Annotated in this window: 53 protein-coding genes and 3 pseudogenes (2 of these 56 cut by a window edge); 32 read left to right on the top strand and 24 right to left on the bottom strand. The window is 70.5% G+C overall.

Translation table 11 applies throughout. The annotated features are described in order from the left end of the window. The 3 genes and pseudogenes from pgi to AC067Z_RS00700 form a co-directional block, all read left to right on the top strand. Positions 1-1,308, top strand: partial view of a glucose-6-phosphate isomerase gene (gene pgi / locus AC067Z_RS00710; RefSeq protein ID WP_478787578.1) — the 3' portion only. 342 nt of this gene lie to the left of the window's left edge; only the last 1,308 of its 1,650 coding nucleotides appear in the window; its start codon lies off the left edge, out of view; its stop codon occupies positions 1,306-1,308. Between the two features lie 3 nt (positions 1,309-1,311). Further along, positions 1,312-1,809 (top strand): annotated as a pseudogene (locus AC067Z_RS00705) (PH domain-containing protein). Next, complete coding sequence (locus AC067Z_RS00700; RefSeq protein WP_478787215.1) at positions 1,806-3,347, top strand: PH domain-containing protein; 1,542 nt, start codon at positions 1,806-1,808, stop codon at positions 3,345-3,347. Before AC067Z_RS00705 ends, AC067Z_RS00700 begins: the two are co-directional and overlap by 4 nt. A gap of 75 nt (positions 3,348-3,422) precedes the next feature. On the opposite strand, the gene pgl is transcribed toward AC067Z_RS00700, so the two are convergent. From pgl to tkt, 5 genes are read right to left on the bottom strand one after another with little or no spacing between them, the layout of a single operon-like run. Then, positions 3,423-4,205, bottom strand: a complete 783-nt coding sequence (gene pgl, locus AC067Z_RS00695; protein WP_478787214.1) for a 6-phosphogluconolactonase — start codon at positions 4,203-4,205, stop codon at positions 3,423-3,425. Further along, positions 4,202-5,221 (bottom strand): glucose-6-phosphate dehydrogenase assembly protein OpcA, encoded by a 1,020-nt coding sequence (gene opcA / locus AC067Z_RS00690; RefSeq protein WP_478787213.1) that lies wholly within the window; start codon positions 5,219-5,221, stop codon positions 4,202-4,204. The genes pgl and opcA overlap by 4 nt, the downstream gene beginning before the upstream one ends. Beyond that, complete coding sequence (gene zwf, locus AC067Z_RS00685; protein ID WP_478787577.1) at positions 5,218-6,741, bottom strand: glucose-6-phosphate dehydrogenase; 1,524 nt, start codon at positions 6,739-6,741, stop codon at positions 5,218-5,220. The genes opcA and zwf overlap by 4 nt, the downstream gene beginning before the upstream one ends. A gap of 15 nt (positions 6,742-6,756) precedes the next feature. Next, entirely contained in the window at positions 6,757-7,875 is a 1,119-nt protein-coding gene (gene tal, locus AC067Z_RS00680) for a transaldolase (protein ID WP_478787212.1), read from the bottom strand. 34 nt (positions 7,876-7,909) lie between these two features. Next, a complete protein-coding gene (gene tkt / locus AC067Z_RS00675) occupies positions 7,910-9,997 on the bottom strand; it encodes a transketolase (protein ID WP_478787211.1) in 2,088 nt (695 codons plus the stop codon). 345 nt (positions 9,998-10,342) lie between these two features. On the opposite strand from tkt, the gene AC067Z_RS00670 reads away from it, so the two are divergent. The 3 genes from AC067Z_RS00670 (at position 10,343) to AC067Z_RS00660 (ending at position 13,187) form a co-directional block, all read left to right on the top strand. Continuing rightward, on the top strand, positions 10,343-11,296 hold the full coding sequence (locus tag AC067Z_RS00670) for a heme o synthase (protein ID WP_478787210.1): 954 nt from the start codon (positions 10,343-10,345) through the stop codon (positions 11,294-11,296). Between the two features lie 364 nt (positions 11,297-11,660). Then, positions 11,661-12,017, top strand: coding sequence for a hypothetical protein (locus tag AC067Z_RS00665; protein ID WP_478787209.1), 357 nt, complete (start codon positions 11,661-11,663; stop codon positions 12,015-12,017). Positions 12,018-12,083: 66 nt separating this feature from the next. Beyond that, the gene (locus tag AC067Z_RS00660) at positions 12,084-13,187 is read left to right on the top strand and encodes an amidohydrolase family protein (protein WP_478787208.1); all 1,104 of its coding nucleotides are present in this window, start codon (positions 12,084-12,086) and stop codon (positions 13,185-13,187) included. Positions 13,188-13,234: 47 nt separating this feature from the next. On the opposite strand, the gene AC067Z_RS00655 is transcribed toward AC067Z_RS00660, so the two are convergent. From AC067Z_RS00655 to AC067Z_RS00640, 4 genes are all read right to left on the bottom strand, one after another. After that, positions 13,235-14,218: a COX15/CtaA family protein gene (locus tag AC067Z_RS00655; protein WP_478787207.1), complete on the bottom strand. Its 984-nt coding sequence runs from the start codon at positions 14,216-14,218 to the stop codon at positions 13,235-13,237. A gap of 4 nt (positions 14,219-14,222) precedes the next feature. After that, the gene (locus tag AC067Z_RS00650; protein ID WP_478787206.1) at positions 14,223-15,251 is read right to left on the bottom strand and encodes a hypothetical protein; all 1,029 of its coding nucleotides are present in this window, start codon (positions 15,249-15,251) and stop codon (positions 14,223-14,225) included. Between the two features lie 139 nt (positions 15,252-15,390). Beyond that, entirely contained in the window at positions 15,391-16,185 is a 795-nt protein-coding gene (locus AC067Z_RS00645; protein ID WP_478787205.1) for an ABC transporter permease, read from the bottom strand. A gap of 88 nt (positions 16,186-16,273) precedes the next feature. Next, the gene (locus tag AC067Z_RS00640) at positions 16,274-17,200 is read right to left on the bottom strand and encodes an ABC transporter ATP-binding protein (RefSeq protein WP_478787204.1); all 927 of its coding nucleotides are present in this window, start codon (positions 17,198-17,200) and stop codon (positions 16,274-16,276) included. 237 nt (positions 17,201-17,437) lie between these two features. Between AC067Z_RS00640 and AC067Z_RS00635 the strand changes: the two genes are divergently transcribed. The 9 genes from AC067Z_RS00635 (at position 17,438) to AC067Z_RS00595 (ending at position 24,443) form a co-directional block, all read left to right on the top strand. Continuing rightward, positions 17,438-18,178, top strand: a complete 741-nt coding sequence (locus AC067Z_RS00635) for a helix-turn-helix transcriptional regulator (RefSeq protein ID WP_478787203.1) — start codon at positions 17,438-17,440, stop codon at positions 18,176-18,178. After that, on the top strand, positions 18,175-19,596 hold the full coding sequence (gene sufB / locus AC067Z_RS00630) for a Fe-S cluster assembly protein SufB (protein WP_478787202.1): 1,422 nt from the start codon (positions 18,175-18,177) through the stop codon (positions 19,594-19,596). The genes AC067Z_RS00635 and sufB overlap by 4 nt, the downstream gene beginning before the upstream one ends. A 70-nt stretch (positions 19,597-19,666) precedes the next feature. After that, the gene (gene sufD / locus AC067Z_RS00625; protein ID WP_478787201.1) at positions 19,667-20,848 is read left to right on the top strand and encodes a Fe-S cluster assembly protein SufD; all 1,182 of its coding nucleotides are present in this window, start codon (positions 19,667-19,669) and stop codon (positions 20,846-20,848) included. After that, the gene (locus AC067Z_RS00620) at positions 20,848-21,165 is read left to right on the top strand and encodes a bifunctional 3-phenylpropionate/cinnamic acid dioxygenase ferredoxin subunit (RefSeq protein ID WP_478787200.1); all 318 of its coding nucleotides are present in this window, start codon (positions 20,848-20,850) and stop codon (positions 21,163-21,165) included. The genes sufD and AC067Z_RS00620 overlap by 1 nt, the downstream gene beginning before the upstream one ends. A 7-nt stretch (positions 21,166-21,172) precedes the next feature. Further along, the gene (gene sufC / locus AC067Z_RS00615; RefSeq protein WP_478787199.1) at positions 21,173-21,937 is read left to right on the top strand and encodes a Fe-S cluster assembly ATPase SufC; all 765 of its coding nucleotides are present in this window, start codon (positions 21,173-21,175) and stop codon (positions 21,935-21,937) included. Continuing rightward, complete coding sequence (locus AC067Z_RS00610; protein ID WP_478787198.1) at positions 21,934-23,208, top strand: cysteine desulfurase; 1,275 nt, start codon at positions 21,934-21,936, stop codon at positions 23,206-23,208. The genes sufC and AC067Z_RS00610 overlap by 4 nt, the downstream gene beginning before the upstream one ends. Positions 23,209-23,221: 13 nt before the next feature. Next, complete coding sequence (gene sufU / locus AC067Z_RS00605) at positions 23,222-23,692, top strand: Fe-S cluster assembly sulfur transfer protein SufU (RefSeq protein ID WP_478787197.1); 471 nt, start codon at positions 23,222-23,224, stop codon at positions 23,690-23,692. Beyond that, complete coding sequence (locus AC067Z_RS00600; RefSeq protein WP_478787196.1) at positions 23,689-24,027, top strand: metal-sulfur cluster assembly factor; 339 nt, start codon at positions 23,689-23,691, stop codon at positions 24,025-24,027. Before sufU ends, AC067Z_RS00600 begins: the two co-directional genes overlap by 4 nt. 50 nt (positions 24,028-24,077) lie before the next feature. Continuing rightward, on the top strand, positions 24,078-24,443 hold the full coding sequence (locus tag AC067Z_RS00595) for a VOC family protein (RefSeq protein WP_478787195.1): 366 nt from the start codon (positions 24,078-24,080) through the stop codon (positions 24,441-24,443). A gap of 99 nt (positions 24,444-24,542) precedes the next feature. Here the strand turns inward: AC067Z_RS00595 and AC067Z_RS00590 are convergent, their stop codons facing one another. Next, positions 24,543-25,853 (bottom strand): PucR family transcriptional regulator, encoded by a 1,311-nt coding sequence (locus tag AC067Z_RS00590; RefSeq protein WP_478787194.1) that lies wholly within the window; start codon positions 25,851-25,853, stop codon positions 24,543-24,545. A gap of 383 nt (positions 25,854-26,236) precedes the next feature. Here AC067Z_RS00590 and AC067Z_RS00585 point away from each other — a divergent pair, with 383 nt between their 5' ends. Further along, complete coding sequence (locus tag AC067Z_RS00585) at positions 26,237-27,196, top strand: esterase/lipase family protein (RefSeq protein WP_478787193.1); 960 nt, start codon at positions 26,237-26,239, stop codon at positions 27,194-27,196. Positions 27,197-27,269: 73 nt separating this feature from the next. Here the strand turns inward: AC067Z_RS00585 and AC067Z_RS00580 are convergent, their stop codons facing one another. Next, positions 27,270-28,301 (bottom strand): DUF7847 domain-containing protein, encoded by a 1,032-nt coding sequence (locus AC067Z_RS00580; protein WP_478787192.1) that lies wholly within the window; start codon positions 28,299-28,301, stop codon positions 27,270-27,272. Positions 28,302-28,500: 199 nt separating this feature from the next. On the opposite strand from AC067Z_RS00580, the gene dapD reads away from it, so the two are divergent. Beyond that, positions 28,501-29,502, top strand: a complete 1,002-nt coding sequence (gene dapD, locus AC067Z_RS00575) for a 2,3,4,5-tetrahydropyridine-2,6-dicarboxylate N-succinyltransferase (protein ID WP_478787191.1) — start codon at positions 28,501-28,503, stop codon at positions 29,500-29,502. Positions 29,503-29,622: 120 nt separating this feature from the next. Next, on the top strand, positions 29,623-29,826 hold the full coding sequence (locus tag AC067Z_RS00570) for a hypothetical protein (RefSeq protein WP_478787190.1): 204 nt from the start codon (positions 29,623-29,625) through the stop codon (positions 29,824-29,826). Positions 29,827-29,834: 8 nt separating this feature from the next. Here the strand turns inward: AC067Z_RS00570 and dapA are convergent, their stop codons facing one another. Together dapA and AC067Z_RS00560 are read right to left on the bottom strand one after the other, a co-directional pair. Beyond that, positions 29,835-30,719, bottom strand: coding sequence for a 4-hydroxy-tetrahydrodipicolinate synthase (dapA, locus tag AC067Z_RS00565; RefSeq protein ID WP_478787189.1), 885 nt, complete (start codon positions 30,717-30,719; stop codon positions 29,835-29,837). Positions 30,720-30,864: 145 nt separating this feature from the next. Then, positions 30,865-32,706 carry an endonuclease/exonuclease/phosphatase family protein gene (locus AC067Z_RS00560; RefSeq protein WP_478787188.1) on the bottom strand — a complete coding sequence of 614 codons (1,842 nt, stop codon included), beginning with the start codon at positions 32,704-32,706 and terminating at the stop codon, positions 30,865-30,867. Positions 32,707-33,013: 307 nt separating this feature from the next. Here AC067Z_RS00560 and AC067Z_RS00555 point away from each other — a divergent pair, with 307 nt between their 5' ends. The 3 genes from AC067Z_RS00555 to AC067Z_RS00545 all read left to right on the top strand — a co-directional run bounded on the left by AC067Z_RS00555 (position 33,014) and on the right by AC067Z_RS00545 (position 36,389). Next, positions 33,014-34,468, top strand: coding sequence for a hypothetical protein (locus tag AC067Z_RS00555; protein ID WP_478787576.1), 1,455 nt, complete (start codon positions 33,014-33,016; stop codon positions 34,466-34,468). A gap of 133 nt (positions 34,469-34,601) precedes the next feature. Then, entirely contained in the window at positions 34,602-36,044 is a 1,443-nt protein-coding gene (locus AC067Z_RS00550) for an alkaline phosphatase PhoX (protein ID WP_478787187.1), read from the top strand. Between the two features lie 114 nt (positions 36,045-36,158). Further along, positions 36,159-36,389, top strand: a complete 231-nt coding sequence (locus AC067Z_RS00545) for a hypothetical protein (RefSeq protein ID WP_478787186.1) — start codon at positions 36,159-36,161, stop codon at positions 36,387-36,389. 65 nt (positions 36,390-36,454) lie between these two features. Here the strand turns inward: AC067Z_RS00545 and AC067Z_RS00540 are convergent, their stop codons facing one another. From AC067Z_RS00540 to AC067Z_RS00530, 3 genes are all read right to left on the bottom strand, one after another. Continuing rightward, entirely contained in the window at positions 36,455-37,672 is a 1,218-nt protein-coding gene (locus tag AC067Z_RS00540) for a TerD family protein (RefSeq protein ID WP_478787185.1), read from the bottom strand. A gap of 91 nt (positions 37,673-37,763) precedes the next feature. After that, on the bottom strand, positions 37,764-37,982 hold the full coding sequence (locus AC067Z_RS00535; protein ID WP_478787184.1) for a hypothetical protein: 219 nt from the start codon (positions 37,980-37,982) through the stop codon (positions 37,764-37,766). A gap of 67 nt (positions 37,983-38,049) precedes the next feature. After that, complete coding sequence (locus tag AC067Z_RS00530) at positions 38,050-38,874, bottom strand: NAD-dependent epimerase/dehydratase family protein (RefSeq protein ID WP_478787183.1); 825 nt, start codon at positions 38,872-38,874, stop codon at positions 38,050-38,052. Positions 38,875-39,097: 223 nt separating this feature from the next. Here AC067Z_RS00530 and AC067Z_RS00525 point away from each other — a divergent pair, with 223 nt between their 5' ends. After that, on the top strand, positions 39,098-40,075 hold the full coding sequence (locus AC067Z_RS00525; RefSeq protein WP_478787182.1) for a 5-dehydro-4-deoxyglucarate dehydratase: 978 nt from the start codon (positions 39,098-39,100) through the stop codon (positions 40,073-40,075). Continuing rightward, a complete protein-coding gene (locus tag AC067Z_RS00520) occupies positions 40,072-41,226 on the top strand; it encodes a hypothetical protein (RefSeq protein ID WP_478787181.1) in 1,155 nt (384 codons plus the stop codon). The genes AC067Z_RS00525 and AC067Z_RS00520 overlap by 4 nt, the downstream gene beginning before the upstream one ends. On the opposite strand, the gene AC067Z_RS00515 is transcribed toward AC067Z_RS00520, so the two are convergent. Further along, positions 41,169-42,401, bottom strand: a complete 1,233-nt coding sequence (locus AC067Z_RS00515) for an MFS transporter (RefSeq protein ID WP_478787180.1) — start codon at positions 42,399-42,401, stop codon at positions 41,169-41,171. The genes AC067Z_RS00520 and AC067Z_RS00515 overlap by 58 nt on opposite strands. A gap of 169 nt (positions 42,402-42,570) precedes the next feature. On the opposite strand from AC067Z_RS00515, the gene AC067Z_RS00510 reads away from it, so the two are divergent. The 7 genes and pseudogenes from AC067Z_RS00510 to AC067Z_RS00480 all read left to right on the top strand — a co-directional run bounded on the left by AC067Z_RS00510 (position 42,571) and on the right by AC067Z_RS00480 (position 47,836). Then, entirely contained in the window at positions 42,571-43,977 is a 1,407-nt protein-coding gene (locus AC067Z_RS00510) for an NCS2 family permease (RefSeq protein ID WP_478787179.1), read from the top strand. A gap of 233 nt (positions 43,978-44,210) precedes the next feature. Beyond that, positions 44,211-44,501: a transposase family protein gene (locus AC067Z_RS00505; RefSeq protein WP_478787178.1), complete on the top strand. Its 291-nt coding sequence runs from the start codon at positions 44,211-44,213 to the stop codon at positions 44,499-44,501. A gap of 180 nt (positions 44,502-44,681) precedes the next feature. Further along, positions 44,682-45,059, top strand: a pseudogene (locus AC067Z_RS00500) (peptidoglycan bridge formation protein FemAB); the annotation flags it as partial. 243 nt (positions 45,060-45,302) lie between these two features. Beyond that, on the top strand, positions 45,303-45,626 hold the full coding sequence (locus AC067Z_RS00495) for a helix-turn-helix transcriptional regulator (protein ID WP_478787575.1): 324 nt from the start codon (positions 45,303-45,305) through the stop codon (positions 45,624-45,626). Between the two features lie 241 nt (positions 45,627-45,867). Further along, positions 45,868-46,329: a hypothetical protein gene (locus AC067Z_RS00490; RefSeq protein WP_478787177.1), complete on the top strand. Its 462-nt coding sequence runs from the start codon at positions 45,868-45,870 to the stop codon at positions 46,327-46,329. 58 nt (positions 46,330-46,387) lie between these two features. Beyond that, positions 46,388-46,801, top strand: a complete 414-nt coding sequence (locus tag AC067Z_RS00485) for a hypothetical protein (RefSeq protein ID WP_478787176.1) — start codon at positions 46,388-46,390, stop codon at positions 46,799-46,801. A 219-nt stretch (positions 46,802-47,020) separates the two neighbouring features. Continuing rightward, positions 47,021-47,836, top strand: coding sequence for a class I SAM-dependent methyltransferase (locus AC067Z_RS00480; RefSeq protein WP_478787175.1), 816 nt, complete (start codon positions 47,021-47,023; stop codon positions 47,834-47,836). Positions 47,837-47,884: 48 nt separating this feature from the next. Here AC067Z_RS00480 and AC067Z_RS00475 read toward each other — a convergent pair whose 3' ends face one another. From AC067Z_RS00475 to AC067Z_RS00450, 6 genes are all read right to left on the bottom strand, one after another. After that, positions 47,885-49,333 (bottom strand): peptidoglycan D,D-transpeptidase FtsI family protein, encoded by a 1,449-nt coding sequence (locus AC067Z_RS00475; RefSeq protein ID WP_478787174.1) that lies wholly within the window; start codon positions 49,331-49,333, stop codon positions 47,885-47,887. Positions 49,334-49,449: 116 nt separating this feature from the next. Then, entirely contained in the window at positions 49,450-50,067 is a 618-nt protein-coding gene (locus AC067Z_RS00470) for a response regulator (RefSeq protein WP_478787574.1), read from the bottom strand. A 59-nt stretch (positions 50,068-50,126) separates the two neighbouring features. After that, the gene (locus tag AC067Z_RS00465; RefSeq protein WP_478787573.1) at positions 50,127-51,362 is read right to left on the bottom strand and encodes a sensor histidine kinase; all 1,236 of its coding nucleotides are present in this window, start codon (positions 51,360-51,362) and stop codon (positions 50,127-50,129) included. A 77-nt stretch (positions 51,363-51,439) separates the two neighbouring features. Further along, on the bottom strand, positions 51,440-52,420 hold the full coding sequence (locus tag AC067Z_RS00460; RefSeq protein ID WP_478787173.1) for a hypothetical protein: 981 nt from the start codon (positions 52,418-52,420) through the stop codon (positions 51,440-51,442). Between the two features lie 79 nt (positions 52,421-52,499). Further along, a complete protein-coding gene (locus tag AC067Z_RS00455; protein ID WP_478787172.1) occupies positions 52,500-52,982 on the bottom strand; it encodes a GNAT family N-acetyltransferase in 483 nt (160 codons plus the stop codon). A 2-nt stretch (positions 52,983-52,984) separates the two neighbouring features. Further along, complete coding sequence (locus tag AC067Z_RS00450; protein ID WP_478787171.1) at positions 52,985-53,755, bottom strand: IclR family transcriptional regulator; 771 nt, start codon at positions 53,753-53,755, stop codon at positions 52,985-52,987. A 149-nt stretch (positions 53,756-53,904) separates the two neighbouring features. Between AC067Z_RS00450 and AC067Z_RS00445 the strand changes: the two genes are divergently transcribed. Together AC067Z_RS00445 and AC067Z_RS00440 are read left to right on the top strand one after the other, a co-directional pair. Continuing rightward, positions 53,905-55,437: an aldehyde dehydrogenase (NADP(+)) gene (locus AC067Z_RS00445; protein ID WP_478787170.1), complete on the top strand. Its 1,533-nt coding sequence runs from the start codon at positions 53,905-53,907 to the stop codon at positions 55,435-55,437. A gap of 20 nt (positions 55,438-55,457) precedes the next feature. After that, a complete protein-coding gene (locus AC067Z_RS00440) occupies positions 55,458-56,066 on the top strand; it encodes a DUF1349 domain-containing protein (RefSeq protein WP_478787169.1) in 609 nt (202 codons plus the stop codon). 6 nt (positions 56,067-56,072) lie between these two features. Here the strand turns inward: AC067Z_RS00440 and AC067Z_RS00435 are convergent. Next, a pseudogene (locus AC067Z_RS00435) lies at positions 56,073-56,526 on the bottom strand (zinc-dependent alcohol dehydrogenase family protein) (it continues 538 nt past the right edge of the window).

The raw sequence follows: 56,526 nt of genomic DNA, 5'->3' as shown, positions 1-56,526 counted from the left end.
GAGAACGTCGTCCCCGGTGTCCACGCGGTGCTCGACAAGATGGCCGCCTTCTCGGACAAGGTCCGCTCCGGCGAGTGGACCGGACACACCGGCAAGCGCATCAGGAACGTCGTCAACATCGGCATCGGCGGCTCCGATCTCGGTCCCGCCATGGCCTACGAGACGCTGCGCTCCTTCACCGCACGCGATCTGACGTTCCGTTTCGTGTCGAACGTCGACGGCGCCGATCTGCACGAGGCCGTGCGCGATCTGGACCCCGCCGAGACGCTGTTCATCATCGCGTCCAAGACCTTCACCACCATCGAGACCATCACCAACGCCACCTCCGCCCGCGACTGGCTCCTCACCGGCCTCCAGGCGGGCCAGGAAGCCGTCGCCAAGCACTTCGTGGCCCTGTCGACCAACGGCGGGAAGGTCTCCGACTTCGGCATCGACACGGCGAACATGTTCGAGTTCTGGGACTGGGTCGGCGGCAGGTACTCCTACGACTCCGCCATCGGCCTCTCCCTGATGATCGCGATCGGTCCCGACCGCTTCCGGGAGATGCTGGACGGCTTCCACCTCGTCGACGAACACTTCCGCACCGCGGCCCCCGAGGAGAACGCCCCGCTGCTGCTGGGCCTGTTGGGCATCTGGTACGGCGCGTTCTTCGACGCCCAGTCGCACGCCGTCCTGCCGTACTCGCACTACCTGTCCAAGTTCACCGCGTATCTGCAGCAGCTGGACATGGAGTCCAACGGCAAGTCCGTCGACCGCGACGGCAATCCCGTGGACTGGCAGACCGGGCCCGTCGTCTGGGGTACGCCCGGCACCAACGGGCAGCACGCGTACTACCAGTTGATCCACCAGGGGACGAAGGTCATCCCCGCCGACTTCATCGGCTTCGCCAAGCCGGTTGACGACCTGCTGCCGGGCCTCGTCGCCCAGCATGACCTGCTGATGGCCAACTTCTTCGCGCAGACGCAGGCCCTTGCCTTCGGCAAGACACCCGACGAGGTGCGGGCGGAGGGCGTGACCGGGGACCTGGTCGCCCACAAGACGTTCCAGGGCAACCACCCGACCACCACGATCCTCGCCGACGAGCTCACTCCCTCTGTGCTCGGCCAGCTCATCGCCCTGTACGAGCACAAGGTGTTCGTCCAGGGCGCCGTCTGGAACATCGACTCCTTCGACCAGTGGGGTGTCGAGCTGGGCAAGGTGCTCGCCAAGAAGATCGAGCCCGTGCTGACCGAGGGCCGTGGCGGAGAGCAGCTCGACGGCTCGACGGCCACGCTGGCCGCCAAGTACCGCACACTGCGCGGCCGCTGAGCCGTGCGGGGTCAGGACGCGGTGCGGCTGCGGCCGCCGAGCAACAGACCGAACGAGCGCGTCGTCGGCTGGTGGCGGACGCAGTGCCTGCTGACGACGGCCGTTCCTGTGGCCGTCCTGGCCGTGCTCGGCGCACTCATCGCGCCCGCACGGACATGGCTGTGGGGCCCGGCAGCCGTACTGGCCGCCGCCGGCCTCGCCGGCACCGCGTTCTTCCCCGCGTGGTAACGGGTGCACCGCTGGGAGGTCACCGACGACGCCGTGTACGTGCGCACGGGCGCCGTGTGGCAGGCGTGGCGCATCGCGCCCATGTCCCGGATCCAGACCGTGGACACGGTGCGGGGGCCGCTGGAGCAGGCGTTCCGGCTGGCCACCGTCACGGTCACGACCGCCTCTTCCAAGGGGGCGATCAGGATTGAGGGCCTCGACCACGAACTGGCCGCCGAGCTCGCGGAGCGCCTGACCCGGATAACCCAGGCGACGCCCGGCGACGCGACATGAACGACGGAGAGCCGCAGACTCAGGCACGAGCACAGGTGCAGATGCAGGTGCAGTGGCAGCGGCTCGACGGGCGTACCGTCCTGGTCGCCGCCCTCGTGATGGCCGGCGTCGCCGTGGGCGCCGGACTGCCCGCGCTGCTCGGCCTCCTCGGCGACAGGCCGCTGTGGCAGGCGCTCGGCTGGGTGCTGGCCGGCGCCGTCGTGCTGATAGGTGCCGCCACCGTCGTCGACTGCGTGCGCTGGCGCAGGACCCGCTACCGCATCGGCCCCGAGCGGGTCGAGCTCCGCACCGGACTGTTCATGGTCAAACGGCGCTCGCTGGCCCGCGAGCGCATCCGCAGCGTCGATCTCACCGCCAACGTGCTGCTGCGGATACTCGGACTCGTCCAGGTCCGCATCGGCACCGGCGAACAGACCGCCGGCGGCGAATCCACGCTGGAACTGGACGCGGTCTCCAAGGCGGAGGCCGAACGGCTGCGCACGGAGCTGCTGGCCCGCTCCGCACCGACAGCATCGGGCACACACCCGGACGGCGTGCTGGCCGCCCTCGACACGGCATGGATCCGCTACGCCCCCGTTTCCTTCGTCGCCCCCGTGCTCGGCGGCGCGGCGGCAGGCGTGGTGATGCAGGTCAGCGAGTGGTTCGGTGCGCAGGGCGAGGTCATCGACTGGGTCTGGGAGCGCTTCAGGGACACCCCTGTCGTCTGGATGATCGTCGTCCTCGCCGGTACGGCCCTTCTCACCGGTGTCGTGGGGGCGCTCGCCCTGTGGATCGAGATGTGGTGGAACTACCGCCTGGAACGGGAGCCCGGCGGGACGCTGCGGGTCAGGCGTGGCCTGTTCACCGCCCGCTCGCTGTCGATCGAGGAACGGCGTCTGCGCGGCGTGGACCTCGTCGAGCCGCTGGGCGTCAGGCTGTTCGGTGCGGCGCGGCTGGACGCGGTGGCCACCGGACTGGTGAAGGACGGCGAGGACGAGCACACCGACCGCAGGACGCTGCACCCCGCGGCGCCCCGCGCCCTGGTCGACCGGGCCGCGGCGGACGTGCTGCGCGAGGCGTCCTCGCCGTTGGACGCGTCGCTGCTGACCCCACATCCCCGGGCCGCCAGGGGTCGCAGACTGCGCTGGGCGCTGGCGTCGGCGCTGCTGCCGGTGGCGGTGCTCGCGGGCCTGGGGCTGTGGCTGACGCCGGTGCTGGTGTGGACAGCGGTGGGGTGCGCGGCGGTGGCGGTCCCCGTGGCGGTCCTGCTCGCGCTCGACGCCTACCGGAATCTGGGGCACGGCGTCGCGGGGGCGTACCTGCTGACGCGCTCGGGCACCGTGCGCCGCAGCACGGTGGCGCTGCAGCGGAGCGGTGTCATCGGCTGGACGGTCCGGCAGTCCGTCTTCCAGCGGAGGGCCGGCCTGATCACGGTGACGGCGACGACGGCGGCGGGCGCGGGAGCGTATGCCGTCCACGACGCCGGTGAGGTGGAGGGGCTGGCGTTCGCGGCGGAGGCGGTGCCGGGGGTGCTGGAGCCGTTCCTGGAGCGGGGGTAGGGCCGCGGGGTACGGCGGTGTCGTCACATGCCGAACGGGCTGAAGTCGCAAGCAACTTCAGCCCGTTCGCAGGTGCTATGCCGATGCCGGCGGGTACAGATCCCGCGGCAGCTCCGCCGCCGCAGCCGCGTCCAGCAGCCACAGCGTCCGTGCCCTGCCGTACGCTCCCGCCGCCGGGGCCTGGATCTCACCGGCGCCCGACAGCGCGATCTGGACGGCCTTCGCCTTGTCCCCGCCGGCAGCCAGCAGCCACACCTCACGGGCCGCACGGATGGCGGGCAGGGTCAGCGAGATGCGGGTCGGCGGCGGTTTCGGCGCGCCGTGCACACCGACCACCGTGCGTTCCGTCTCGCGGACCGCCGGCAGCTCGGGGAAGAGCGACGCCACATGGGTGTCCGGCCCGACACCGAGCATCAGCACGTCGAACGTCGGCACCGGACCGTGGTCCTCCGGCCCTGCCGCGGCTGCCAGTTCGGCCGCGTAGGCCGCCGCCGCGGCATCCGCGTCCGAGCCGTGCGGACCGTTCGACGCCGGCATGACGTGCACCCGGGCCGGGTCCAGCGGCACGCTGTCCAGCAGCGCCTCGCGGGCCTGCGTGATGTTGCGCTCCGGGTCGCCGTCCGGCAGGAACCGTTCGTCGCCCCACCACAGGTCGAGCCGCGACCAGTCGATCGCATCCCGCGCGGGCGCCGAACTCAGCGCGGCCAGCAGGCCGTTGCCGTTGCGACCGCCCGTGAGAACGACCGACGCCGAGCCGCGCGCGGCCTGGGCGTCCACGATCTTCGTGATCAGCCGGGCCGCCGCGGCCTGCGCCATCAGCTCCTTGTCGCGGTGCACGACCAGCTGCGCGGTGCTCACTTCGCCGCCGCCTTCTTCGCCGGAGCGGTCTTCTTCGCGGGCGCGGCCGCCTTCTTCTCGGGCGCGGCAGCCACGGGTTCGTCCGCAGCCCCGTCGCCGAGGCGGTCCACCCCGTACCGCAGCGCCGAGGCGTACGTGTCGTCCGGGTCCAGCCGCCGCAGCTCCTCCGCGATCAGCTCGGCCGTCTCACGCCGCTTGAGCGCCACCGCGCGGTCCGGCTGGCCCTCGATGGACAGCGTCGCGAGCGATCCGTCCGGCCGGTCCAGCACGATCGGACCGCCCGTGGACTCCATCCGTACCGAGGTCAGGCCCGGGCCCGAGGACAGCGAACGCTTCACCGGGACGTCCAGCCGGACCGCAAGCCACATCGCCAGCAGTTCGCAGCTCGGGTTGAACTCCTCGCCCTCCACCTCGACCGAGGTGACCTGGCAGACGACCTGGTCCAGGGCGGCCGCGAGCATCGAGCGCCACGGGGTGATCCGGGTCCAGGACAGGTCGGTGTCACCGGGGGTGTAGGCATCCGCCCGTGCGGTGAGCTCCTGCACGGGCTGCTCGGCGGCGTAGGTGTCGGTCACCCGGCGCTGTCCGAGCGCACCGAGCGGGTCCGACGCGGGGTCGGTCGGCGCGTTCACCGGCCACCACACGACGACAGGGGCATCGGGCAGCAGCAGCGGCAGCACCACGGACTGGGCGTGGTCGGCGACCTCGCCGTACAGCCGCAGCACCACCGTCTCGCCGGTTCCGGCGTCCGCGCCCACGCGCACCTCGGCGTCGAGCCGGGCCTTCGCCCGGTCGCGCGGGGAGCGCGAGACACGCTTGACGACCACGAGCGTGCGCGAGGGATGCTCGCGCGAGGCCTCGTTGGCGGCCTTCAGGGCGTCGTAGGCGTTCTCCTCGTCGGTGACGATGACGAGGGTGAGCACCATGCCGACGGCCGGCGTGCCGATCGCGCGACGACCCTGCACCAGCGCCTTGTTGATCTTGCTGGCCGTGGTGTCCGTAAGGTCGATCTTCATGGCCGGCGCCAGCTCCGTCCGTCTCGTGCGAGCATCTCGTCCGCCTCCGTGGGACCCCAGGTGCCGGACGCGTACTGCGCGGGCTTGCCGTTGCGGTCCCAGAACTGCTCGATCGGGTCGAGGATCTTCCAGGACAGCTCGACCTCCTCCACCCTCGGGAAGAGGTTGGAGTCGCCGAGCAGCACATCGAGGATGAGCCGCTCGTACGCCTCCGGGCTGGACTCGGTGAACGATTCGCCGTACGCGAAGTCCATCGAGACGTCCCGTACCTCCATCGAGGTGCCGGGGACCTTGGAGCCGAAGCGCATGGTGACGCCCTCGTCCGGCTGCACGCGGATGACCAGGGCGTTCTGCCCCAGTTCCTCGGTGGCCGTCGAGTCGAACGGCGAGTGCGGGGCGCGCTGGAAGACGACCGCGATCTCGGTGACGCGGCGGCCCAGGCGCTTTCCGGTGCGCAGATAGAAGGGGACACCCGCCCAGCGGCGGTTGTCGATCTCCAGCTTGATCGCGGCGTAGGTGTCCGTCTTCGACTTGGGGTCGATGCCGTCTTCCTGGAGATAGCCGACGGCCTTCTCGCCGCCCTGCCAGCCCGTCGCGTACTGCGCGCGGACCGTGCTCTTCGCCAGGTCCTTGGGCAGCTTCACCGCACCCAGCACCTTGGTCTTCTCGGCCGCGAGGGCGTCCGCGTCGAAGGAGGCGGGCTCCTCCATCGCGGTCAGCGCGAGCAGCTGGAGGAGATGGTTCTGGATGACGTCACGGGCGGCGCCGATGCCGTCGTAGTAGCCGGCGCGGCCGCCGATGCCGATGTCCTCGGCCATCGTGATCTGCACGTGGTCGACGTACGACCGGTTCCAGATCGGCTCGAAGAGCGTGTTGGCGAACCGCAGCGCCAGGATGTTCTGGACGGTCTCCTTGCCCAGGTAGTGGTCGATCCGGAAGACCTCGTTGGACGGGAAGACCTCGTGCACCACCTGGTTGAGCTCCTTGGCGGAGACCAGGTCGTGGCCGAACGGCTTCTCGATGACCGCGCGGCGCCAGGAGCCTTCCTTCTGGTCCGCCAGGCCGTGCTTCTTCAGCTGCTGGACGACGTGGGGGAAGAACTTCGGCGGCACGGACAGGTAGAAGGCGAAGTTGCCGCCGGTGCCCTGTGCCTTGTCGAGCTCCTCGATCGTGGACTTCAGCTGCTCGAAGGCGTTGTCGTCGTCGAAGGTGCCCTGCACGAAGCGCATCCCCTGGATGAGCTGCTGCCAGACCTCCTCACGGAACGGCGTGCGCGCATGCTGCCTGACCGCGTCGTGGACCTCCTGGGCGAAGTCCTCGTGCTGCCACTCGCGGCGGGCGAAGCCGATGAGCGAGAAGCCCGGCGGCAGCAGTCCCCGGTTCGCGAGGTCGTAGACGGCGGGCATCAGCTTCTTGCGGGACAGGTCACCCGTGACACCGAAGATGACCAGGCCCGACGGCCCCGCGATACGCGGGAGCCGTCGGTCTGCAGCATCACGGAGCGGGTTGGCTCCGCCAATACCGGACAAGGTAGGTCAGCCCTCCGACGGAGCGAGGCGCTTGAGCTCGGCCTCGGTCGACTTGAGCAGGTCGTTCCAGGACGACTCGAACTTGTCGACGCCCTCGTTCTCCAGCAGCTGGACGACGTCGTCGTACGAGATGCCGAGCTTCTCGACCGCATCGAGCTCGGCGCGCGCCTGCTCGTACGTGCCGCGCACCGTGTCACCGGTGATCTGCCCGTGGTCCGCCGTGGCGTCGAGAGTGGCCTCCGGCATGGTGTTGACCGTGCCCGGGGCGACCAGATCGTCGACGTACAGCGTGTCCTTGTACGCCTTGTCCTTGACACCGGTCGAGGCCCACAGCGGACGCTGCTTGTTGGCCTGCGCCTTGTCGAGGGCGGCCCAGCGCTCCGAGGAGAAGACCGCCTCGTACGCCTCGTACGCCAGACGGGCGTTGGCCAGGGCGGCCTTGCCGCGGGCCTCCTTGGCCTCCGGAGTGCCCAGCGCGTCCAGCCGCTTGTCGATCTCGGTGTCCACACGGGACACGAAGAAGGAGGCCACCGAGTGGATCTTGGAGATGTCCAGGCCGGCGGCCTTCGCCTTCTCCAGGCCCGCCAGGTAGGCGTCCATGACCTCGCGGTAACGCTCCAGCGAGAAGATCAGCGTCACGTTGACGCTGATGCCCTTGCCGATGACCTCGGTGATCGCAGGCAGACCCGCCTTGGTGGCCGGGATCTTGATCAGCGTGTTCGGACGGTCCACCAGCCAGGCGAGCTGCTTGGCCTCGGCGATGGTCGCCTTGGTGTTGTGCGCCAGACGCGGGTCGACCTCGATGGAGACCCGGCCGTCCTGGCCGTCGGTCGCGTCGAAGACCGGGCGCAGGATGTCCGCGGCGTCACGCACGTCCGCGGTCGTGATCATGCGAATGGCTTCCTCGACCGTCACCTTGCGGGCGGCGAGGTCCTCCAGCTGCTGGTCGTAGCCGTGGCCGTCCGAGATCGCCTTCTGGAAGATCGACGGGTTGGTGGTGACACCGACGACGTGCTGCTGGTCGATCAGCTCGGCGAGATTGCCGGAGGTGATCCGGGTGCGGGACAGATCGTCCAGCCAGATCGCCACGCCTTCGTCGGAGAGGCGCTTGAGTGCGTCCGTCATGAGAGTTGCATCTCCTACTTGTCGTATACCGGCGTCAGCGCGCGGCGGCTTCGATCGATTCCCGGGCGGCGGCGGCGACCGCGTCGGCGGTGAAACCGAACTCGCGGAAGAGCACCTTGCCGTCCGCGGAAGCGCCGAAGTGCTCCAGCGAGACGATGCGCCCGGCGTCGCCGACGTAGCGGTGCCAGGTGAGCCCGATACCGGCCTCGACCGCGACACGTGCCCTCACCGACGGCGGAAGCACCGAGTCCCGGTACCCCTGCTCCTGCTCCTCGAACCACTCGACGGACGGCATCGAGACCACGCGGGCCGGGACACCGGCGGCCTGGAGCTGCTCGCGGGCCTCGACGGCCAGCTGCACCTCGGAGCCCGTGCCGATCAGCACGACCTGGGGGTCGCCCCCTTCGGCCTCGAACAGGACGTAACCGCCCTTGGCCGCGTCCTCGTTGTGCTCGTACGTCGGCACGCCCTGACGGGTCAGCGCGAGGCCGTGCGGGGCGCCCACACCGAACTTCTTGGTGTAGCGCTTGAGGATCTCGCGCCAGGCGACCGCGGTCTCGTTGGCGTCGGCCGGGCGCACGATGTTCAGGCCCGGGATGGCGCGCAGCGTGGCCAGGTGCTCCACCGGCTGGTGGGTCGGGCCGTCCTCGCCGAGACCGATCGAGTCGTGCGTCCACACGTAGGTGACCGGCAGGTGCATCAGCGCCGAGAGACGGACCGCGTTGCGCATGTAGTCGGAGAACACAAGGAAGGTGCCGCCGTAGATGCGGGTGTTGCCGTGCAGCGCGATGCCGTTCATGACCGCGGCCATGGCGTGCTCGCGGATACCGAAGTGGATCGTGCGGCCGTAAGGGTCGGCCTCCGGCAGCGGGTTGCCCGCGGGCAGGAACGACGACGTCTTGTCGATGGTCGTGTTGTTCGAGCCGGCGAGGTCGGCGGAGCCGCCCCACAGCTCGGGCACGACCGCGCCCAGCGCCTGCAGGATCTTGCCGGAGGCAGCACGGGTGGCGACACTCTTGCCGGTCTCGAACTCCGGCAGCTTCTCCTCCCAGCCCTGGGGCAGCTCGCCCGCACGGATGCGGTCGAACTCCGCGGCGCGCTCCGGGTTGGCCGTACGCCACGCGGCGAACGTCTTCTCCCACTCACCGCGGGCCTCACGGCCGCGGTCGAGCGCCTTGCGGGTGTGCCCGATGACCTCGTCGGAGACCTCGAAGTGCTTCTCCGGGTCGAAGCCCATGACGCGCTTGGTCGCTGCGACCTCGTCCTCGCCCAGCGCCGAGCCGTGCGCGGCCTCGGTGTTCTGCGCGTGCGGCGCGGGCCAGGCGATGATCGAGCGGGCCGCGATGAACGAGGGACGCTCGGTCTCGGCCTGCGCCGCCTTCAGGGCGTGGTACAGGCCGACCGGGTCCAGGTCGCCGCTCGGCAGCTGCTCGACGCGCTGGACGTGCCAGCCGTACGCCTCGTACCGCTTGAGGGTGTCCTCGGAGACGGCCGTCTCCGTGTCGCCCTCGATCGAGATGTGGTTGTCGTCCCACAGCAGGACCAGGTTGCCCAGCTTCTGGTGGCCGGCCAGCGAGGACGCCTCGGCAGAGATGCCCTCCTGGAGGCAGCCGTCACCGGCGATCGCCCAGATCGTGTGGTCGAACGGGGACGTGCCCGGAGCGGCGTCCGGGTCGAACAGACCGCGCTCGTAACGGGCGGCCATCGCCATGCCCACCGCGTTGGCGACACCCTGGCCGAGCGGACCGGTCGTCGTCTCGACACCGGTCGTGTGGCCGTACTCCGGGTGGCCGGGGGTCTTCGAACCCCAGGTGCGGAAGGCCTTCAGATCATCGAGCTCCAGGCCGTAGCCGGCCAGGTAGAGCTGGATGTAGAGCGTGAGGGACGAGTGTCCGGCGGACAGGACGAACCGGTCACGGCCGGTCCAGTCCGCGTCGGCCGGGTCGTGCCGCATCAGCTTCTGGAAGAGAACATAAGCGGCGGGGGCCAGGCTCATTGCCGTACCCGGATGGCCGTTGCCGACCTTCTGTACGGAATCCATGGCCAGGACGCGGACGGTGTCGACTGCCCGCTGGTCCTCTGCGGTCCACTCGAGGTCTGTGGTGGTCGGCTTGGTGCTCACCCTGAGTCAGGGCTCCTCTCCACATGTCGAATCCCGGTGACGAGGGGTGTACCGGGCGCTGTCGAGCCTACCCTCGCAGCAACGCGCCTCTTTTCGAGTGCGTGTCTCATCAGTTCGGTCGGACATTGTCAGAGTGCGGGTACCGGGTGCCGCTCGCCTGTCGGGGATGTATACGGGCGGCATCGGCAAGGGGCTCAACACGAGTGCACCCCCGCGAAGATCGCCCCATGGGCAACGTCTAGAGTGGCGTGGTACGCGCAAGTCTTTACCGGGTCCTCACACCTCCGTAGCCGTTCGGGCAAGGCAGGAACCCCCGGCGAGCTTGCTGGGATTTCTCTGTCAGGGGTGTGCGTGACGGCCGTCGAGTCCCGACCCGCAGGGGTCGTCTTGGCCACCGGCCCGGGGGGCCATCGGCCGTTCGGGGCCCGCGTCAAGGCATTCGTGGCGCTGACCAAGCCGCGGATCATCGAACTGCTGCTGATCACCACCGTCCCGGTGATGTTCCTGGCCGAACAGGGCGTCCCCGATCTGTGGCTGGTGCTCGCGACATGTCTGGGCGGCTACCTCTCCGCCGGCGGCGCGAACGCGCTCAACATGTACATCGACCGCGACATCGACGCGCTCATGGACCGCACGTCGCAGCGCCCGCTGGTGACCGGCATGGTCTCGCCCCGCGAGGGGCTGGTCTTCGGCCTCGCGCTCGCAGTGATCTCCACGCTCTGGTTCGGACTGCTCGTCAACTGGCTGTCGGCGGCCCTGTCACTCGGCGCACTGCTGTTCTATGTCGTCGTCTACACGATGATCCTCAAGCGGCGCACCGCGCAGAACATCGTCTGGGGCGGCATCGCCGGCTGCATGCCCGTCCTCATCGGCTGGTCCTCCGTCACCGATTCGGTGTCCTGGGCGGCCGTCATCCTCTTCCTCGTCATCTTCTTCTGGACGCCGCCGCACTATTGGCCGCTGTCGATGAAGGTGAAGGAGGACTATGCGCGCGTGGGCGTGCCGATGCTGCCGGTCGTCGCCGGCAACAAGGCCGTGGCCCGGCAGATCGTCCTCTACAGCTGGGTGATGGTTGCCGTCTCGCTGCTGCTGACCCCGCTCGGCTACACCGGCTGGTTCTACACCGTGGTCGCACTGGTCACCGGCGGCTGGTGGCTGTGGGAGGCGCACGGGCTGCAGAGGCGCGCCAAGGAAGGCGCTACGGGCGGCAAGCTCAAGGAGATGCGCCTGTTCCACTGGTCCATCACCTATGTGTCGCTGCTCTTCGTGGCCGTGGCCGTGGACCCGTTCCTGCGCTAGGTCCTGTCCGGGCGATCTTTGAGGATCAGCCCGCGGCGTCAGATGCACGGGGCCTCCCCCGGCCCGCCAGGGCCGAGGGGACGCATCGCAAGGCGGTGGGGGCACCACCCGGCCGCCAGGCCGGGGGAGATCGTCCTCGTACTGGACGTACTTGGGCGACTCCAACAACACAGCGTGGGGGTACTCCCCCTGTCTCCGCCCGGGGGGACCCCCACCGGCCGACGGCTGGGGGAGTGCCGTAGCCGGCGTCGCGGGCCCGAGAAGACCGCCCGGACAGGACCTAGCCGCCCTTTGCACCGGGGCGTGTGCCATGCCACTCGCCCCGCAGTCGCCAAGCGATCTACCCGCCGGTAGCATCCTGGCCATGGCAGACACCCAGGTTGAGACGAGCGCACAGGACGCCAAGCGGGCCGCGAAGGCCGAGCGCAAGGCGGCCAAGCTCGCCAAGCAGATCCGGTCGTTCTCCAAGGCGCACGGCGGCGCCGAGGGACAGCTCGCCTACATCGGCCAGATGGGCACCCGCATCGTCCTCGTCGGTGAGGACGGCGGCTGGGGCGACCTCGTCGCCCCCACCCACGCCATCGCGGCCGCCGCCGCGGAGAAGTCCGGCATCACGCTCCACGAGGACTTCGACGGCGACTTCGCGGCGAAGGTCCGCACCGGTCCGTACGAGTGGACCCGCATGGCGGGCATCCAGGTCGGCGGCCCGTCCAACGGCTGAGCAACACCTCGCACGGGGCTCACCCGTTAGGACTGTGGAAGCACGGTCCTAGTCAGGGAGCTCCCGATGATCGACGCCGCGTCCTCGGTGCGTCTGGTCGACCAGTACTGCCATGGGGTGCTCCGTACGGAACTGGGCCTCGGTACCTTCGAGGCGCACCTCGGCCCGAGTTCCGCGGCCGGGCCGCCCGCCGCGGGCACCACGTTCTTCGACACCCAGACGGGTTTCGCCGTACGGCGCTGGTGCCCGCCGCTGCTCGGCCTCGAAGCCCACTGCCCGCCCGCCCGCTACCTCGCCCGCAGACGCGAGCTGGGAGTGGTCGAGGCGGGCAGACGGCTGTTGCGGGGTACCGGCATCGCGACGTACCTGGTCGACACCGGTCTTCCCGGCGATCTCGCGGGTCCGGGTGAGATCGCCGCGGCGGGGGCGGCGGACGCCCGCGAGATCGTCCGGCTCGAACTGCTCGCCGAGCAGGTTGCCGACACCTCGGGCACCGTCGAGTCCTTCCTCGCGAACCTCGCCGAGGCGGTGCACGGGGCGGCCGGCACGGCCGTCGCCTTCACCACCGTCGCCACCGCGGGCGAAGAACCGGCCGCGCACGAGGCGGAACCGCCGGGACCGGGCGAAGTGCGCGGCGCCGTGGGGCGCTGGCTCGCATCCCGCCGGGTCGGCGACCCACCGGGTGACCCCGTACTGCTGCGCCACCTGTTGTGGGTCGCCGTGGCCACGGGCCTGCCGCTGCAACTGCACGTCGGAATCCGCGACCCGATGGCACTCGCGCCGTTCGCCGCGGCGACGGCGGGCCTCGGGACGGACCTGGTCCTGCTGCACGGGTATCCGCACCATCGCAGCGCGGCGCATCTGGCGAGCACCTTCCCGCACGTCTACGCGGATCTGGGCCCGGCTCTGTCGCAGACGGGGGCGCGGGCGGCCGCAGTGCTCGCGGAGATCCTGGAACTGGCGCCGTTCGGCAAACTGCTCTTCTCCAGCGGCGCCCGCGGCCTCCCGGAGCTGCACGTGGTGGGAGCGAGCGTCTTCCGTGACGCGGTGACCCGAGTGCTCGGCGGCTGGGTCGTCGACGGCGCCTGGTCGCGGTCGGACGCGGAGCGGGTGGCCGGCATGCTGGCGGCGGGGAACGCGCGGCGGGTGTACGGGCTGGCGGCGGCGTAGCACCACGCGGGGTGCGTTCACCCCTCCCCGCTGGGGGAGGGGAAGGCTCAGGCCGTCGCGAGTGCCGGTTGGGACGGGATCGCCGCGGACGACGCCTCCCGTTCGCGCAGGCTCAGCGCGAGCCGGACGACCGCGATCCACATCAGCGAGGAGCCCAGCATGTGCGCACCGACGAGGATCTCCGGGACGTGTGTGAAGTACTGGACGTAGCCGATCGCGCCCTGCGCCAGCACCACCAGCAGCAGATCACGGGCCCGCGCCCGGGTGTCGTCGGGGGCGTCCACCACGCGCAGCACCAGCCACATCGCGACGGCCAGCGCGCAGACCACCCACGCGGAGATCGCATGGACGTGGGCCGCGACAGTCCAGTCCCACGGCATGCGCGGGACATCGCTGCTGTCCCCGGCGTGCTTGCCGGAGCCCGTGACCGACGTGCCCAGCACGATCAGCACCGCCGAGGTCGCCACGATCGCCCATGACAGCTTGCGTACCGGCCGCGGCACCCGCGGCCGCGGCGCGGCGTCCCCTTCACCCGTGCGCACCCAGGTGACGGCCGCGACCGTCAGGAGTCCGTTGGCGAGGAGGAAGTGCCCGGCCACCGTCCACGGGTTCAGGCCCGCCCACACGGTGATGCCGCCGACGACGGCGTTGCCCATGACGATCCAGAACTGGAGCCATGCCAGCCGGGTCAGGCCGCGCCGCCGCGGCTTGGTGGAGCGCACCGCGATGATCGCCCAGCCGACCGCCGCCGACAGCACGTACGTCAGCATCCGGTTGCCGAACTCGATCGCACCGTGGATCCCCTGCTCGGACGTGGCGACCAGGCTGTCGTCCGTGCACTTGGGCCAGGTGTCGCAGCCGAGACCGGACCCGGTCAGCCGGACGGCGCCGCCCGTGATGATGATGAGCACGCTCATCACGACGGCGGAGAGCGCCGCACGTCGCAGGGTTTTGGGCGACGGTGTCCAGCGCTGGGCGATATAGGCGAGGGGGGTCTGCACGGGCCCTATCGTAGGCCGGGGCTTGTGCATGCTTTCACGAGGGGTCGGTCACAGGCGGGAACGCGGTCCGGAAGCGGGACCCGTCCAGATGCTCCTCCTCGTCCCACCACAGGGCGAACCGCCAGTGCGCCGCCGCAGACGGCCGGTCCGGCGACTGCAGGAACGCATCCGTCAGATCCGCCGCGACCGCCGCTGCCGTGCGGTCCGTCACGGCGTCCATCCCGCGCCAGGGGAACGCCAGCGGCGCCCACGACCCGTCGTCGGCGCGTACGTCGAACCGCCACACCGCGCGCCACGAGCGCGCCCGCAGGATCCGCCGCACCTCCGAGCGGTCGAGCAACAGTCCCTCGGCGATCACATCCGTGGGCACGCCTTCGATGCGCCCCGCCACGACCGCGAGCGGCAGCAGCCGGTCCGGAAGCAGCTCGCGCTTGCGCAGGTGCGTGAGTCCGCCGTCGAAGGGGCATCGCCGCAACCGGCGTTCCAGCTGGTCGCCGAGGTGGTCGAGCACCGCCGCGTGCGCCCGCTCGGCCGGGTCGGGGGTGCTCCACACCGCGTGGAACGCGCGCTCCGCCCGTACGGCCCATTCCGCCGCGTCCACCGGGCGGGCCAGCTCGTCCAGCCGGTCACCGAGAAAGGCGTACGCCTGGGCCAGCCCTTCCCGGTTTCTGGGATCGCTACGGTCCAGGCGCTCCCAGACGGCGATCGCCCGGTGCGTGGCCTCGACCGCCGCGAGGCCCGCCCGCCGGTCCTCGGACGACGGCTGCTCCCCGTCCGGGTGGAAGGCGTAGCGCGGCAGACCGAGCTCGTCGCTGAGCGGCTCGGCGAGATACACCGCCCGGTTGATCAGGGCTCTGGCGTACCAGCGGGCGTGCTCCTCGTCGTGCCTGGCAGGCTCGGCACACCGCCGTACGGCCTCGTCGACGGCCGCGAGGGCGTCGGCACGCCTGCCGGTGTCGAAGTGGTGACGCGCCAGATCGCCGTATCTCAGGCTGAGCGTGGCGGTGAGGGACAGATCGTCCACGGCGTGCGGAGCGAGTGCGGCGATCAGGTCGGTCAGCATGCGTTCGCGTCTACGGGGTGAGGCCGCGGGCCTGCCGGCCCTGACCCTCGCCCATTCCGCATCAAGTCGCAGTGCGGCGGATCGTTCCATCCAGACCTCCGGTGGTGCGGGTCCCGATGGAAGCATCCTGGCGTGCGTGTCACTCCCAGCGGAAGAGCCGGGCGGCCGCCCCCAGTCCGAGCACCGCCCATACGGCCAGTACGCCGGCGTCGCCCCACGGCATCCCGGAACCGTCCTGGAGCACATCGCGCAGGCCGTCGGAGAGCGCCGAGATCGGCAGCAGGGCGAGCACGGAGGCGACACCGTCCGGGAATCTGTCCAGCGGCACGATCACACCCCCGCCCACCAGGAGCAGCAGAAAGACGAGGTTGGCGGCTGCCAGGGTCGCCTCCGCCTTCAGCGTCCCGGCCATCAGCAGGCCGAGCCCCGAGAACGCCGCGGTGCCGAGGAGGAGCAGCAGGAGGACGGCGAACGGGCTGCCCTCCGGCGACCAGCCGAGCGCGAAGGCGATGACGGTCAGCAGGACGATCTGCAGGGCCTCGGTGACCAGCACGGACAGCGTCTTGGCGCACATCAGCGCCCAGCGGGGGATCGGTGAGGCACCGAGCCGCTTGAGCACGCCGTAGCGCCGCTCGAAACCGGTCGCGATGGCCTGGCCCGTGAAGGCGGTGGACATCACGGCGAGCGCGAGGACACCGGGGGCGAGGAAGTCGACGGCCGCGCCGTCCCCGGTGTCGACGATGTCGACGGTCGAGAACAGCACCAGCAGCAGCGACGGGATGATCACGGTGAGCAGCAGTTGCTCACCGTTGCGCAGCAGCATCTTCGTTTCGAAGGCGGCCTGCGCGGCGATCATGCGCGCGAGCGGCGCCGCCCCGGGCTTCGGCGTGTAGGTCCCGGCGCTCTGCTTCGGTGGGTGCGTACCGGCGCTCATCCCCGCAGCTCCTTGCCCGTCAGCTCCAGGCTGTGCTGTCCCGGGGGGCGACCCCCGGACCCCCGGCCGTGGCCGGCGACGTGCCGCATCATCCCCGCAGCTCCTTGCCTGTCAGCTCCAGGAACACGTCCTCGAGTGTGTGCCGTTCCACCGAGATGCCGTCGGGCATCACCCCGTGCTGGGCGCACCAGGAGGTGACCGTCGCCAGCAGCTGAGGGTCGACCTGGCCGCTGATCCGGTACGCGCCCGGGGTGAGCTCCGCCGCGGCCGTGCCGTCCGGGAGGGCCTTCAGCAGCGAACCGACGTCGAGGCCGGGGCGGCCGGTGAAGCGCAAGGTGTTCTCGGCGCCGCCCCGGCACAGTTCCTCGGTCGTGCCGTGGGCGATCACCCGGCCGGCGTCCACGATCGCTACGTCGTCGGCCAGCTCTTCCGCCTCGTCCATGAAGTGCGTGGTCAGGACGGTGGTGACGCCGTCGGCGCGCAGCTCGCGCACGAGGTCCCATGTGGAGCGGCGGGCCTGCGGGTCGAGTCCGGCCGTCGGTTCGTCGAGGAAGACCAGCTCGGGGCGGCCGACGACGGCCAGTGCGAGCGCGAGGCGCTGCTGCTGGCCGCCGGAGAGCCGGCGGTAGGTGGTGCGACCGCAGCTGCCGAGGCCGAGGCGTTCGATCAGCGCGTCCACGTCCAGCGGGTGCGCGTGCAGCCTGGCCATGTGGCGGAGCATCTCGTCGGCGCGGGCGCCCGAGTAGACGCCACCCGATTGGAGCATCACGCCGATGCGGGGGCGCAGGCGTCCTGCGTCCGCGACAGGGTCGAGGCCGAGGACGCGGACCGTGCCGGAGTCGGCGCGGCGGTAGCCCTCGCAGGTTTCGACCGTGGTGGTCTTGCCGGCGCCGTTGGGGCCGAGGACGGCGGTGACGGATCCGGTCGCGACGTCGAGGTCGAGCCCGTCGACGGCGGTCTTCGATCCGTACCGTTTGACCAGGCCCCGGATCTCGACGGCGCGCTCGGTTCGCATGCCCGGAAGTCTAGGCGGGTGCTGCGGCCCCCCCGTCCGCGGGTCCGGAAGGCGGTCGTCCACGGGTCCTGGGAGCAGTCGACCGCGGTGCGCGCGAGGGGCCGTCCGACCTGGCCGAAAACCATCGGAGTGATCATTTCTGCAGGTCAGCTTAGGTATGCCTAAGTGATGCACGGCACCACGCGGTGATCCGGACGCGGCTTGTCAGTGTCTGAGGAATTACGCAACAATGGTGTTGTGAAAAACGTCGGCGAGTCTCCCCAGGAGGAACTGGCGACCGGTGAGCGCTCCACGCGCAACCGTGTCGCGCGCTCCATCCTGGACCACGGTCCGTCCACCGTGGCCGATCTCGCTGGCCGCCTCGGACTCACCCAGGCAGCCGTGCGGCGTCACCTCGACACGCTCGTGTCGGAGAACGTCGTCGAGCCGCGCGAGCAGCGCGTCTACGGCGCCCGCACGCGCGGTCGCCCCGCCAAGGTGTTCGCCCTGACCGACTGCGGCCGGGACGCCTTCGACCAGTCGTACGACACGCTGGCCGTGGATGCCCTGCGCTGGATCGAGCAGCACGCCGGTGAACCGGCTGTCGCCGCCTTCGCGCGGGAACGGATCGAGGCCCAGGGCGAGGCCTACCGCGCGGCCGTGGAAGCTGCCGCTCCTGAAGACCGCACCGAAGCGCTTGCCAAGGCCTTGAGTGCCGACGGGTACGCTGCTACGGCCCGTACCGCACCGGTCGGCGAGCAGCTCTGCCAGCATCACTGCCCGGTCGCCCACGCGGCCGAGAAGTACCCGCAGCTGTGCGAGGCGGAGACCGAGTTCTTCTCGCGGCTCCTCGGGACGCACGTCCAGCGGCTGGCCACCATCGCCCACGGCGACGGCGTCTGCACGACCTTCATCCCACGCAGCTCACCCCCGAGCGGCGACGCACAGACCACCACACCATCAGCATCTGCAAGCACGGCCGGGAGGAACCCCGCATGACTCTCCCCACGGAGACTGCCCACCCCGAACTCGAGGGTCTGGGTACGTACGAATTCGGCTGGTCCGACTCCGACGTGGCAGGCGCCGCGGCCAAGCGCGGTCTCTCCGAGGATGTCGTCCGCGACATCTCCGCGAAGAAGAACGAGCCGGAGTGGATGCTGAAGCTGCGGCTGAAGGGTCTGCGTCTGTTCGACAAGAAGCCGATGCCGAGCTGGGGCTCCGACCTGTCGGGCATCGACTTCGACAACATCAAGTACTTCGTGCGCTCCACCGAGGCGCAGGCCGCCTCCTGGGAGGACCTGCCCGAGGACATCAAGAACACCTACGACAAGCTCGGCATCCCGGAGGCGGAGAAGCAGCGCCTGGTCGCCGGTGTCGCCGCGCAGTACGAGTCCGAGGTCGTCTACCACCAGATCCGTGAGGACCTGGAGGAGCAGGGCGTCATCTTCCTCGACACGGACACCGCGCTGAAGGAGCACCCCGAGCTCTTCCAGGAGTACTTCGGCACGGTCATCCCCGTCGGTGACAACAAGTTCGCGTCGCTGAACACCGCCGTGTGGTCCGGCGGATCGTTCATCTACGTCCCCAAGGGTGTCCACGTGGACATCCCGCTCCAGGCCTACTTCCGTATCAACACGGAGAACATGGGCCAGTTCGAGCGGACGCTGATCATCGTCGACGAGGACGCCTACGTCCACTACGTCGAGGGCTGCACCGCCCCGATCTACTCCTCGGACTCGCTGCACAGCGCCGTGGTCGAGATCATCGTGAAGAAGGGCGGCCGCTGCCGCTACACGACCATCCAGAACTGGTCGAACAACGTCTACAACCTGGTCACCAAGCGTGCCGTGGCGTACGAGGGCGCGACCATGGAGTGGGTCGACGGCAACATCGGCTCCAAGGTCACCATGAAGTACCCGGCCGTCTACCTGATGGGCGAGCACGCCAAGGGCGAGACGCTGTCCATCGCCTTCGCGGGCGAGGGCCAGCACCAGGACGCCGGCGCCAAGATGGTCCACATGGCGCCGAACACCTCCTCCAACATCGTCTCCAAGTCGGTGGCGCGAGGCGGTGGCCGCACCTCCTACCGCGGTCTGATCGAGATCGGCGAGGGCGCACCGGGCGCGAAGTCCAACGTGCTCTGTGACGCACTGCTGGTCGACACGATCTCCCGCTCCGACACCTACCCCTATGTCGACGTCCGCGAGGACGACGTGTCCATGGGCCACGAGGCGACCGTCTCCAAGGTCTCCGAGGACCAGCTCTTCTACCTGATGAGCCGTGGTCTGACCGAGTTCGAGGCGATGGCCATGATCGTGCGCGGCTTCGTCGAGCCGATCGCCAAGGAACTCCCCATGGAGTACGCCCTGGAGCTCAACCGGCTGATCGAGCTGCAGATGGAGGGCTCGGTGGGCTGACGCCCCCGTACCCGACAAGCAGCGATTGACTTCTTACGCAGTTACGCAGGAAGAGAGCAAGACGACAGCCATGGCTGAGGCTCAGAACATCCCGGTGGGCTCCACCACCGCCGGTTCCATCGCGGTGGCCGCCGAGTCGACCGTCGCCACCCGTATGAGTGCGCCCCCGTCGTTCGACGTGGCGGACTTCCCGGTTCCGCACGGTCGCGAGGAGGAGTGGCGCTTCACTCCGCTCGAGCGGCTCGCCGGACTGCACGACGGCACCGCCGTCGCCACCGGCACCGGGGTCAAGGTCGCCGTCGAGGCCCCCGCGGGCGTCACCGTCGAGTCCGTCGGCCGCGACGACGCGCGCCTCGGCAGGGCCGGCACCCCGGTGGACCGGGTCGCCGCCCAGGCGTACTCGTCCTTCGAGCAGGCCTCGGTCGTCACCGTCCCCAAGGAGACCGTGCTCACCGAGCCGGTGCGGATCGCGGTGCACGGCGAGGGCGGCGTCGCCTTCGGTCACCAGGTCATCGAGCTCGGCGCGTTCGCCGAGGCCGTGGTGGTCATCGACCACACCGGTGACGCGGTGCTCGCCGCGAACGTCGAGTACGTCCTCGGCGACGGCGCCAAGCTCACCGTCGTCTCCGTCCAGGACTGGGACGACAAGGCCGTCCACGTCGCCCAGCACAACGCGCTGGTCGGCCGCGACGCCTCCTTCAAGTCGGTCGTGGTCACCTTCGGCGGCGACGTCGTCCGCCTCCACCCGCGGGTCGCCTACAGCGGCACCGGCGGCGAGGCCGAGCTCTTCGGTCTGTACTTCACCGACAAGGGCCAGCACCAGGAGCACCGCCTCCTCGTCGACCACAACAGCCCGCACTGCAAGTCCAACGCGGTCTACAAGGGCGCGCTCCAGGGCGACGACGCCCACGCGGTGTGGATCGGCGACGTCCTCATCCGGGCCAGTGCCGAGGGCACCGACACCTACGAGATGAACCGCAACCTCGTCCTCACGGACGGTGCGCGGGTCGACTCGGTGCCGAACCTCGAGATCGAGACCGGCGAGATCGCCGGCGCCGGTCACGCGTCCGCCACCGGCCGCTTCGACGACGAGCAGCTGTTCTACCTGCAGTCCCGCGGCATCCCGGAGTCCGAGGCCCGCCGCCTCGTCGTCCGCGGCTTCTTCGCGGAGCTGGTCCAGCAGATCGGCCTGCCCGACGTGGAGGAGCGCCTCATCGCCAAGATCGAGGCGGAGCTGGAGGCAGCCGTCTGATGGCCTTCGTCAAAGCCTGTGCGCTGAGCGAGCTGGAGGAGGACACCCCGAAGCGGGTGGAACTCGACGGCACGCCGGTGTCGCTGGTGCGCACCGAGGGCGAGGTGTTCGCGATCAACGACATCTGCTCGCACGCGAACGTCTCGCTGTCGGAGGGCGAGGTCGAGGACTGCGCCATCGAGTGCTGGCTGCACGGCTCCAGCTTCGACCTCCGCACCGGCAAGCCGTCCGGCCTTCCCGCGACGCGCCCCGTCCCCGTATACCCCGTAAAGATCGAAGGGGACGATGTGCTCGTCTCCGTCACCCAGGAGTCCTGAGTCACCCATGGCAACGCTTGAAATCCGCGACCTGCACGTTTCCGTCGAGGCCGAGAACGGCCCCCGGGAGATCCTCAAGGGCGTCGACCTGACCGTGAAGCAGGGCGAGACCCACGCCATCATGGGCCCCAACGGCTCCGGCAAGTCGACCCTCGCGTACTCCATCGCGGGCCACCCCAAGTACACGATCACCGGTGGCACCGTGACCCTGGACGGCGAGGACGTCCTGGAGATGTCCGTCGACGAGCGCGCCCGCGCCGGCATGTTCCTGGCCATGCAGTACCCGGTCGAGGTCCCCGGCGTCTCGGTCTCCAACTTCCTGCGCACCTCCGCCACCGCGATCCGCGGCGAGGCCCCCAAGCTGCGTACCTGGGTGAAGGAGGTCAAGACCGCGATGGAACAGCTCCAGATGGACCCTGCCTTCGCCGAGCGCAACGTGAACGAGGGCTTCTCCGGCGGTGAGAAGAAGCGCCACGAGATCCTGCAGCTGGAGCTCCTCAAGCCGAAGATCGCGATCCTCGACGAGACGGACTCCGGTCTGGACGTCGACGCGCTGCGCCAGGTCTCCGACGGCGTCAACCGCGTCCGTGAGACCGGTGAGGTCGGCACCCTGCTGATCACGCACTACACGCGCATCCTGCGCTACATCAAGCCCGACTTCGTGCATGTCTTCGCGAACGGCCGCATCGCCGAGTCCGGTGGTGCCGAGCTCGCCGACAAGCTCGAGGCCGAGGGCTACGAGGCATACACGAAGGGTGGCGTATCCGCGTGACACAACTGCCGGGCCTCCTCACCGGGTCTGATCGCCTTTTGAGTGAGGCGCTCCGCAAGGATTTCCCGATCCTCGACCGAGTGCTCCACGACGGCAAGAAGCTCGTCTACCTGGACAACGCGGCGACCTCCCAGACGCCGCGCCAGGTGCTCGACGTGCTCAGCGAGTACTACGAGCAGCACAACGCGAACGTCCACCGTGGCGTCCACGTGCTCGCCGAGGAGGCCACGGCGCTGTACGAAGGTGCCCGTGACAAGGTCGCGGCCTTCATCAACGCGCCCAGCCGCGACGAGGTGATCTTCACCAAGAACGCCTCCGAGTCGCTGAACCTCGTGGCCAACATGCTCGGCTGGGCCGACGAGCCCTACCGTGTGGACCGCGAGACCGAGGTCGTCATCACGGAGATGGAGCACCACTCCAACATCGTTCCGTGGCAGCTGCTGTCGCAGCGCACCGGCGCGAAGCTGAAGTGGTTCGGCCTCACCGACGACGGCCGGCTCGACCTGTCGAACATCGACGAGATCATCAACGAGAAGACGAAGATCGTCTCCTTCACGCTGGTCTCCAACATCATGGGCACGGTCAACCCTGTCGAGGCGATCGTCCGCCGCGCGCAGGACGTCGGTGCGCTGGTGCTGATCGACGCCTCGCAGGCCGCGCCGCACATGCCGCTGGACGTACAGGCGCTCGGCGCCGACTTCGTGGCCTTCACCGGCCACAAGATGTGCGGGCCGACCGGCATCGGCGTGCTGTGGGGCCGGCAGGAGCTGCTGGAGGACCTGCCGCCGTTCCTCGGCGGCGGCGAGATGATCGAGACCGTGTCGATGCACTCGTCGACGTACGCGCCGGCGCCGCACAAGTTCGAGGCGGGCACGCCCCCGATCGCCCAGGCCGTCGGCCTCGGCGCGGCCGTGGACTACCTCACCTCGATCGGCATGGACAAGATCGCCCAGCACGAGCACGCGCTGACCGAGTACGCGGTCAGCCGTCTGCTCGAGGTCCCCGACCTGCGGATCATCGGCCCCACCACGGCCGAGGACCGGGGCGCGGCGATCTCCTTCGTGCTCGGTGACATCCACCCGCACGACGTGGGTCAGGTCCTCGACGAGCAGGGCATCGCGGTCCGGGTCGGCCACCACTGTGCGCGGCCCGTCTGCCTGCGGTACGGAATTCCTGCGACCACGCGAGCGTCGTTCTATCTGTACTCCACGCCGGCCGAGGTCGACGCCCTCGTCGACGGGCTGGAGCATGTACGGAACTTCTTCGGGTAGGGGTTGACGAGGCGTGAAGCTTGATTCGATGTACCAGGACGTCATCCTGGACCACTACAAGCACCCCCACGGGCGGGGCTTGCGGGACGGTGACGCCGAGGTGCACCACGTCAACCCGACGTGCGGTGACGAGATCACCCTCCGGGTGAAGTACGAGGGATCGCGCATCGCCGATGTGTCGTACGAGGGCCAGGGCTGTTCCATCAGTCAGGCATCCGCCTCCGTGCTGAACGAGCTCCTTGTCGGCAAGGAGCTCGCCGAGGCGCAGAAGATCCAGGGCACCTTCCTGGAACTGATGCAGTCCAAGGGCCAGATCGAGCCGGACGACGCGATGGAGGAGGTGCTGGAGGACGCGGTGGCGTTCGCCGGCGTCTCCAAGTACCCGGCCCGTGTGAAATGCGCGCTGCTGAGCTGGATGGCGTGGAAGGACGCGACCGCCCAGGCGCTGGGCGCCGACACCGACGCCGAGAGGAAGACGGCATGACCGAGAACGTTGGGGCGGCGCTGAAGCCTGCCTCCGAGGAAGAGATCCGCGAGGCGCTGTACGACGTCGTCGACCCCGAGCTGGGCATCGACGTGGTGAACCTCGGCCTGATCTACGGCATCCACGTCGACGACTCCAACGTCGCCACCCTGGACATGACCCTGACGTCGGCGGCTTGTCCGCTGACCGATGTCATCGAGGACCAGGCCAAGGCGGCCACGGACGGCATTGTCAACGAGCTGAAGATCAACTGGGTCTGGATGCCGCCGTGGGGCCCGGACAAGATCACGGACGATGGACGCGAGCAGCTGCGCGCGCTCGGCTTCAACGTCTGATCCCGTTCGTCACGGAGAAACGGCCATGCCCGCCAGGCACACTGGCGGGCATGGCCGTTTCTCTGTACCAGATCGCGATCGACTGTCATGACGCAGGAAAGCTCGCCCGGTTCTGGGCGCAGGTGCTCGACTGGGGGATCGTCTACGAGGACGCCGAAGAGATCATCATCACCGCCGACGCGAGCGCGCTGCCCGGGATCGTGTTCCTCACGGTGCCCGAGGACAAGACGGTCAAGAACCGTCTCCACCTCGATCTGACCCCCGACGACCAGGCCGCCGAGGTGGACAGGATCCTGGCCCTCGGTGCGCGCCGGGTGGACGTCGGCCAGGGCGATGACGTCACGTGGGTGGTCCTCGCCGATCCCGAGGACAACGAATTCTGCGTGCTGCGGCCGAAGAGGACGCTGCTGGACTAGGTCCTGTCCGCCCGGACAGGGCTCAGGTCTTGTCCGGCGGATCGTGGCCGGATCAGCGGTGGGGGTTTCGCCACGCGCCCAGGGCGGCCCGGACGGACCCTAGGGCACGCCCGGGCCGCCCTGGGCCGGCTCCGGCGGGTGGGCGGGGCCCGTTGCCTGCGTCCCGGCAGTGAGCGCGTCATGGGCGCTGAGCGCCGCCCTGACCCGCACGACGTCGGCCCCCGAGGTGGCGTCGAGGCCGGTGGCGTCCGCGGCGCGGCGCAACCGGTAGTCCACCGTGTTCGGGTGCACCTGCAGCCGTTCGGCGGTCAGTTGACGGCTGAGTCCGCACTCCAGGAACACCCGTAGCGTGCCCAGCAGTTCGGGCCGGTCCGCCAGCGGCCGCATCATTTCCGCGAGCGCGTCGCGGGCCGGTCCCGGCTGCATCAGCTGGTACTCGAGCAGTACGTCGGCCAGCCGGTGGATGCCCGGAGCCCTGCCCGAGGCGAGCGCCACACGGCGCACCTCCTGGGCCACCAGGGCCGCCTCGGTCATGTCCTCGGGGGCGGCCGCCGCCACGCCCGCCACGATGTCCACGCCGGCCATCCGGCTCATGTGCGAGACCACGCCCGACAGCCAGGCCCAGTCCTTGTCCGACAGTGCCTCGGCACGGGTCCGGCAAGGGACGAGGGCTATACCGCCGTCGCTCGACAGTGCGGACAGCACCGGCCCCGCCGCCACATGCCGGTCCAGCTCCACACGCAGCCGGCGCAGCTTGCGCTTCCCCGCGATCACGGCACTGATCCCGGCGGTGCGCTCGTCGGGGTGGTCCGCGACGGACAGGGCCAGCACCAGATAGCAGGGCGGCAGGCCGATGCCCCAGCGGGCCGCCGTCTCCCGGACGCTCCCGCCGTCGAGGAGCGCCGTCAGCACCGCCTGCCGGGCGGAGTGCTCCTCGCCCACCGCGGCCTGCCGTTCGGCGAAGTACACGGCCACCACCGTGGCCGTCATCCGCTCCAGGAACTGAAGGAGCAGCATGTTCGCGGTCTGTACCGCCGCCACGTCGGCGGGGGTCGCGGCAGGCTCCATGCGTTCCAGGCATTCCATGGCGCCCACGTGGTAGGCGCTGATCACGGCCTCGACCGGTACGCCTTCCTCCGCCCGGTTGGCCGCCGCCCGCCGCAGCGCCTCCAGTTGGGCCTCGTCCGGCGGCCGGCCGGTGCGCAGCACGGCGATGAAGGTCCGGATGCTCTGCTCGATGACCCGGGTCACGTCATTGCGCAGCTGGTCCACGGGCAGCGTGCCGTAGACCGGAAGCCGGTCGACGAGACGCGCGAGCACACCTGCCGTCAACTCGTGCACGGATCCGGCCAGTCGCTGGTGCAGCGGAATCCCGCCGTATGTGACCGGCTCGTAGGTCTCACTCTCCACGGGCGGCCCCCTCCCATTCCGCGCCCAGTTGCTACTGGAGGGTAACTGTGGTCGCCGTGGGGTGCACGGGAGCCGGGCCGGGACGCCGGGCGCGGGGTCCCAGGTGTTGTGACGTGTCACAAACTCCCGGCCGAATGTTTGGGAACCGCCCCGGGTCGGCGCAGCGCGGTTCCGGACACCCTGGTACGCGGGGTCCGCTGTCCCCGCCGGCGGTGAGCCGCCTCCGGTACGGGACCGCGGGAGCCGGGGGCTGTCGTCGGGCCCGTGGCCGTCGACCGACGGGACGTCGTCGCCCAGGCAACCGGTCCGGACGCCGCGTCCGCCCGGCGCCACCCGACCATCAGCCCGGGCCGGGCTGATCGACTCACAGGAGTGATCCCCCCATGTCACGGTTCGCGTCCTACGCGCGCAGAAGCCGCACCACTGTGACCGCAGTCGCCGTCACCGCAGCCGCCCTCACCACCTGCTCCGCCGCCCCCGCCCAGGCCGCGGAGGAGAAGCCCTTGCGGGAGGGGGGCGTTGCCGAGGCTCTGTGGAACTTCGCGGTTTCCCCGGGGAAGGTGCGCGGGGCCAATGACTGGTCGTGCACGCCGAGCGCCGAGCACCCCAACCCGGTGGTCATGCTGCCGGGCACGTTCTTCAACATCGGCGCCAACTTCGTGAAGGCAGCGCCGCGTCTGAAGAACAACGGCTACTGCGTCTACGCCATGAACTACGGCCTCACGCCGCACTCGTTGGGCCGGGTGAGCGGACTGGACTCCAACAAAACGTCGGCCGCGCAGCTGGATGCCTTCGTCACGAAGGTCCAACAGGCCACCGGCGCCGAGAAGGTGGACATCGTCGGCCACTCGCTCGGCGGGAGCGTGCCGATGTGGTGGATGAAGAAGATGGACGGGGCCAAGAAGGTCGACCACTACGTCGGCTGGGCGCCCAGTTCCCACGGTACGGACCTGAACGGTGTCGTCCGCCTCGGCAACGCGCTGAGCGCCATGGGCTTCGTCACCGGGCTGTCGAACACGGCAGGGTTCCAGGGCGTCATCGACCAGACGTACTCCAGCGACTACACCAAGGAGCTGTGGGCCGACGGCCCCACGGTGCCGGACGGGCCCGGCTACACCGTGATCATGACCAAGCAGGAATTCGTCGTCACCCCGTACCGCAGCCAGGCCCTGGAAGGGAAGGACGTCAACAACATCGTTCTGCAGGACAGGTGCCCCGACGACAAGGCGGGCCACATGGGGCTGTTCAACGACGACCCGACCCTGCAGCTGACCATGAACGCACTCGCGGACGGTCCCGCCGACTTCCGGCCCGCATGCCGGGGCTACGGCATGCCTTTCTGATTCCGCAGCGGAAGGACCCTGTCACCCGGAAGCCGGGGGGCAGGGTCCTTGCGTGCCAGGGTGAAGCCGGGCCTCAGTGCGCGGGGGCGTCCTGCGGTCCCTGCGGCGGGATGCCCGCGGCCTCGATGAGGACCGGAGCCAGGTTCTCCGTGCGGATACGGCGGTCGATGTAGATCAGACCCAGGACCAGCTGCGGGAGGATCGCCGACAGGAGCTGGCCGATCAGTGAGCCGATCAGGCCGATCACCCCCAGCGTGACGAGCAGGCCGACCGGGGGCCCGTCAGCGGGGTCCGACATGGCAGCCCCGGGACCGCTCATCAGCGAGAGCGGCAGCTGGGCGAGGTAGCTCGCGATCGCTGCCGCCAGATAGGCCATCAACGAGATGCCGCAGGTGCGCCACCACGAGCCGCGCACCAGCTGGGAGGAGCGGGACAGGGAGGCGACGACGCCCTGGCCCTCGAAGACCGCGGCGGCCGGAGCGAGGCTGAACTTCACCCACAGCCAGGCCGCCACCGGGCCGGTCACCAGCATGCCGAGCATGCCGAGCGCGATCAGCCACGCGTAGCCGTCCGCCGTGTCCGAGGCCAAGGCGATCAGTGTCATGACCATGCCGATGAAGGCGGCGATCATCAGGAGGATCGGAACGGCCGCGATCAGCCCCGTGAGCAGGAGGCTGCCCAGCACGGCGGGCATGCGACTGCGTGCCCGGCGCCACACGGAGCCGATGTCCGTCGGTTTGCCGAGGGTCGCGTCCTGGAGGACGGTGTGGCAGGCGGCGTAGATCACCGTGTTGGCGAGCATCATCACCACCAGGGCGAAGACGTACACGACGACGAAGGCGGCCACCAGCGGGACGATGTCCTCCTTGCCCGGATCCACCCCGGCCGGGAGGTCGAACAGCCGGTGCAGCGGGTCGGAGACCGCCAGATAGCCGAGGCCCAGCGCCGCGACGACCAGCACGATGCTCACGCCGTACACCGCGAGTGCGAGGCCGACCAGCTGCTTCCAGTGACGGCCCAGCGTGCGGAACGCCCCGTTCATGATGTCGCCGAGGTCGAGCGGGCCGAGGGGTATGACGCCGGGCCTGGGAGGTCTCGGCGGCATCGCACCGCCCCAGGCGGGTGGGCCTGCATAGGGCGTGTTTCCGTAGGCCACTGGTGGTTCTCCCCCGTGTGCGACTGCTGTTCGGCCGGGACACCGTAGCGGTCGGCGTGCCGGCGGCGGCAGGCGGGCCCGTGAACCGGAGCGCCACGTCCTGAGACCGGTTCGCCCGAGCGGGCCCCGGCCGGTTAGGTTTCCTGTCATGACTGACTCGTCCGACAGCACCACTGCTCAGCGCATCACCGGCGCCGTGGCCGCCGGCCTGGCAACCATCACCGCCGACGGCGTCGTCCTCGACACCTGGTACCCCGCCCCGGAGCTCGCCGCGGAGCCCGGTCCCGCCGGCACCGAGCGGCTGACCGCCGAGCGCGCCGTCGAGCTCCTCGGCGCCGGTGCCGCCAAGGCCGTCGGCCCCGACGCCCGCCGCGGTGTCGAGGTCGTCGCCGTCCGCACCGTCATCGCCTCGCTCGACGACAAGCCGCTCGACGCCCACGACGCGTACCTGCGTCTGCACCTGCTCTCGCACCGCCTGGTCGAGCCGCACGGGCAGAACCTGGACGGTGTCTTCGGGCTGCTCGCCAACGTCGCGTGGACCAGCCTCGGTCCCGTCGCGGTCGACCAGCTGGAGACCGTGCGCCTCAACGCCCGTGCCGAGGGTCTGCACCTGCAGGTCACGTCGGTCGACAAGTTCCCGAGGATGACGGACTACGTCGCCCCGAAGGGCGTGCGGATCGCCGACGCCGACCGCGTCCGGCTCGGTGCACACCTCGCCGAGGGCACCACCGTCATGCACGAGGGCTTCGTCAACTTCAACGCGGGCACGCTCGGCACCTCCATGGTCGAGGGCCGGATCTCCGCCGGAGTCGTCGTCGGCAACGGCTCCGACATCGGCGGCGGCGCCTCCACCATGGGCACCCTGTCCGGCGGCGGCAACGTCCGGATCGTCATCGGCGAGCGCTGCCTCGTCGGCGCCGAGGCGGGCGTCGGCATCGCACTCGGCGACGAGTGCGTCGTCGAGGCGGGGCTGTACGTCACCGCCGGAACCCGGGTCACGCTGCCCGACGGCCAGGTCGTCAAGGCGCGTGAGCTGAACGGCGCGAGCAACATCCTCTTCCGCCGCAACTCGGTCACGGGCACCGTCGAGGCCCGCCCGAACAACGCGGTGTGGGGCGGCCTCAACGACGTGCTCCACAGCCACAACTGACCGACGGGTTCCTCCCTTCCATCGTGTGACTCTGCGTAACCTCTGCTGACCATGGGCGGATAGGCAGGCCGACGCAGAGTCGCACGGCCCTGTACCGCACCGGTAAGGCGAGGAACCGACATGAAGACCAGGCTGACCGCTCTCGGCATGTGCGTGCTGTTCGCGGCGGTGACGTCGCACGGCATCGCACATGCCGACGAGACGCACACCGACGCGCACAACGGCCACAGTGTCACCCTGATCTCGACCGGCCAGATCGACGATCCGCTGGAGGACGTGCTCGAACACGCGGCGATCCTCGGCAGCACGTCCACCCGGGACTGACCGGCGCCTCAGGACAGCCGGGCGTACGCCTCCAGCAGCCCGTCGACCGCATCGCGGCCGGCGGGCTGCAGCGGTTCCCGGACCGGTCCACCGGGCCGGCCGAGCGCGCCGAGCAGCGCCTTGGCGGTCACCGCGCCGGGCAGCCCGGCAGCCATCATCGACTCCACCAGCGGCAACGAGAGCTGGTGGAGCGCGGCTGCAGCCGAGTTGTCACCGCGGTCGTACGCGTCGAGCACGGCCCGCAGCGCGGGGGCGGCGACATTGGCCACCGTCGACACGAACCCGGCGCCGCCCACCGCGTACAGCGGCAGGTTCATCTCCTCGCTGCCCGAGTAGTAGGCGAGCCCGCTGCCGGCGATGACCTTCGAGCTCCCCAGAAGGTCGTACGCGCAGTCCTTGACGGCCACGATCCGCGGATGGTCCGCGAGCCGCAGCATCGTCTCCGGCTCGATCCTGGTGCCCGTGCGTCCGGGGATGTCGTAGAGCATCAGCGGAATGCCGACCGCGTCGGCGACCCGGCGGAAGTGCGCCTCGACCGCGGGCTGAGGCGGGCGGCTGTAGTACGGCGTGACGACCAGCAGGCCGTCCGCGCCCGCTGCCTCGGCCGCGCGCGCGAGCTCGACGGTGTGGCGGGTGTCCGCCGTGCCGACGCCCGCGACGATCGTCGCGCGGTCGCCCACCGCCTCGGCCACCGCCCGGACCAGCGCGGACTTCTCCGCATCGGAGGTGGTGGGTGACTCGCCGGTGGTGCCCGACAGCACGAGACCGTCGCAGCCGTCGTCGATCAGCTGCACGGCGAGCTTCTGCGCGCCGTCGAGATCGAGGGAGCCTTCGTCGGTGAAGGGCGTGACCATCGCGCACAGGGCGCGGCCGAAGGGGTGTGAAAGGGACATGGTCGCAGTGTGCGCGGCAGCGGCCGGTAGCTCCAGTTAAATCTGCTTCGGGTGAGGGTGAAGCAACGCTAAGAGATGGCCCGACCCGTGGGCGTGCGGCCCGCTGACATGAGCGGGCCGCACACCCCGGAGCGAGGCGTGGCCGCTACGGGCGGAAGCGCAGCACCTGCGGGTCGTGGTCGCTGTTCTGGTCCGCGAACTCCGCGTTGATGTGGACGCTGTCGTACGAGAAGTCGTCGATCGACGGGCTCGTCAGGATCTGGTCCAGCACCTGGCTGTTCCCCTGGAAGACATACGAGTAACGCTCCGAGCGCGGCAGGGACTTGACCGCCGGGTACAGCGCGCCGCCGTCCGTGAGCGCCTTCGTCGTCGCCGAGAACTCGAAGTCGTTGATGTCACCCAGCACCAGGACGTCGGCCCTGCGGTCCACCTTGAGGATGTCCTTGACGAACGTGTTGACCGCCTGCGCCTGCAGCAGCCGCTTGGCCTCGGAGGAACGGTTCGGCGGCTGGTGGTGGGAGACGAGGGACTCGTCGCCGCCCTTCGAGCCGAAGTGGTTGGCGATCACGAAGACGGGCCGGCCGCGGAAGCTGAACTCGCCCGCCAGCGGCTTGCGGCTGTTGTCCCAGGCGGTGTTCGCCGGGTCGACGCGGCCGGGCGACAGCGTCAGCGCCGGGCGCCCGCGCTCCCCGCGCACGACACCGGTCGCGGTCGTCGCGTCGCCGCCGGCGCGGTCCGTGAACGAGACCCGCTCCGGGTTGAACAGGAACACCTGGCGGATGTTGCCGCCGGGCTCGCCGCCGTCCTTGTTGTTCTGCGGGTCGACGGAACGCCACTCGTACGCAGGGCCACCGGCGGCGACGATCGCGTCCGTGAACTTCTGCACCGTCTGACCGGCCGCCACCGTGCCGTCGTTCTTCGCGCCGTTGTCGTCCTGGATCTCCTCCAGCGCGAGGATGTCCGGCGACGCGAGGTTCTCGACGACGGCCTTCGCCAGGGCGTCGAACTTCTCCTGCGGGTCGGACGGGTCCAGGTTCTCCACGTTGTACGTGGCCACCGCCAGCTCGCCGCTGCGCTGCGGGCGGGTCTCCTCGCGCTCCAGGCCGCGGTCGTGGACCGTGCCGAGCGTGCGGGCGGTCAGCGTGTAACCGCCGAACTGGTTGAAGTCCAGCGGCCCCTCCGTCCGGCCGGCGAGCACGTCACCGACGTTCGCCTTGGGGAACGGCTGCTCGGCCAGCGGCGTCAGCGACTGGATCTGCAGGCGGCCGGTGTTCTGCGCGGTGTAGGAGCTGTAGACGGTGCCGCCGCGGCGGTTGTCGTTCTCCCACGGCTTGACCGTCACCCACAGCTCCGCGTACGGGTCGGTCGCGCCGACGACGCGGGAGGTGCCGACGCGGACGTTGCTGCCCTCGAGCGACTCGTAGTAGTCCAGCGCATAGGTGCGCGGCCGCAGCGGCAGGCTGTTGATGCTGTTGTCGGCGGCCGGGTCGCCCTCGGGTGCGTATGCGGAGGGCACCGACCAGGCCGAGATCGTGACGGGAGCGGGCAGTTCGTTGCCTGCCGAGACGACCGTCACGGTCGGCTTGGCTATCTGGGTCAGCGACTGGTTGCCGGAGGACGTGCCGCCGGGGATGTACTCGCCGACCGTGCCCGAGACGAGCACCTGGTCGCCGACGGCGACCGTCGGGGCGGATCCGGTGTAGACGAAGACGCCTTCACTGGTGGCCGCGTTGTCGTCGGCCTGCGGGTCCTGGAACCAGAAGCCCCGGGAGCCGTACGTCCGAACGCCCGTGACGATGCCCGGTACGTCGGCGACCTGCTGCCCCACGAGCGGGGACGTGCGGGTGGCGCCCTGGATGTCGTGGATGCGCACCGGGGCGGTCTCGGCGGCGGTCGCGCCGGTGGAACCGGCGAGCAGGCCCGCGGCCAGCGCGGCGGCGACGACGGCGGCGACGGCGGGCAGTCTCGGTACGACGGAGGAAGGCATCAAGGTACTCCGGTGATGAGGGTTGAGGAGTGCTGCGGACACTCCTTGGCAGCACTACAGGTTCTACGCGCGTCAATCTCTTGTCTCGGCAGGGCAGTTGTCAAGGGTCGAAGGGTGTACGGCGGCCGACGCCCGGATGAACCCGCACCCCTCGCACGGAACCGGGCAGCGGTCCTGGACGCTTCGTGGCCACCCCGCGGGTGGCTCCGTTCCGGGCTCGCGGCGAAACCCGGTGAAATACGTCTACGCTGACACCGCCCGGATCCCGTACGCCCGGATCCCGTACGTCGCGGAGGAGAACGACCAGATGCCCGAAGACCGACCCATCCTTCCGCCGGTCCGGCTGCACCCGGAGGCGGAGCTGGCGCGGGCCGCGCTCGTCGCCCCGCTGCTCGCCAGGGCCGTCAGGCTCGCCCGTTGGGCGGGACCAGGGACGCGGGTCGGGGTCGGCGGCGAACTCGTCGACGAGCAACTCCCCGACGCCGCACGGGAACTGGGCTTCGACGCCACGGACGACGACGGACCCGCCCTCGCGAGCGAGGCGTGGCGCGTCGCCGTCGACACCGGACTCGTGGAGGTCGAGGACCCGCAGGACGAGGAGGCCGACGCAGAGGCTGTCGCCGGCTACAACCTGACCCTGGTCGGGGGATCGCCGCAGGACATCCTCGGACTGTGGCTGGACGCCCTGGACGTCGTCCTCGCGGACGCCGCCGCCCCCGTGCTCGACGACATCTCCGATGTCATCGGCGACGACGGCGAGATCGACTTCGACGCTCTCGACTGGGACCCCGAGGCGGAGGCCGAGTTCCTCGAAGGGGTCCTCGGTAACCTCTACCTGCTCACCGTCACCGAGGGCGGCGCGGGTGACATGCCGGTACCGCTGCCGGTGCTCGCCGCGTCGATGATCGTGCCCGACGACATGGCCGAGCCGACCGACGAGGTGCTGGAACAGGTCTCCGAGGCGATGATGCGCCTCGACGACCAGTTCCGGCTGCTGGAGCCCGTCGGCCTCGTCGAATACCGGCCCGTCGACGAGGCGTTGATGGCCGAGGAGGGCGAGGCGGCGGAGGAGGCCGCCCCGCCCGCCGACGACGAGGACGTCTCCCGTTACGGCATGGTCAGGCTCACCCCGCTCGGCCTCTACGGCATCCGCTCCCGGATGCTCGAAGCCGGGGTGGAGGCGCCCGCGGTCGGCGACCTCGCGGACAAGGGCGCCGATGTACTCCTCGACGGGCTCACCCACTTCCCTGAGCTCGCCGCGCGGGCCGAGACCCAACAGTGGCTGGCCCTGCGCACCCCGGCCGACGCGGCCCGCGAACTCCTCGCCGCTGCCCGCGGCGGCGACCGGGGCGCTCCCCTGCGCAGGCTGCACTGCCAGCAGGCGCTCGCTCTGGTCGGCCCGCACGCCGAGCCCGCGGTCCGCGCGGTCCTCGACGACGCGGAACTGGGCGGTCTGGCGCGGGTCTGGCTCGCGGAACGAGGCGCCGCGGACATTCCGGCACCGCCCGAGGCGATGATCTTCTGGCTGGCCGTCGACACGATCGCCGCGCAACTGGACGCGGACGGGGAGCTCGAGGAGCTCCAGGACCTCGTGGAGAGCCTGGTCGGCCAGCACAGCGGCTTCTTCGAGGCGGCGTGGCGCGTGGAGCACCCGGCGACGGCGGACGTGCTGGAGGCCATGGGCCGTCTGCACCGGGACAAGCGGCTGGCGAAGGAGGCCCGCAAGGCGGCGTTCAAGGCGCGGTCGCGCGGACAGCGCTGACGTCCGGGGGCCTGTGCCCCAGCAGGCAGGCCCGTGCGCGGTCTCTCTCGATGTCGGGCGGCGTTCAAGTGCCGGTCATGTGGGGGCGCAAGGGTGTGGCCCACATCTGCCGGCAGGTCCCTTGGAGACGTCGATGTCACTCAGTCGCAGGGAATTCACCAGACAGTCCGCTCTCACCGGCGCGGGCGTCGCCCTCACCGGCGCCGTCGGTTCGCTCGCCACCGCTCCCGGCGCCCTCGCGGCCGAGGAGAGCGCACACACCGGCGGCACGGGGCACGGCGAGCCCGGCTACGGGCCTCTCGTGCCCGACCCCGACGGCATCCTCGCGCTGCCCGCCGGGTTCTCGTACCGCGTCGTCACCCGCACCGGCGTCACCAAGCTGGACTCGGGGGAGTTCACGCCCGGCAAGCACGACGGCACCGCCACGTTCGAGGGCCCGCGCGGTGCGACCCTGCTCGTCGTCAACCACGAGCTCAGCGGCGCCCGCAGCCAGGTCGCCCACCCGGTCCCGCTCGCCGAGGGCCTCGTCTACGACCCCGCGGCGCCCGGCGGCTGCACCGTCGTCGAGCGACACCGCAGCGGTGGGACCGCGCAGTGGGTCGGCATCTCCGGCACGGTGCAGAACTGCGCCGGTGGCACCACCCCGTGGGGCACCTGGCTCACCTGTGAGGAGACCGAGGTCAGGGCCGGCCAGAGCGGCATGACCAAGGACCACGGCTATGTCTTCGAGGTCGACCCCTACGACCGCCGCGCCAACCGCGCCCCCGAGCCCGTCAAGGCACTCGGGCGCTTCGCCCACGAGGCCGTCGTCGTCGACCCCAAGCGCGGTCACCTGTACCTCACCGAGGACGCCTCCGGCCCCAACGGGCTGCTCTACCGCTGGGTTCCGCCGCACGGCTTCCGGCACGGCCGCGGCCGGCTGCGCACCCTCGCCGACGAGGCCGGCGCGCTGCAGGCCGCCACGTGCTACGACTCCGGCGGCCGGTTCGTCGACGACCTGTCCCGCGCCACGCGGGTCGGCACGGTCTACGGCGTGGACTGGACCGATGTGCCCGACCCCGATGCGAAGACCGTCTCCGTGCGCAAGCAGTTCACCGACAGCGAGGTCACCCGCGGCCGCAAGCTCGAGGGCATGTGGTGGGCCGACGGGGGCGCGTACGTCGTCTCCTCGTACGCCCGGGAGGAGAGCCCCGAGCAGCACGACGGCCAGGTCTGGTTCTACGACCCGCGCCGCCGGACGCTGACCCTGAAGGTGCTGCTCGGGGTGAACCCCGACCCGTCCGTGGACGGGGCCTTCGACGGCCCGGACAACATCACGGTGTCCCCGTACGGGGGACTGATCATCGCCGAGGACGGCGAGGGTGTGCAGCACCTGATCGGGGCCACGGACAGCGGCCGCACCTATCCGATCGCCCGTAACGAGCTCAATCTCGGCACCGAGGACGACCCGGACTTCAGCGAATTCGCCGGGGTCGTCTTCTCGCCCGACGGCAGGACCCTGTACGCGAGCATCCAGACGCCCGGCATCATGCTGGCGATCACCGGCCCCTGGAAGCGTCAGCCGCACCGCCACTGAGTGCCCGACCGTGTACCGAACGTCACCCATGGACGGGTGCCGGCGCGGACCCGGCGCCGGATGTGAGGCTCCGGACGTGGCGTCGGGGGCCCTCGGGGGCGCATACTCCAGACAATGACTAAGTCAGCCGGTTCCCGGCGCCACCTGCCGTCCAGTCCCTTCAACCGCCCCGCCCCGGAAGAGCAGCCGATCGAGCAGTACGAAGTGGGCGACCGGGTGTCCCACGACCAGTTCGGCCTCGGCCGAATCCTCTCTGTGGAGGGAGACAACGCTGCTGTGACTGTCGACTTCTCCGGGAGACAAGGCCGCATCCTCAGTCCGTTCGCCAAGCTGGCGAAACTCTGAGGACATTTCGAGAAGCATCTCCGCCGGGGGTGTCCGTCGCTGGACGGGCACCCCCGGCGGCAGTTTCACAGGGCCTGGGCGGCGGGCTTGACCATGCCGCGCACGGTGCGGGACTTCACGAAGTCGCCCATCGCGGTCATCTCCCACTCCCCGGTGAACTGCTTGATCAGCTTTGCCATCATCACGCCGGTCTGCGGCTCCGCGCCGGTCAGGTCGAAGCGGACCAGCTCCTCGCCGGTGGCGGCGTCGATCAGCCGGCAGTAGGCCTTGGCGACCTCGGTGAACTTCTGTCCCGAGAAGGAGTTGACCGTGAACACCAGACCCGTGGCGTCCGCGGGGAGCCTGCCGAGGTCGACCACGATGACTTCGTCGTCGCCCGCGCCCTCACCCGTCAGATTGTCGCCGGAGTGCTTGACGGCGCCGTTCAGGATGGCGAGCTTGCCGAAGTAGCAGCTGTCCAGGTGGTTGCGGTTGGGGCCGTACGCGATCACGGAGGCGTCGAGGTCGATGTCCTTGCCGCGGAACGCGGGCTCCCAGCCGAGACCCATCTTGACCTGGGAGAGCAGCGGGCGGCCGCCCTTGACCAGGGACACGGTCTGGTTCTTCTGGAGGCTGACCCGGCCCTTGTCCAGGTTGATCTTTCCCGCGCCGGGCGCGGGTGCGGCCGGGGCCGCGGGCGTCGCGGGCGCCGCCGCCGGCTTGGTCGCGTCGATCCGGGGGTCGGCGGGCGGTGCGGAGGGCATCGGGGGCGCGGCCGCTGCGGCCGGTGCCGCTGCCGGCTCCTCGTCGACGGAGACACCGAAGTCGGTGGCGATGCCCGCAAGGCCGTTCGCATAGCCCTGGCCCACCGCACGGGCCTTCCACGCACCGTTGCGCAGGTAGATCTCGATGACCACCAGGGCGGTCTCGGAGCCCAGCTGCGGAGGGGTGAAACTGGCGAGCGCGCTGCCGTCGTCGGCGTTGCGGATGGTGGCGGTGGGCTCGATGCCCTGGAACGTCTGGCCCGCCGCGTCCGGGCTCGCCGTCACGACGATCTTCTCGATGCCGGGCGGGACCGCCGCCGTGTCCACCACGATCGCGTCCGGGGCGGTGCCGCCGCCGGAGCGGTAGGTGACGCCGGCGCCCTGCGGCTGGTTGTAGAAGATGAAGTCTTCGTCGGAGCGCACCTTGCCGTCGGCGGTGAGCAGCAGGCCCGATACGTCGAGCCGCACCGGTGCGGCGACGTCGACCGCCACGCGCGCGGCGCTCAGGGGGATGTTCGAGCCGGGGGTCATAGCTGTCATGACAGGGGTAACGAGCGAGGTGGCTTTACCGTTCCCTTACTCTTTCGCAGGAGCCGTCCCGGCCGGGCTGACGCTGCGGGGGAGGCCGTGCCTACCGGTTGCGGGGGCGGTTGCGCGCCGTCCGCTCGTTGCCGAACCGATAGGCGCCGGTCCAGCGCGCCATCACGAGCTGGGCGTCGCCCGTCTCCGCCTCCGCGAGGAACTTCGCCGCACGGCCGCCCCGCAGGGTGCCCGCGGTGCGGCCCCGGTGGGTGATGACGACCGTGCCGTCGCCGCGCTGCACGTAACTGAATCCTGAGGGTCCGGCCATGAACGACATCCTGGCCCGGGCGGGCCCGCGGAGCGCGCGAATTTCCGCGCCGTGCGTGCCTCCGGCGTCAGTGCGGCCACCGGGGCGGATCGGTGGTGAAGTGGCCGCCCAGGTGCGCGTGCGCCGGGTTGTCGGGGGTGAGCTCGCCGTGCTCGGCCACGAGCTTGTCGGCGTACTGCTCGGAGTCGTCCTGCGGTTCGTAGCCGAGCGCCCGGGCGGTCGACAGGTCCCACCACAGGCGGGTGTTGGCCGAGGATCCGTAGACGACGGCGTGGCCGACGTTCTCGGCGGTGAGGGCGGCGTGGAACAGCCGGGCGCCGTCGCCGGGGCTCATCCACACGGACAGCATCCGCACGGAGGTCGGCTCCATGAAGCACGAGCCGATGCGCACCGAGACGGTCTCCAGGCCGTGCAGGTCCCAGTAGAGCTGTGCGAGGTCCTCGCCGAAGCACTTGGAGAGCCCGTAGTAGGTGTCCGGGCGGTGTCGGGTCTCGACGGGGATGAGCGCGCCCGGGTCCACGGGCGCGTCGCCGCCGGGTCGGGGGACGAAGCCGACGGCATGGTTGCTGGACGCGAAGACGATCCTGCCCACGCCTTCCTCGCGGGCGGCCTCGTAGAGGTTGTAGGTGCCCTCGATGTTGGCGCGGAGGATCTTGTCGAAGGAGGCCTCGAGGGAAATGCCCGCCAGATGGATGATCGCGTCGACCCCCCGTACGGCCTCGCGCAGCGCCTCCCTGTCCGCGAGATCGGCCGTGACCGCGTCCGGCTCCCCTTCGATGGGGTGGACGTCGAAGAGGCGGAGTTCGTAGCCGTAGGCGGGCAGCAGTCCGCGCATCAGCGTGCCGAGGCCGCCGGCGGCGCCGGTGAGCAGGACGGTACGGGGAGCGGGCATGGGTGGTTCTCCTCGCTGTACTCAGATCCATGGACGACATTCACATGCATGGACACGCTAGGGAGGCCGCCCCTGCAGCGTCAAGTGTCGCGCGGAGAGGTCGATTCCGTGCCTGGGATGCAGCTTCCCGTCTTGACCGGCGCGCGGCGGCTGCCTTAGCGTGGCGTTGTTCAGAAATGTAGACGTCAATCAGAATTGTGCACGGAGCTGTCGGGCTCGGTGCATGGCCCAGGGAGCGCCAGTGACCTCAGACCCGCTCGCCGCCGATCCCCTCGCCGTCCGGCTCACCCGGGGCAGAGGGCCCCTGTTCTTCCCCGTCACCGCGTACGGACCGGACGGCGGCCTCGACCTCGGCGCGTTCCGTGCCCATGTGCGCAGGGGCATCGACGCCGGTGCGGCCGCGGTCTTCGCCTGCTGCGGCACCGGCGAGTTCCACGCACTGTCCCCGGAGGAGTTCCGCCTCTGTGTCGCGGCGGCCGTCGAGGAGACCGCGGGCCAGGTCCCCGTGGTCGCCGGCGCGGGCTACGGCACAGCGCTCGCCGTCGAGTTCGCGCGGATCGCGGAGGAGGCAGGCGCGGACGGGCTGCTCGCCATGCCGCCCTATCTCGTCGTGGCCGACCAGCCCGGCCTCGTGCGCCACTACACCGCGCTCGCCGCGGCCACCTCGCTCGACGTCGTCGTCTACCAGCGCGACAACGCTGTCTTCACCCCCGAGACCGTCGTCGAACTGGCCCGGGTCGAGAAGATCATCGGCCTCAAGGACGGCTACGGCGACCTCGACCTCATGCAGCGCATCGTGAGCGCCGTGCGCCGCGAGGTGCCCGAGCGGGACTTCCTCTACTTCAACGGGCTGCCCACCGCCGAGCTCACCGGCCTCGCCTACCGCGGCATCGGCATCAGCCTCTACTCCTCCGCCGTCTTCGCCTTCGCGCCCGACATCGCGAACGCCTTCCACCGTGCCCTCGCATCCGGCGACGACAAGACGGTCAACCGTCTCCTCGACGGCTTCTTCGTGCCGCTCGTCGAACTGCGCAACGAGGGCCGCGGATACGCCGTATCGCTCGTGAAGGCGGGCGTACGGCTCGATGGACTCGAGGTCGGGGAGGTGCGGCCGCCGCTGTCCGAGCCGGCGCCCGCGCACCTGGAGGCGCTCGCCGGACTCATCGAGGCCGGCCGTGCGCTGCTGGAGGAGGACGCGTGAAGACGTCCGCGTTCCTCTACCCCTGGGACGTGGTCGGCGACCCGGACGCCGCGGCTCGCATCGCGGACCTCGGCGTCCGGCAGGTGACCCTCGCCGCCGCCTACCACTCGACCCGGGCCCTCACCCCGCGCCACCCGCGACACCGGATCGTCACCGCCGAGCACGCCGCCGTGCTCTATCCGCCCGACACCGGGCGGTGGGCGAACAGCGAGCTGCGCCCGTACGAGGCGGGTCAGTGGGCGGCGGGCGACGCCTACGGAGAGGCCGCGGCCGCCCTCGCGGGCGCCGGGCTGGAGGTGCACAGCTGGGTGGTCCTCGCGCACAACTCCCGTCGCGGGGCCGAGTATCCGGCCACCTCCGTCGTCAACGCATACGGCGACCGCTACCCCTGGGCGCCCTGCATCGCGCAGCCCTCCGTCCGCGACCACCTCGTCGCGCTCGCCGCCGAAGCGGCCGTCCGGCCCGGCGCGAGCGGTACCGAACTGGAGTCGTGCGGCTGGTACGGGCTCGCCCATCTGCACGGCCACGACAAGATCGCCGCGGTCGAACTCGGGGACGCGGCCCAGTATCTGATGTCGCTGTGCTTCTGTCCGTCCTGCAGTGACGGCTACGCGGCGCACGGCCTCGACCCTGAACAGCTCGCCGAAGCCGTGCGGCAGGCGCTCGGCCCGCTGTGGCGGGGAGAGGTCCCGCCCGACACCTCGATCGGGAAACTGCTCGGGGAGGAACGGGCGGACGCGACGCTGACGTTCCGTACGGACACTGCCCGCACACTCCAGGAGGCCGTGGTCGCCGCCGTCCGCGGCGCCGCTGCGAGCGATTTCCAGGTGCTGCTCCACGCCGACCCGGTGGCGCACCACTGCGGCGCGAACGTGGGGGTCGACCCGGCGCACATCCTGTCCGTTGCGGACGGCGTGGTGGTGCCGTGCACGGGCGGGCCGCAGCTTCTGGAGCCGTTCGCGCAGGTGGCACCGGAGCGCGCCGTGCTCGCCGCGAACCTCACGGTCGTGGCGGGGATGGGCGGATCACCCGCCACCCTGGCGGCGGACGCCGCGCGGGCGGTGTCCGCGGGGGCGACGGAACTGCGCCTGTATCACGCGGGACTGGCGTCCGACGCGGACCTGCGGGCGGTGCGCTCGGCGCTGTCCTGACCGCCTGGGTGCCGGCGGCGGCGCGCGAGGAGCGCTGCCGCCAACAGCCCCACCACACCGATCGCCGGCAGCAGCGTGCGGACGTCCAGGACGGCGACGAGGCCCGCGCCGACGGCCAGTGTCACCGCGTTCGGCAGGAACATGAGGGTGCTCGCGGTCGCCGCCGTGCCACCGACCACCGCGTTCGGGGTTCCCCGCTGCACCGCGGTCATCGCCGCGATCAGCACGCACGGCAGACCCAGGCCGATCGCCGCGCTGCACGCGAGGGCGAGGGCGTCGTACGGCAGCGCGCGCAGAGCGACCGCCGTCGCGAACAGGGCGATGCCCGCCGCGGCGAACACACGCTCCGGGAGACGGCGCAGCAACGGGCCGGCCAGCAGGCCGCTCGCCACCGAGCCCGCGCCCTGCGCCGCGTAGAGAACGCCCACGAACGCGGGGGAGCGTTCCAGAACCTTGTCCGTCACGGCGAAGGCCAGCGCTCCGTTGAGCCCGGCGAGCCCCATCGCCGCGGCGCCTCCCAGGACCAGGGGCCGCACGGCGGGGGAGCGCCACAGGTGGTGGGCCCCTGCGAGCAGCGGCTGCCGCTCTGCCGGTTCCGGTTCCGGCACGCGCAGCATCGCGAGGATCCCGGCTGCCGCGGCGAACGACACGGCGTCCAGGACGGCCACCGACGCGCCGCCGAACCGGGTGAACAACGCCGCGCCGGCCAGGGGGGCGAGCAGTTTCATGCCCTCGTTCGCCGTCATGCGCAGGCCGTTGAAGTCGCCCAGCAGCCGGTGGTCGACAGCGGTGGCGACGAGGCCCGCCTCCGCCGCGTCCTGGACCACCCCGCAGACGCCGTAGACGGCCAGCACGGCGAACAGGATCCACACACGCTGCGCCGAGTCGACGGCGAGGAGCGGCAGCAGGGCGAGGGTCATCGCGAGATTCGACCCGATCAGCAGACGTCTGCGCGGAACCCGGTCGGCGACCGCGCCCAGCAGCGGGCCGATCAGGGTCGGCGCCCACATCGTGAACGTCGTCAGCGCCGCCAACGAGTCCGAGCCGGTCAGCGACTTGACCCAGATCCCGGCCGCCAGCCACATCGCGGACGTACCGAACCCGGACACCACCACCCCGGACAGGTACAGACCCGCATTGCGGTCCCGAAGCACCGCTCGCGCACTCCCGCGCATCCGCACACCTCCCTGCTCCCGCAAGGACCGTGGCAGCTAAGGAGGGCCGACAGCATCGGGCACTCGCCCTACCTTCCGGAGAAGACGTAACACTGTTACAACCTGAAGCGCCCTTGTCCTCGGCACAATCCAGCTACCTGCCGACCGGATCACGTCTTCGAGGAGCGCCATGTCAGCCAAGGTCGACCGCTACTTCCGGATAAGCGCCCGTGGTTCGACCTACTCCCGTGAGATACGCGGCGGGTTCGCCACGTTCTTCACGATGGCCTACATCCTCGTGCTCAATCCCATCATCCTCGGCGGAGCTGCCGACAAGTTCGGCCAGCAGTTGTCCGGGCCCCAACTGGTCACCGTCACCGCTCTGGTGGCCGCCGTGATGACCGCCGTCATGGGCCTCGGCGGCAATCTGCCGCTCGCCATCGCCGCCGGGCTCGGCCTCAACGCCGTCGTCGCCTTCCAGATCGCACCGCTCATGAGCTGGCCGGACGCCATGGGCCTGATCGTCATCGAAGGCATCCTGATCTGTGTCCTGGTCCTCACGGGGCTGCGCGAGGCCGTCATGCACGCCATTCCGCAGTCGCTGAAGCAGGCCATCAGCGTCGGCATCGGCCTTTTCATCGCGTTCATCGGATTCGTCGACGCGGGCTTCGTCACCCGCATCCCCGGCGACACCGGCTCCGTGCCCGTGCAGCTGGGCGCGAGTGGTCATCTCTCCGGCTGGCCGGTGTTCGTCTTCTGCGTCGGCGTGCTGCTGACCGTCGCGCTGATGGCACGCAAAGTACGCGGGGCGATCCTCCTCTCCATCGTCGCCACGACCGCCCTCGCGATCGTCGTCAACGAGATCGCCACGATCGACCCGCTCGCGTGGGGACTGACCGTGCCCGCCGTGCCGGACGACGTCCTCGCCGCGCCCGACTTCGGACTCGTCGGCTCCTTCAGCCTGTTCGGAGCGTTCGAGCAGGTCGGCGTCGTCACCATCGTCCTGCTCGTCTTCACGCTGATCCTCAGTGACTTCTTCGACACCATGGGCACGGTCGTCGGCGTGTCCAGCGAGGCCGGACTGCTCGACGAGAAGGGCAAGGTGCCGAACCTCGGCCGCGTCCTGCTCATCGACGGCGCCGCCGCGGCAGTCGGCGGCGCGGCGTCCGCCTCCTCCAACACCTCCTACATCGAGTCCGCGGCAGGCGTCGGCGAAGGCGCCCGCACGGGCCTCGCGTCCGTCGTCACCGGCGCGCTGTTCGGCCTCGCGCTGTTCCTCACCCCGCTCGCCACGGTCGTCCCCGCCCAGGCGGCCGCGCCCGCGCTGATTGCCGTCGGCTTCCTGCTGATGGCACAGGTGCGGCACATCGACTGGGAGAAGTACGAGATCGCCATCCCGGCGTTCCTGACGATCGCCGTCATGCCGTTCACCTACTCCATCACCAATGGCATCGGCGCCGGCTTCATCGCCTACGTCGTCATCAAGTCCGTACTGGGCAGGGCACGCGAGGTGCACTGGCTGCTGTGGGGCACATCGGCGCTCTTCGCGGTCTACTTCGCGATCGACCCGATCGAGCAACTGCTCGGAGTCAAGTGACCGGCCCGCGGGAGCGGATGCCGGCTCCTCGCACAGCTGCGTGAGGCCGGATCCGCGCTGCCCGATCCGGACAGCGCACTGCCGGGGCGGGACCCTTCACATGACCAGGGCTTCGGCGTAGTCGCGGCTCGAGTGGGTTTTCCCGGTGTGTGCCGGTGGTGGCCCGGATGAGGGACAGGCACGAGCTTCCAAGATCATGTGGGTGTCGAGTCCAGTGATCTCTACGGAAGTCCGTGCCTGCTGTCGTATCCTCTCCGATCCCGCCCGTCCTTGACCAACTCCGTGACCAGCCTGACGCAGCGGAACATGAACCGCCCGGGCCGCTGAACCGGTTGGCCGCTGTCCCCGATCCGCGCAAGCCCCGCGGCGTGCGCCACGGCCTGGTGTATGTGCCGGCGCCGGCCGCCTGCGCTGTGCTTACCGGCGCGACCTCACTGCCGGCCATCGGCGAGTGGGCTGCCGATGCGCTCATCACGTGTGTGGGGCAACAGGACCTCCGGGAAGGTCGAGAACGGGGTGGGTGACTCGGCGATGCCATGACTGTAGAGCCGGAAAACCCGAGGTCAGCCGCTATGGAGCAATATGACGGCGACTGGTGAGGAACGGTCATGGTCCCGTCACGAGCGTCGGACGGGGCGGTCATGGGCCGCTGTGAGCATCCGTTGTGTCCCCGCGACAGGCCCGGGGAGAAGGAGGTTCAGACTGTGTCAGCGCTGCTCGTGCCGCCCAGCCGCGTGCCCTACGCACGGAATCCGGGCATGGCCCTTCGAACCATCACCGCGGAGACGTACCGCGCCTTCCTCGCGTCCCCCGACGGCGCGGCCCTCGGCGCCGGCTTCCTCCAGTGCCCGTCCTGGGCCGACGTCAAGGAGGGCTGGCGCGCCCAACTGCTCGGCTGGGGGCCGGATCCGGAGGCGGGTGCGCTGATGGGCGTGGCACTGGTGCTGCTACGGCAACTCCCCGGTACCCGCAAGTACTTCGCCTACCTCCCCGAAGGGCCCGTCGCCGACGGGAACGCCCCCGACATCGACGGCTGGCTCGGTCCGCTGATGGAACACCTGCGCCGCGCGGGCGCCTTAGCCGAGGTGGCGGTGGACAACGCTGTCACCGCGCAGACCGGCGAACCGCCCGCCGCCGCCCTGCGTTTCGCCCCCGCCCTCGCGGACGGCGACCCGGCGGTGGCCGCGTGGCTGGGGACCGCGCGGGCCTTCGCGCAGTTCGAACAGGTCCTCGTGCACGGCCTGGTGGACCTCCAGGCGCCCGACCACTCCGCCGCCCTGCCCGCGCATGCTCATCCGGCGCTGCCGCGTGCCGTGCGACGGGCCATGGCGTACTGCGAGGAACACGCGGGTGAGCCGGTGTCGGTCGCGGACATGGCCGCGGCGGCGCGGGTCAGCCCTCGTACCCTCCAGGACCGCTTCCGGATCGACCTCGGGACCACCCCGGCGGCCCACCTGCGGCGCGTACGGCTGGACCGGGTGCACCAGGACCTGCTGAGCATCGCGGACGGATCCGCGTCCGGGACGGTCGCCGAGGTCGCGACGCGCTGGGGCTTCACCCACCTGAGCCGGTTCGCCGCGTACTACCGCGAGGCGTACGGGCAGGTGCCGTCCCGCACCGCCGAAAGGCGCTGGAGCCCGCCGCTTTGAGGCCTGCTCAGGACCGTTTCAGGAACGGGCCCCGGGAATCCCGGGGTCCGTTTTCCTCTCCGGGGGCGTATCCGCCGGAGCGGGACGGATTCGGGCCGTTCCGGCAATCCGATAAGCGCGGACCACTCGGCGGAGAACGGATAGACGGCGGTCGTCCGCCATTCATACGCTGCAACCGAGCCCGGAACACGGCAATTTCCCGACGGGCTTTTCTCCTGACCGGAATCCCGAAAGGCACGGCATGTCCTTGCAGAAAAACGAGAATCGGAAGACGCGGCGGAACCGGGGGGCCCGGCTGACCCGGCGCGGTCTCGCCCTGGCGGGCGCGGGGGCCGTTCTGGCCACCATGGCGTCCGCCGGGCCCGCATCCGCCGCGGTGGGCGAGGGCTGTACCAAGATTCAAGGGAACGTGAGCCTCCTGTGCGTCGGATGGGACGCCCAGTCGCCCAAGTACTTCAACGCGATCGCGGGGGACTTCATCTCCGTCTTCGGCGTGGGCAACCCGCGCATCCACGTCCGGATCCTGGACGCCCAGAACAGGGAGATGTTCAGCAGGGACCGCTCGTGGGGCGGCAGGCGGCACGACGAGGAAGCCCGGTTCGAGGTCCCGGTCATGATGCCCCGCGACGCCTCGCGCGTCTGCGCCAGCCTCTACGAAGCGGGCGGCCTCGTGGACACCGCCTGCAGCCCGGTCTTCTTCTGAGCCCGGCACGCGTCCGCCCGAAACTCCGTACGCCCTCTCCGAAAGGAAGAACGACAGCATGAAGCGCATGGCCGCCGCGGTGGCCGCGGGAATCGTCCTGGCGGGAATCGCCTCCGCCTCCGCCTCTGCCGCCGAGGCCGCACCGCAGGACCGGACGCGTTGTCAGTCGACCACACTTTTCATTTCCCACACGTTGTGTGTGGACTTCGAGGGTGACTTGGTCGACGCCGACGTCGTCAAAATGGAGGTCCGTGCCTCCACCAAAACGAACTTGGGCCACTGGGAGCTGTACGGCCCGCACGGCACCATCAATAACAGCACGGACGGGGAATGGAAGGACCGCACGCATTACTGGTCCGGATACCAGGACGGTGCGAACGGTGACCGCTGGTGCGCGGTCTTCTGGATGAATGTCGGCGGCAGCTACATCAAGGGGACCCAGCCGCTGTGCGTGACGGCGGGCGGCGTCTGACCCGCCTCCCCGCGCCCGCTCCCGCCTCCTCCACACGCGTGGGGGCCGGGAGCGGGCTGCGTCGGCCCTACCGCTCGCGGGCAGGAGCACCGCCTACTCGGCCTCACATGATCACGAACCGGACAACACACGACTACGCCGAAGCCCCGTTCACATGACCTCTTCCGACGGCGCTCGCGTGTTCCGCAGGAGGCGCGCGGCACCGTAGGGTGCCAGCCCATGGGAGAAGCTATGGATGTCTCGCACGACCACCACTTCGTCGCCGTCGACGGCATGGGGAAACGGTGCTGGCGCTGCGGCGTCACCAGCGCCGCCCATGCGCGCACCCTGTCGGGAGCCCGCCGGGCCGGGGACGAGGATCTGACCCGGCTGGCTCGTCGCTTCCGCACGGACAAGTGGGGTGATCACCGCTACACGCCCCACTACCAGCGGCATCTGGAGCACCTGTGCGACCAGCCGGTCAATCTGCTCGAGATCGGAATCGGTGGTTACGCCCACGAAGGCAAGGGGGGTGCTTCGCTGCGCATGTGGAAAGGCTTCTTCCCGGCAGGAAACATCTTCGGCCTCGACATCGAGGACAAGTCCTTCGTGGAGGAGCCGCGCATCCGCGTTTTCCAGGGAGATCAATCGGATGCCGAACTGCTGACGGCCATCGTCGAGGAAATCGGTCGGCTGGACATCGTCATCGACGACGGCAGTCACCGGCCGGAGCACGTCATCGCCTCGTTCCGGACGCTCTTCCCGCTGCTCGCGGACGGCGGCATCTACGTGGTGGAGGACACGCAGACGTCGTACTGGCCGGAATGGGGCGGGGCTGCCGACGTCGACGATCCCGGCACGTCCATGGCGATGCTCAAACGTCTGACGGACGGCCTCAATTACGAGGAATTCGTGACGGAGCCCTACGAGCCGTCATACACCGACAGGAACATCGTCGGCATGCACTTCTACCACAACCTCGTTTTCATCGAGAAGGGTCACAACGCCGAGGGCACGCAGAAGGAGAAGATCCTGCGGCAACGCTATTCGGCATGAGGAGGATTTACGGATCGGCCCTTTCCGGGCCGATCCGTGAGCGATCCTTCACTGCAGCGCGGCCTTCATCATCTTCTGCGCGACCGGTGCCGCCAGCCCGTTGCCGCTGACCTCCGAGCGCTCCGCGCCCGAGTCCTCGATCAGCACGGCGACCGCGACCTCCTTGCCCGTGTCCGCATCCTTGGCATACGACGTGAACCAGGCGTACGGCGTCTTGCTGTTGTTCTCTCCGTGCTGCGCCGTGCCCGTCTTGCCGCCGACCTCGGCGCCCGCGATCTGCGCGTTCGAGCCGGTGCCGTCCTCGACGACGGTGACCATCGCGCTGCGCAGCTGCTCCGCGGTCCCCGAGGACAGGATCCGCCGGGACCGGTCGTCCTCGTAGGACTGCAGGGTGTCGCCGTCCGCGGACACCACCGAGGAGACCATGTGCGGTGACGCCATGACCCCGTCGTTGGCAATCGCGGCCGACACCAGCGACATCTGCAGGGGGGTGGCCGTCACGTCGAACTGGCCGATGCCCGTCAGAGCGGTCGACGCCTCGTCCATCCCCGACGGATAGACACTCTCCGACGCCCGCACCGGCACGTCCTGCTCGGCGTCGTTGAAGCCGAACTTCTCGGCCATCGCCCTGACCTTGTCCTGCCCGAGAGCCACGGCCATCTTTCCGAAGACGTTGTTGCAGCTGTACTGGAGCGCCGTGCGGATCGTGGCGTTCTCGCAGGGGGCCGACGGGTTCTCGTTCTCCAGATCCGTGAGCGTGCCCGGCAGGCGGTACGGATCCGGGCTGTCGGTCCGCTCGTCCACCGAGTGGTACAGCCCGTCCTCCAGGGCGGCCGCGGCCACCACCAGCTTGAACGTCGACCCCGGCGGCAGCGGCTGCCGCAGCGCCCTGTTGAGCAGCGGCTTGTCCTCGTCGTCGAGCAGCTTCTGCCACTCGTCGCCGTCCGTCGTGCCACTGATCGCCGACGGGTCGTACGAGGGGGTGCTGACCATGCCGAGGATCTTCCCGGTCTTCGGGTCGATCGCGACGGCGGCGCCCTTCGTGTCCCCGAGCGCTTCGAAGCCCGCCTTCTGCACGGCCGGGTCGATCGTCGTGACCACGTCGCCCGGCTCCTGCTGCTTGCCCGTGAGCGCGTCCAGCGGGTTCTTCAGCCGGCTGTCGGTGCCGTCCAGCACACCGGAGTAGATGCCCTCCAGCTGGGTCGCCCCGTATGCCTGCGAGCTGTAACCCGTCACGGCCGAGTACAGCGAGCCGTCGGTGTACGTGCGCTTGTACGCGAGATCGCTGCCCTTCGTCCGCTCGGAGCCGGTGACCGCGGAACCGGCCACGACGATGTCGCCCAGCGGCTGCGCGTACTGCGCGATGACCTTCCGCCGGTTGTGTTCGTTGTCCGCGAGCGCCTTGGCGTCGTATGCCTGCACCCAGGTCACCCGCACCAGCAGGGCGAGCACCAGCAGCAGACTGAAGACGGCGGCGCGCCTGATCGTCTTGTTCATCCCGTACGAGGACGAGCGGCGGGCGGCGGATCGTTCCGGTCCGCCCGTTTTCTCAGGAGTTCCTCATGAACGGGGCTTACGGCCGCCGGAAGGGGCCGCCGCCCCCGGTCCGGCGCTCAGCGGGGCGGGATGAATCCCGACTCGTACGCCGCGATCACCGCCTGTGTACGGTCCCGTGCGCCCGTCTTCGCCAGGACCGACGCCACGTGCGTCTTGGTGGTCGCCGGTCCCACGCCCATCCGGCCGGCGATCTCCGCGTTGGTCAGGCCGGTCGCCATGAGCCGCAGGACCACCGCCTCCCGCTCGGTCAGCCGGCGCGTCCAGGCGGGCAGGGCCGCCGGCTCCCGGCGGGCGTGCTCGGCGGCCAGCGACCGGACGGCCGCGGGGAAGAGCAGCGAATCGCTGCGCGCGACCAGACGGACCGCCTGCACCAGCTCCTCGGCGGCGGCACGCTTGAGCAGGAAGCCCGCCGCGCCGGCGCGCAGCGCGTCGTACACGTACGCGTCGTTCTCGAACGTCGTCACCACGACGATCCGGGGCGGCTCGGCCAGGGTGGCGAGGATCTGCTCGGTGGCCCGGATGCCGTCGATCTCCGGCATCCGCACGTCCATGAGGACCACGTCGGGTGTCAGCTCACGCACGACGGACACCGCCTCGGCGCCGGTCGCCGCCTCACCCACCACCTCCAGGCCGGCCTCCGCGTCGAGTATCACGCGCAGCGCGGTACGCACCATCCGCTCGTCGTCGGCGAGGACGATCCGTACCGTGTCCGCCCCGCTCACCGCCGCCCCGGTCACCGCCGGCCCGCCCACGGGAGCCGCGCCGACAGCCGCCACAGCCCGCCCTGCGGCCCGGCCTCGGCCCGGCCGCCGAGCAGGGCGGCGCGTTCCGTGACGCCGCGCAGCCCGCGGCCGCCGCCCGGGCGTTCCACCGGCGCCCGTTCGGGCAGCGGATTCTCCATGGTGATCTCCAACTCCTCGCCGCGTACGGCGATCCACAAGCACACCGGGACCGCCCCGGCGTGACGCAGGGCGTTGCTCAGCCCCTCCTGGACGATGCGGTACGCCTCCCGCGACACATGGGCGGGGACCGCCGCGGGATCGCCCTCCACCCGCACCGCCACCTTCACGCCGCTGCGGGACACCAGACGGTCCAGGGTGTCCAGCGTCGGGCCCGAGGGGCCGTGGGCGCCCTCACCGTCCTGCCGCAACAGGCCCAGAACCGCGTCCAGTTCCCCCACCGTGCGCCGTGTCGTCTCCTCGATCGCGGTGAGTGCCTCGCGTACGAACTCGACGTCGCTGTCCAGCACCCGCCGCGCGGCGCCCGCCTGCAGCGTGACCGCGCTCAGCGCATGACCGACCGAGTCGTGCAGCTCACGGGCGAGGCGGTTGCGCTCGGCCAGTTCGCAGGCGCGCCGTTCGGCGGCGGCCAGCCGGTCGGCGGGCGTCGGGCCGAGCAGTACGGGGGCCTGGCGGGCGAGCAGCGCGCCGGCGGCCGCCGAAGCCGCGGCGAGCGCGAGCAGCATCCCGACTCCGGCGAGCGGCAGCAGCAGCACCTGGCCGAACGGGCGCAGCCACTGCGGTACGTCGAGGAAGTCATGCATCGCAGGGCTCAGCGGAGCGATGATCAGTGAGAACGCGAACGGAGGCAGTGCCAGCGACGCACCGCTGACCAGCGCTCCGACGCCCACATGCAGCGTGAACCATGCCGAGGAGCGCAGCCGTGCCGCCCTGGTGCGTGCCGGACCGTCGGCGAACAGTTCGGCGGGCACCCCGGTGAGCGCGCGGGCCACACTCACCGACAACGGTCTCGCCAGCGGGAGCAGCGCGGGGATCGCGGCCAGCGGCAGGGCGACGGCGTAGGCGCCGAACTGCACGGCAGGAGAGGCCCCGAACGTGGTTCCCGCGTCCGTGAGGGGAACGACGATCAGTGTGCCCACCAGCCAGAAGGGCATCAACAGCGCGCCGCCGATGACCAGATGGACCCAGCGCAGCCTCGCGCGCTTCCCGAACAGCGCCCGCGCCGCCACCCGCACCACGCCGCCCGGGTGCGCCGGGCGGCGGGGTCCGGCGTAGTTCCGCGTGCGCGGGAACGCTCTCCGGTCGCTCACGCGCCGCGCCTGCGCAGCAGCGACGCGACGGCAGCACTGAGCAGCAGGCCGGAGATCATCTCCACAGCGTAGGTCAGGGTCAGGACGGCAGTGGGTGCCTTGCCGTCATCGCTCGTGGGCATGAGTGCGGCCACCAGAAGCCAGCCGCCCCAGGCGCCCATCGAGGCGGCGCCGACCCACGCCATGCCCAGCGGGACCTTGACCGGCAACGATGGGCCGCGGCGGAAGGCGAGCAGCAGTACACCGACGACCGCCGCGGCCACGAAGGCGATGCGCGCACCCTCGAGCAGAAAGAAGTCCGTGGTGCGCTGCGCCACCCGGTCGGCGGGGAGCCCGGCGGTCGAACCGGCGGCCCACAGCACGTGCATCACCAGGGGGAGGACGGCCGCTGCCGCACCGAGCACCGCACACGCACGCATGAAGCCGCTGGTCGCGGCCGACGGGAGTTCCCATACGAGGCCGCGCCACACACGACCCCAGCGGTCGTTTGCGTAGAGGATGAAGAGTGCGCCGAGGGCGATGCCCTGAAGGATGAAGCCGCCGTAGACGACGTGGAACACCCAGTCGTGCAGGAACGGCTCGGCGGCGTCCGCGTCCTGGGCCTTCGTGCCGCCGAAGGCGGCTGCCACCAGCTGCAGCGGGAATCCGACCATGATCGGCGCGAGTAGACCGGTCGCGGCCCAGACCGGCAGGGCCAGCAGCCATGCGTTCACGCGCCGGCCCCAGGGCAGGGTGAGCAGGAGGGCCAGCACGATGACGGCCGCGTCCATCAGCACGGTGACCGTGTTGGCGACGGCCATCGTCCCGCGGTGCTCCAGCAGGACGCTGTCGGCCGGGATGCCGATCCGGCTGCCGGCGATCCAGGCGATCTTCAGCGACAGGTACGGCACGCAGGCGGCGATCGCGACGGCCCGCAGCGCGGACCGTGCCGGGCGGGGCCGTGGGGGCGACGAGAGGTCGGACGCAGTGGAAGTCATGGCCTCCACACTTGTCCCGGCGCCGCCCCGGCACGTCCTGCGCTGCGACGATCCCCCTCCGCCGCGCGGGGGAGACGCGTCAGCCGGTGAGGGTGAGGAGCACCTCGTCGGTCTCCTCGCCCCGGGAGTGGGCGTATCCCCGGTCGTGCCCGGTGACGTGGAACCCGCACTTCTCCAGGACGCGGATCGAGCCCTTGTTGTCCGCGGCCGCCCTGGCGTGCAGCGGGCGGGTGTCCACCAGCTCCAGCAGCGCGGCCAGGGCCGCCGTCGCGATGCCGCGGCCCCAGTGCGCGCGGTCGATGAAGTACGTGACCTCTCGTTCCTTCGGCGGCCCGTACACCGCGGCGTGGCCGACGGTCTCGCCGTCGGCGAGCACTGTGCGCAGGACGGTGTCCGAGGCCCGGATCCGGGCCCAGTGGGCGTCGAAGTACGCCCGGTCGGTGGGGTCCTCGCAGGTGAAGGCCGCCATGCGAGACGACTCCGGGTCGCTCATGTGCCCGAAGAAGACCGGCAGATCGCGGTCCTCGACCTCACGCAGCGCCACGATCACTGCTCGCGACATCGTCAGAGCCTCCGCGTCGCGAGCGTGAGCCGGTCTCGTGCGTCGAAGAGCGCGTCCTTGATCATCTGCTCGTGTGCGGGGGTCAGTCTGGCCACCGGCACCGAGCAGCTGATCGCGTCGCGCGCGGGTGTGCGGTAGGGGATGGCGATGCCGAAGCAGCGCAGGCCGAGGGTGTTCTCCTCGCGGTCCACCGCGTAGCCCTGTTCGCGGATGAGGTGCAGTTCCTCGATGAGCTTCTCGCGGTCGGTGAGGGTGTGCTCGGTCAGCGGCGCCAGCGTCTCCGGAAGCATCTTGCGCACCTGCTCGTCGCTGTGCGTGGCGAGCAGGGCCTTGCCGAGCGAGGTGGAGTGTGCGGGCAGGCGGCGGCCGACGCGGGTGAACGGGCGCAGATAGTGCTGCGACTGCCGGGTGGCGAGATAGACGACGTTGGTGCCGTCGAGCCGGGCGAGGTGAATGGTCTCCGTGGTGTCGTCGGAGAGCCGGTCGAGGGTGGGGCGGGCCGCCGCCACGACCTCGTCGCCGTCGATGTACGACGTGCCCACGAGCAGTGCGCGCACGCCGATGCCGTACCGGGTGCCGGTCGCGTCGGTCTCGACCCAGCCGAGCTCGACCAGGGTGCGCAGCAGCATGTAGAGGCTGGACTTGGGGTAGCCGACGGCCTCCTGGACGGCGGCGAGGGAGTGCATTCCGGGGCGGCCGGCGAAGTATTCGAGCAACTCGACGGTGCGCACCGCGGACTTGACCTGAGCTCCACCGGAATCGACTGCTGACATTGCTGTTCGCCCCTTCTCGACTGCACGGAACGCCCGTCTTGACCCCGCGGAACGCCCGGAAATAGAGTCCCAGCACATTCATCACCAGGAATCTTGTTCAGAATACCGAACAACTCCGGGTGGGTGCAGAGACCGGGAAGGAAAACGCGGTGGCAGCAGCACAAGTCTGGAGTGTCGACCCCCGAACCGGGAAGCAGCGTGAACAGGTTGCGGTGGAAGCCACAGCCGAGGAGGTCGACAGCACGGTACGGGCGGCGCACGCCGTACGTGCCTCGCTCGCCGACCGCACGGTGCGTGCCGCCTTCCTGCGCAGCGCCGCCGCCCTGCTGGACGGGGCGAAGGACCAGCTCGTCGAGGCCGCCGACGCGGAGACCGCGCTCGGGCCGGTACGCCTGACCGGGGAACTGGCCCGCACCTGTTTCCAGTTGCGTGCCTTCGCGGACATCGTGGACGAGGGCGCCTTCCTCGGCGTGATCATCGATCATCCCGACGACACCGCCACCCCACCGATCCCGGACCTGCGCCGCTACAAGGTGCCGCTGGGCGTGGTCGCGGTCTACGCCGCGTCCAACTTCCCGTTCGCCTTCTCCGTGCCCGGCGGCGACACCGCGAGCGCCCTGGCCGCCGGGTGCCCGGTCGTCGTCAAGGCCCATCCCGACCACCCGGCCACCTCCGAACTCGTGGCCGCCCTGCTGCGCCGGGCGGCCGCCGCCCACGGCATCCCCGAGGCGGTCGTCGGCCTGGTGCACGGATTCGAGGCGGGTGTGGAGCTGGTGCGGCATCCGCTGGTCGCGGCCGCCGGATTCACCGGCTCGGTACGCGGCGGGCGCGCGTTGTTCGATGCGGCCGCGTCCCGCCCGGTGCCGATCCCGTTCCACGGCGAACTGGGGTCGCTGAACCCGGTCGTGATCACCGAGGCGGCCGCCGCCGAGCGCGCCGAGCAGATCGGCACCGGACTCGCCGGCTCGATGACGCTGGGGGTCGGTCAGTTCTGCGTCAAGCCCGGCCTGGTCCTCGCACCCACCGGAGCGGCCGGCGACCGGCTGGTCAAGACGCTCACCGACGCGGTGAGCGCCACCGCCGCCGGAGTCCTGCTCGACCACCGCATGCGCGACAACTTCGTCGCCGGGGTCGCCGAACGCGCCGCACTGCCCGGCGTCGAAGCCCCCGTGACCCCCGGCGCCGGCTCCGAGCACACGGTCAGTCCCGGCTTCCTCACCGTCCCCGCCGCCCGCCTCGCCGACGACGGCGGTCCGCACGGCCTCCTGCTGGAGGAGTGCTTCGGGCCGGTCACCGTCGTCGCCCGCTACGACGGCCACGACGAGGTCACCGCGGTTCTCTCCCGCCTCCCCGGCAACCTCACCGCCACCGTCCATCTGTCCGCCGACGAGACCGGCGGGAACGGCCAGGGGGCCGACGTCCTCGCCGAACTCACCCCCCTCGCCGGCCGGATCCTCGTCAACGGCTGGCCCACCGGCGTCGCTGTCGCCCCCGCCCAGCACCACGGCGGCCCCTACCCCGCCACCACGTCCACCTCGACCTCCGTCGGCGGCACCGCCATCGACCGCTGGCTGCGCCCGGTCACGTACCAGACCACCCCCGAAGCCCTCCTTCCGCCCGAACTGCGCGACGGCAACCCGCTCGGTGTGCCGCGGCGAGTCGACGGCCGCGTGGAGCACTGACGTGCTGGAACACTGACCGCATGGAACTGAAGCTGCCCGAATTCCCCTTCCCGCTCCGGGCATACGGTCCCGATGCCGGATGGTCGTACGACGACGGCGCGCTGACCGTCACCGCCGGCCCCCGGCAGGACCGTTTCGTCCCTCCCACGGGCCACGCCCTGGACCCCGCCTCCGACGCGCCGCGCCTGCTCGGCGCGCCGGAGGGGGACTTCCAGCTGATCGCCCGGGTGAAGGTCGCGTTCGCCGCCGCATTCGACGCCGGCGTGCTCTATGTGCACGTCGGCGAACGGGAGTGGGCGAAGCTCTGCCTGGAACTGTCACCGGACCGGCCGACGGTGTGCACGGTGGTCACGCGTGGCCACTCGGACGACGCCAACTCGTTCACGGTGGACGGCGACAGCGTCTGGCTGCGGGTGAGCCGTACGGGAAAGGCGTTCGCGTTCCACGCCTCGACCGACGGCGAGCACTGGACCTTCGTCCGTATCTTCGCCCTGGCCGACGAGAACACCGCGGGCGCGGCGCTCGTCGGCTTCATGGCGCAGTCGCCGGTGGGGGAGGGCTGCGCGGTCACGTTCGACCGGATCGAGCACCGCGACGGCTGGCCGGAGGGGCTGCGGGACGGCTCCTGAGCCGGCTCAGACACGCACCACGATCTTGCCGGTGTGGGTGTTGGACTCCATCAGCCGGTGGGCGTCGACCACGCGCTCCAGACCGTCGAAGGTCTCGGCGATCACCGGGCTCAGCGAACCGTCGCGCAGGCCCGATCCGATGAAGTGCTCCACGCGGCTCCGGCCCTCCTCCGTACGGACGACGGCCCCGTTGGCGTACGTGTGCACGGTCAGCGGCCAGTTCATCGACAGCTCCACCGGCCGCGGATCCAGCCAGCCGTACAGCACCGCCGCGCCGCCGGGCACCAGAGCGTCGCCCAGCGCACGGAAACCGGGCCCGCCCACGGGGTCGAAGGCCAGCTCGGCGCCGCGGCCCCCGGTGACCCGGGTGACCTCCTTGACCAGGTCCTCGCTGTCGGTGGTGATCACATGGGCGGCCCCCAGGTCGAGCAGCTGCCGCCGCTTCCTCTCCGTGCGGGTG

The sequence above is a fragment of the Streptomyces sp. NPDC043812 genome (genome assembly GCF_056436245.1).
This window is presented reverse-complemented; position numbering and strand designations above follow the sequence as displayed.

Coding starts and splice junctions, on each gene's coding strand:
- AC067Z_RS00700 (WP_478787215.1), top strand. CDS start 1,806: ATGAACGACGGAGAGCCGCAGACTCAGGCACGAGCACAGGTGCAGATG.
- AC067Z_RS00490 (WP_478787177.1), top strand. CDS start 45,868: ATGTCCTTGCAGAAAAACGAGAATCGGAAGACGCGGCGGAACCGGGGG.
- AC067Z_RS00525 (WP_478787182.1), top strand. CDS start 39,098: ATGGCCCAGGGAGCGCCAGTGACCTCAGACCCGCTCGCCGCCGATCCC.
- AC067Z_RS00665 (WP_478787209.1), top strand. CDS start 11,661: ATGGCAGACACCCAGGTTGAGACGAGCGCACAGGACGCCAAGCGGGCC.
- AC067Z_RS00650 (WP_478787206.1), bottom strand. CDS start 15,251: ATGCTGACCGACCTGATCGCCGCACTCGCTCCGCACGCCGTGGACGAT.
- AC067Z_RS00640 (WP_478787204.1), bottom strand. CDS start 17,200: ATGCGAACCGAGCGCGCCGTCGAGATCCGGGGCCTGGTCAAACGGTAC.
- AC067Z_RS00545 (WP_478787186.1), top strand. CDS start 36,159: ATGACTAAGTCAGCCGGTTCCCGGCGCCACCTGCCGTCCAGTCCCTTC.
- sufC (WP_478787199.1), top strand. CDS start 21,173: ATGGCAACGCTTGAAATCCGCGACCTGCACGTTTCCGTCGAGGCCGAG.
- AC067Z_RS00595 (WP_478787195.1), top strand. CDS start 24,078: ATGGCCGTTTCTCTGTACCAGATCGCGATCGACTGTCATGACGCAGGA.
- AC067Z_RS00660 (WP_478787208.1), top strand. CDS start 12,084: ATGATCGACGCCGCGTCCTCGGTGCGTCTGGTCGACCAGTACTGCCAT.
- AC067Z_RS00515 (WP_478787180.1), bottom strand. CDS start 42,401: ATGCGCGGGAGTGCGCGAGCGGTGCTTCGGGACCGCAATGCGGGTCTG.
- AC067Z_RS00550 (WP_478787187.1), top strand. CDS start 34,602: ATGTCACTCAGTCGCAGGGAATTCACCAGACAGTCCGCTCTCACCGGC.
- AC067Z_RS00535 (WP_478787184.1), bottom strand. CDS start 37,982: ATGGCCGGACCCTCAGGATTCAGTTACGTGCAGCGCGGCGACGGCACG.
- AC067Z_RS00440 (WP_478787169.1), top strand. CDS start 55,458: ATGGAACTGAAGCTGCCCGAATTCCCCTTCCCGCTCCGGGCATACGGT.
- AC067Z_RS00460 (WP_478787173.1), bottom strand. CDS start 52,420: ATGACTTCCACTGCGTCCGACCTCTCGTCGCCCCCACGGCCCCGCCCG.
- AC067Z_RS00455 (WP_478787172.1), bottom strand. CDS start 52,982: ATGTCGCGAGCAGTGATCGTGGCGCTGCGTGAGGTCGAGGACCGCGAT.
- AC067Z_RS00475 (WP_478787174.1), bottom strand. CDS start 49,333: ATGAACAAGACGATCAGGCGCGCCGCCGTCTTCAGTCTGCTGCTGGTG.
- AC067Z_RS00480 (WP_478787175.1), top strand. CDS start 47,021: ATGGGAGAAGCTATGGATGTCTCGCACGACCACCACTTCGTCGCCGTC.
- dapD (WP_478787191.1), top strand. CDS start 28,501: ATGACTGACTCGTCCGACAGCACCACTGCTCAGCGCATCACCGGCGCC.
- AC067Z_RS00555 (WP_478787576.1), top strand. CDS start 33,014: ATGCCCGAAGACCGACCCATCCTTCCGCCGGTCCGGCTGCACCCGGAG.
- AC067Z_RS00470 (WP_478787574.1), bottom strand. CDS start 50,067: ATGGTGCGTACCGCGCTGCGCGTGATACTCGACGCGGAGGCCGGCCTG.
- AC067Z_RS00485 (WP_478787176.1), top strand. CDS start 46,388: ATGAAGCGCATGGCCGCCGCGGTGGCCGCGGGAATCGTCCTGGCGGGA.
- opcA (WP_478787213.1), bottom strand. CDS start 5,221: ATGAAGATCGACCTTACGGACACCACGGCCAGCAAGATCAACAAGGCG.
- sufD (WP_478787201.1), top strand. CDS start 19,667: ATGGCTGAGGCTCAGAACATCCCGGTGGGCTCCACCACCGCCGGTTCC.
- AC067Z_RS00585 (WP_478787193.1), top strand. CDS start 26,237: ATGTCACGGTTCGCGTCCTACGCGCGCAGAAGCCGCACCACTGTGACC.
- AC067Z_RS00510 (WP_478787179.1), top strand. CDS start 42,571: ATGTCAGCCAAGGTCGACCGCTACTTCCGGATAAGCGCCCGTGGTTCG.
- AC067Z_RS00620 (WP_478787200.1), top strand. CDS start 20,848: ATGGCCTTCGTCAAAGCCTGTGCGCTGAGCGAGCTGGAGGAGGACACC.
- AC067Z_RS00580 (WP_478787192.1), bottom strand. CDS start 28,301: ATGCCGCCGAGACCTCCCAGGCCCGGCGTCATACCCCTCGGCCCGCTC.
- AC067Z_RS00560 (WP_478787188.1), bottom strand. CDS start 32,706: ATGCCTTCCTCCGTCGTACCGAGACTGCCCGCCGTCGCCGCCGTCGTC.
- AC067Z_RS00645 (WP_478787205.1), bottom strand. CDS start 16,185: ATGAGCGCCGGTACGCACCCACCGAAGCAGAGCGCCGGGACCTACACG.
- AC067Z_RS00530 (WP_478787183.1), bottom strand. CDS start 38,874: ATGCCCGCTCCCCGTACCGTCCTGCTCACCGGCGCCGCCGGCGGCCTC.
- tal (WP_478787212.1), bottom strand. CDS start 7,875: ATGACGGACGCACTCAAGCGCCTCTCCGACGAAGGCGTGGCGATCTGG.
- sufB (WP_478787202.1), top strand. CDS start 18,175: ATGACTCTCCCCACGGAGACTGCCCACCCCGAACTCGAGGGTCTGGGT.
- AC067Z_RS00655 (WP_478787207.1), bottom strand. CDS start 14,218: ATGCACAAGCCCCGGCCTACGATAGGGCCCGTGCAGACCCCCCTCGCC.
- AC067Z_RS00495 (WP_478787575.1), top strand. CDS start 45,303: ATGGCGTACTGCGAGGAACACGCGGGTGAGCCGGTGTCGGTCGCGGAC.
- dapA (WP_478787189.1), bottom strand. CDS start 30,719: ATGTCCCTTTCACACCCCTTCGGCCGCGCCCTGTGCGCGATGGTCACG.
- AC067Z_RS00540 (WP_478787185.1), bottom strand. CDS start 37,672: ATGACAGCTATGACCCCCGGCTCGAACATCCCCCTGAGCGCCGCGCGC.
- AC067Z_RS00450 (WP_478787171.1), bottom strand. CDS start 53,755: ATGTCAGCAGTCGATTCCGGTGGAGCTCAGGTCAAGTCCGCGGTGCGC.
- AC067Z_RS00600 (WP_478787196.1), top strand. CDS start 23,689: ATGACCGAGAACGTTGGGGCGGCGCTGAAGCCTGCCTCCGAGGAAGAG.
- AC067Z_RS00570 (WP_478787190.1), top strand. CDS start 29,623: ATGAAGACCAGGCTGACCGCTCTCGGCATGTGCGTGCTGTTCGCGGCG.